Annotated in this window: 38 protein-coding genes and 3 pseudogenes (2 of these 41 only partly in view); 15 read left to right on the forward strand and 26 right to left on the reverse strand. The window is 74.1% G+C overall.

Annotated elements, in window-relative coordinates; all coding sequences use genetic code 11:
* From OG823_RS00540 to OG823_RS00565, 6 genes are all read left to right on the forward strand, one after another.
* Nucleotides 1-202: the 3' portion of an ArsR/SmtB family transcription factor gene (locus tag OG823_RS00540; RefSeq protein WP_371476478.1), read on the forward strand. 155 nt of this gene lie to the left of the window's left edge; 202 of the gene's 357 nt are visible here — the last part of the coding sequence; the start codon falls outside the window, past its left edge; its stop codon occupies nucleotides 200-202.
* A gap of 53 nt (nucleotides 203-255) precedes the next feature.
* Nucleotides 256-729, forward strand: a complete 474-nt coding sequence (locus tag OG823_RS00545; RefSeq protein ID WP_371484259.1) for an N-acetyltransferase family protein — start codon at nucleotides 256-258, stop codon at nucleotides 727-729.
* 98 nt (nucleotides 730-827) lie between these two features.
* Nucleotides 828-1,184, forward strand: a complete 357-nt coding sequence (locus tag OG823_RS00550) for a hypothetical protein (RefSeq protein WP_371476479.1) — start codon at nucleotides 828-830, stop codon at nucleotides 1,182-1,184.
* The gene (locus tag OG823_RS00555) at nucleotides 1,181-1,723 is read left to right on the forward strand and encodes a MerR family transcriptional regulator (RefSeq protein ID WP_371476480.1); all 543 of its coding nucleotides are present in this window, start codon (nucleotides 1,181-1,183) and stop codon (nucleotides 1,721-1,723) included. Before OG823_RS00550 ends, OG823_RS00555 begins: the two co-directional genes overlap by 4 nt.
* Entirely contained in the window at nucleotides 1,669-1,935 is a 267-nt protein-coding gene (locus tag OG823_RS00560; RefSeq protein WP_371476481.1) for a hypothetical protein, read from the forward strand. Before OG823_RS00555 ends, OG823_RS00560 begins: the two co-directional genes overlap by 55 nt.
* Nucleotides 1,936-1,946: 11 nt before the next feature.
* The gene (locus tag OG823_RS00565; RefSeq protein ID WP_371476482.1) at nucleotides 1,947-2,282 is read left to right on the forward strand and encodes a YnfA family protein; all 336 of its coding nucleotides are present in this window, start codon (nucleotides 1,947-1,949) and stop codon (nucleotides 2,280-2,282) included.
* A gap of 76 nt (nucleotides 2,283-2,358) precedes the next feature.
* Here the strand turns inward: OG823_RS00565 and OG823_RS00570 are convergent, their stop codons facing one another.
* Both OG823_RS00570 and OG823_RS00575 read right to left on the reverse strand, forming a co-directional pair.
* Nucleotides 2,359-3,120: an aquaporin gene (locus tag OG823_RS00570; protein ID WP_371476483.1), complete on the reverse strand. Its 762-nt coding sequence runs from the start codon at nucleotides 3,118-3,120 to the stop codon at nucleotides 2,359-2,361.
* Nucleotides 3,121-3,182: 62 nt separating this feature from the next.
* A complete protein-coding gene (locus tag OG823_RS00575; protein ID WP_371476485.1) occupies nucleotides 3,183-3,494 on the reverse strand; it encodes an ArsR/SmtB family transcription factor in 312 nt (103 codons plus the stop codon).
* 108 nt (nucleotides 3,495-3,602) lie between these two features.
* Here OG823_RS00575 and OG823_RS00580 point away from each other — a divergent pair, with 108 nt between their 5' ends.
* Nucleotides 3,603-4,025: an arsenate reductase ArsC gene (locus OG823_RS00580; RefSeq protein ID WP_371476486.1), complete on the forward strand. Its 423-nt coding sequence runs from the start codon at nucleotides 3,603-3,605 to the stop codon at nucleotides 4,023-4,025.
* Between the two features lie 7 nt (nucleotides 4,026-4,032).
* Nucleotides 4,033-4,437: pseudogene (locus tag OG823_RS00585) on the forward strand (NAD(P)/FAD-dependent oxidoreductase); the annotation flags it as partial.
* 628 nt (nucleotides 4,438-5,065) lie between these two features.
* Here OG823_RS00585 and OG823_RS00590 read toward each other — a convergent pair.
* On the reverse strand, nucleotides 5,066-5,188 hold the full coding sequence (locus OG823_RS00590; RefSeq protein ID WP_371484753.1) for a hypothetical protein: 123 nt from the start codon (nucleotides 5,186-5,188) through the stop codon (nucleotides 5,066-5,068).
* Between the two features lie 278 nt (nucleotides 5,189-5,466).
* Here OG823_RS00590 and OG823_RS00595 point away from each other — a divergent pair, with 278 nt between their 5' ends.
* Together OG823_RS00595 and OG823_RS00600 are read left to right on the forward strand one after the other, a co-directional pair.
* Nucleotides 5,467-7,053, forward strand: coding sequence for a hypothetical protein (locus tag OG823_RS00595; protein ID WP_371476488.1), 1,587 nt, complete (start codon nucleotides 5,467-5,469; stop codon nucleotides 7,051-7,053).
* Between the two features lie 94 nt (nucleotides 7,054-7,147).
* Complete coding sequence (locus tag OG823_RS00600) at nucleotides 7,148-8,233, forward strand: hypothetical protein (protein ID WP_371476489.1); 1,086 nt, start codon at nucleotides 7,148-7,150, stop codon at nucleotides 8,231-8,233.
* An 82-nt stretch (nucleotides 8,234-8,315) separates the two neighbouring features.
* On the opposite strand, the gene OG823_RS00605 is transcribed toward OG823_RS00600, so the two are convergent.
* Complete coding sequence (locus tag OG823_RS00605) at nucleotides 8,316-8,438, reverse strand: hypothetical protein (RefSeq protein ID WP_371476490.1); 123 nt, start codon at nucleotides 8,436-8,438, stop codon at nucleotides 8,316-8,318.
* Between OG823_RS00605 and OG823_RS00610 the strand changes: the two are divergent.
* Nucleotides 8,437-8,544 (forward strand): annotated as a pseudogene (locus OG823_RS00610) (tetratricopeptide repeat protein); the annotation flags it as partial. The gene OG823_RS00605 and the pseudogene OG823_RS00610 sit on opposite strands and share 2 nt — an antisense overlap.
* A gap of 313 nt (nucleotides 8,545-8,857) precedes the next feature.
* On the opposite strand, the pseudogene OG823_RS00615 reads toward OG823_RS00610, so the two are convergent.
* The 3 genes and pseudogenes from OG823_RS00615 to OG823_RS00625 form a co-directional block, all read right to left on the reverse strand.
* Nucleotides 8,858-9,196 (reverse strand): annotated as a pseudogene (locus tag OG823_RS00615) (transposase); the annotation flags it as partial.
* Between the two features lie 87 nt (nucleotides 9,197-9,283).
* Complete coding sequence (locus OG823_RS00620; RefSeq protein WP_371476491.1) at nucleotides 9,284-10,072, reverse strand: SDR family NAD(P)-dependent oxidoreductase; 789 nt, start codon at nucleotides 10,070-10,072, stop codon at nucleotides 9,284-9,286.
* The gene (locus OG823_RS00625) at nucleotides 10,069-10,974 is read right to left on the reverse strand and encodes an alpha/beta hydrolase (RefSeq protein ID WP_371476493.1); all 906 of its coding nucleotides are present in this window, start codon (nucleotides 10,972-10,974) and stop codon (nucleotides 10,069-10,071) included. Before OG823_RS00625 ends, OG823_RS00620 begins: the two co-directional genes overlap by 4 nt.
* A gap of 95 nt (nucleotides 10,975-11,069) precedes the next feature.
* Here OG823_RS00625 and OG823_RS00630 point away from each other — a divergent pair, with 95 nt between their 5' ends.
* Nucleotides 11,070-11,492, forward strand: coding sequence for a MarR family winged helix-turn-helix transcriptional regulator (locus tag OG823_RS00630; RefSeq protein WP_371476494.1), 423 nt, complete (start codon nucleotides 11,070-11,072; stop codon nucleotides 11,490-11,492).
* Nucleotides 11,493-12,210: 718 nt separating this feature from the next.
* A complete protein-coding gene (locus tag OG823_RS00635; protein ID WP_371476495.1) occupies nucleotides 12,211-12,627 on the forward strand; it encodes a hypothetical protein in 417 nt (138 codons plus the stop codon).
* 235 nt (nucleotides 12,628-12,862) lie between these two features.
* Here the strand turns inward: OG823_RS00635 and OG823_RS00640 are convergent, their stop codons facing one another.
* The 10 genes from OG823_RS00640 to OG823_RS00685 form a co-directional block, all read right to left on the reverse strand.
* Nucleotides 12,863-13,018 (reverse strand): hypothetical protein, encoded by a 156-nt coding sequence (locus OG823_RS00640; RefSeq protein WP_371476497.1) that lies wholly within the window; start codon nucleotides 13,016-13,018, stop codon nucleotides 12,863-12,865.
* 27 nt (nucleotides 13,019-13,045) lie between these two features.
* Complete coding sequence (locus OG823_RS00645; RefSeq protein ID WP_371476498.1) at nucleotides 13,046-13,240, reverse strand: hypothetical protein; 195 nt, start codon at nucleotides 13,238-13,240, stop codon at nucleotides 13,046-13,048.
* Nucleotides 13,241-13,352: 112 nt separating this feature from the next.
* Nucleotides 13,353-14,993 (reverse strand): PhpK family radical SAM P-methyltransferase, encoded by a 1,641-nt coding sequence (locus OG823_RS00650; protein WP_371476500.1) that lies wholly within the window; start codon nucleotides 14,991-14,993, stop codon nucleotides 13,353-13,355.
* 88 nt (nucleotides 14,994-15,081) lie between these two features.
* A complete protein-coding gene (locus OG823_RS00655; protein ID WP_371476502.1) occupies nucleotides 15,082-31,191 on the reverse strand; it encodes an SDR family NAD(P)-dependent oxidoreductase in 16,110 nt (5,369 codons plus the stop codon).
* A 103-nt stretch (nucleotides 31,192-31,294) separates the two neighbouring features.
* Nucleotides 31,295-32,554 carry a type III PLP-dependent enzyme gene (locus OG823_RS00660; RefSeq protein ID WP_371476504.1) on the reverse strand — a complete coding sequence of 420 codons (1,260 nt, stop codon included), beginning with the start codon at nucleotides 32,552-32,554 and terminating at the stop codon, nucleotides 31,295-31,297.
* A 122-nt stretch (nucleotides 32,555-32,676) separates the two neighbouring features.
* Nucleotides 32,677-38,271, reverse strand: a complete 5,595-nt coding sequence (locus tag OG823_RS00665) for a type I polyketide synthase (RefSeq protein WP_371476506.1) — start codon at nucleotides 38,269-38,271, stop codon at nucleotides 32,677-32,679.
* Nucleotides 38,268-39,596, reverse strand: coding sequence for a methylaspartate mutase (locus OG823_RS00670; protein WP_371476507.1), 1,329 nt, complete (start codon nucleotides 39,594-39,596; stop codon nucleotides 38,268-38,270). The genes OG823_RS00665 and OG823_RS00670 overlap by 4 nt, the downstream gene beginning before the upstream one ends.
* Nucleotides 39,593-40,276 (reverse strand): cobalamin-dependent protein, encoded by a 684-nt coding sequence (locus OG823_RS00675; RefSeq protein ID WP_371476508.1) that lies wholly within the window; start codon nucleotides 40,274-40,276, stop codon nucleotides 39,593-39,595. The genes OG823_RS00670 and OG823_RS00675 overlap by 4 nt, the downstream gene beginning before the upstream one ends.
* Complete coding sequence (locus OG823_RS00680) at nucleotides 40,273-41,775, reverse strand: class I adenylate-forming enzyme family protein (protein ID WP_371476510.1); 1,503 nt, start codon at nucleotides 41,773-41,775, stop codon at nucleotides 40,273-40,275. The genes OG823_RS00675 and OG823_RS00680 overlap by 4 nt, the downstream gene beginning before the upstream one ends.
* A 171-nt stretch (nucleotides 41,776-41,946) precedes the next feature.
* On the reverse strand, nucleotides 41,947-43,545 hold the full coding sequence (locus OG823_RS00685; protein ID WP_371476511.1) for an AMP-binding protein: 1,599 nt from the start codon (nucleotides 43,543-43,545) through the stop codon (nucleotides 41,947-41,949).
* A gap of 121 nt (nucleotides 43,546-43,666) precedes the next feature.
* On the opposite strand from OG823_RS00685, the gene OG823_RS00690 reads away from it, so the two are divergent.
* On the forward strand, nucleotides 43,667-43,915 hold the full coding sequence (locus OG823_RS00690; protein ID WP_371476513.1) for an acyl carrier protein: 249 nt from the start codon (nucleotides 43,667-43,669) through the stop codon (nucleotides 43,913-43,915).
* A gap of 41 nt (nucleotides 43,916-43,956) precedes the next feature.
* On the opposite strand, the gene OG823_RS00695 is transcribed toward OG823_RS00690, so the two are convergent.
* Genes OG823_RS00695 through OG823_RS00730 form a run of 8 tightly spaced genes read right to left on the reverse strand, consistent with a single transcriptional unit; the run spans nucleotide 43,957 to nucleotide 51,957 of the window.
* Complete coding sequence (locus tag OG823_RS00695; RefSeq protein ID WP_371476515.1) at nucleotides 43,957-44,892, reverse strand: ACP S-malonyltransferase; 936 nt, start codon at nucleotides 44,890-44,892, stop codon at nucleotides 43,957-43,959.
* 5 nt (nucleotides 44,893-44,897) lie between these two features.
* A complete protein-coding gene (locus OG823_RS00700; protein ID WP_371476516.1) occupies nucleotides 44,898-45,812 on the reverse strand; it encodes a proline iminopeptidase-family hydrolase in 915 nt (304 codons plus the stop codon).
* Nucleotides 45,809-46,624, reverse strand: a complete 816-nt coding sequence (locus OG823_RS00705) for a thioesterase II family protein (RefSeq protein WP_371476518.1) — start codon at nucleotides 46,622-46,624, stop codon at nucleotides 45,809-45,811. Before OG823_RS00705 ends, OG823_RS00700 begins: the two co-directional genes overlap by 4 nt.
* Nucleotides 46,612-47,409: a thioesterase II family protein gene (locus OG823_RS00710; RefSeq protein WP_371476519.1), complete on the reverse strand. Its 798-nt coding sequence runs from the start codon at nucleotides 47,407-47,409 to the stop codon at nucleotides 46,612-46,614. The genes OG823_RS00705 and OG823_RS00710 overlap by 13 nt, the downstream gene beginning before the upstream one ends.
* Nucleotides 47,406-48,458 carry a malic enzyme-like NAD(P)-binding protein gene (locus OG823_RS00715; RefSeq protein ID WP_371476520.1) on the reverse strand — a complete coding sequence of 351 codons (1,053 nt, stop codon included), beginning with the start codon at nucleotides 48,456-48,458 and terminating at the stop codon, nucleotides 47,406-47,408. The genes OG823_RS00710 and OG823_RS00715 overlap by 4 nt, the downstream gene beginning before the upstream one ends.
* A 2-nt stretch (nucleotides 48,459-48,460) precedes the next feature.
* Nucleotides 48,461-49,933, reverse strand: a complete 1,473-nt coding sequence (locus OG823_RS00720; protein ID WP_371476521.1) for an AMP-binding protein — start codon at nucleotides 49,931-49,933, stop codon at nucleotides 48,461-48,463.
* A gap of 3 nt (nucleotides 49,934-49,936) precedes the next feature.
* On the reverse strand, nucleotides 49,937-50,629 hold the full coding sequence (locus OG823_RS00725) for an FMN-binding negative transcriptional regulator (RefSeq protein ID WP_371476522.1): 693 nt from the start codon (nucleotides 50,627-50,629) through the stop codon (nucleotides 49,937-49,939).
* On the reverse strand, nucleotides 50,629-51,957 hold the full coding sequence (locus OG823_RS00730; RefSeq protein WP_371476523.1) for a lysine N(6)-hydroxylase/L-ornithine N(5)-oxygenase family protein: 1,329 nt from the start codon (nucleotides 51,955-51,957) through the stop codon (nucleotides 50,629-50,631). The genes OG823_RS00725 and OG823_RS00730 overlap by 1 nt, the downstream gene beginning before the upstream one ends.
* Before the next feature lie 143 nt (nucleotides 51,958-52,100).
* On the opposite strand from OG823_RS00730, the gene OG823_RS00735 reads away from it, so the two are divergent.
* A complete protein-coding gene (locus OG823_RS00735; RefSeq protein WP_371476524.1) occupies nucleotides 52,101-52,559 on the forward strand; it encodes a LiaF domain-containing protein in 459 nt (152 codons plus the stop codon).
* Nucleotides 52,560-52,666: 107 nt separating this feature from the next.
* On the opposite strand, the gene OG823_RS00740 is transcribed toward OG823_RS00735, so the two are convergent.
* On the reverse strand, nucleotides 52,667-57,671 hold the 3' portion of the coding sequence (locus OG823_RS00740) for an amino acid adenylation domain-containing protein (RefSeq protein WP_371476525.1). 4,835 nt of this gene lie beyond the right edge of the window; the window shows 5,005 of its 9,840 coding nt (coding positions 4,836-9,840); the start codon falls outside the window, past its right edge — the gene reads right to left on this strand; the stop codon is at nucleotides 52,667-52,669.

The following is a 57,671-nucleotide window of genomic DNA, read 5'->3' on the forward strand; positions in this document are numbered from 1 at the left end:
GATCGCCTCGCACGCGGGCGGCGAGGCGTGCGTGTGCGACATCCAGGACGTCGGGGTGTCCCAGCCGACCGTCTCCCACCACCTGAAGAAGCTTCGCGAGGCCGGGCTGCTGACCAGCGAGCGCCGCGGCACCTGGGTCTACTACAAGGTCGCACCGTCCGTGGTGGCCGGCATGGCCGCCCTTCTCGACCTGCCCCGCTGACCTGCCACCCGAAGGAGCGCCTGGTGCCGCACGCCGTCCCCGCCCTCACCCCGATGAGGCCCGAGCACGCGGAGCAGGTCCTGGCGGTCTACCGGGCGGGCATCGAGGAGGGCAATGCCACCTTCGAGACCACCGCCCCCAGCTGGGAGACCTTCGACGCCGCACGGCTGCGCGAGCACCGCCACGTCGCGCTGGGCCTGGGTGGCGAGGTGCTGGGCTGGGCCGCCGTCAGCCCAGTGTCCGCCCGGCCCGCGTACGCCGGGGTGGTCGAGCACTCCGTCTACGTCCACCCCGCGGCGCGCGGCCGGGGAGTGGCCGGCGCCCTGCTGGAGACGCTGATCGCCTCCACCGAATCCGCCGGGATCTGGACCATCCAGTCCGGGGTGTTCCCGGAGAACACCGCCAGCCTCGCCCTCCACGCCCGCGCCGGGTTCCGCGTGATCGGCACCCGCGAGCGCGTCGGGCGCCACCACGGGGTCTGGCGCGACGTCGTGCTGATCGAGCGCCGCAGCCCGGCCGTGCACTGAATCCTCCTGCCTGACTTGCATCCGGTACCCGGGTACAGGTTTACCGTCGAAGACGTCCCCGCCCGCACACCGCCGGGGACGGATCGAAGGAGACGGTCATGACCGGGCTGAGCTGGGTTCCGACGTCCTGCACGCTGCCCACCGAGCAGCAGCCGCTGCGGGTCGCGGAGTGGGATGCGCTGTTCGCGGAGCGCCTGACCGCGGTGGACCGCCCGGGCCCGCTGCGGCTCCACCTGGTGCTCGCCGGCGGTGAGAGCGTCGAGGAGCGGGTCCGTGACCTGGCGGCCCGGGAGAGCGGCTGCTGCTCGTTCTTCACCTTCACCACCGTCCCGGCCCCCGGCGGCAACGGCGGCGTGCTGCTGGCGGTCGAGGTCGACCCGGCCCACGGGAGCGCGCTGGAGGCCCTGGGTGTGCGGGCGGCGGCCGTCGCGGCCGGGGCCGGGCGGTCGCGGTGAGCGGCGGCGAGGGTCTGCGTTCCGGGCAGGTCGCCGAGGCGGCCGGGGTGAACATCCAGACCCTGCGGTACTACGAGCGCCGCGGTCTGCTCGCCGAACCCGACCGCTCACCAGGAGGCCACCGCCTCTACGACCAGGACGCGGTGACCGCGCTGCGGGTCATCAAGGCCGCCCAGCGCCTGGGCTTCTCACTGGAGGAGGTTGCCGAGCTGCTGGAGACCGGCCGCCATCGCCATGGCCGCCCCGTCGCGGGTCTGCAGGAGCGCGCGCAGGCCAAGCTCGCCGAGGTCGACGCGAAGATCGCTGACCTCACCACCATCCGCGAGGCCCTGCTCGCCGCCGTCGCGGCCGGCTGTGACGACCTGACCGTCTGCGCGGGCAGTGCCTGCTGCCCCATTCCGTTCACCGAGCCTCGCCGAGGAGATGCGCCATGCCGGACCCTGCTGCTGACCCGCACGAGAGCACCCACCGCGCGCCCAAGGCCTTGGGCGCGCTCGCCGGCCTGGCGTGTGCGGCGTGCTGCCTGCTGCCCGCCCTGATCGCCGCCGGTGTCGTCGGCACGGGCGCCGGCGCGGTGGTCGGCCGGCTGCCCGCCATCGCCGCGGCCTTGGCCGTCCTCGCCGGCGCCACCTGGTGGCTGGGGCGGCGCCGGACGGAGCGCGGCTGCGGCAGGACGGCCTGCGGCCAGGGCGGATGCGACTGCGGAAGCACCGAGGACCCGGTGCAGATCAGCACCGGCGCCCGCCGGTAGGGGCGCCGTTCATGACCGTCGCGCGCTCCATGGCCCTGTTCCTCGCCGCCGCCCTGTTCGAGATCGGTGGCGCCTGGCTGGTCTGGCAGGGCGTGCGCGAGCACAAGGGATGGGCCTGGATCGGTGCCGGCGTCATCGCACTCGGAATCTACGGCTTCGTCGCCACCCTGCAGGACGACGCCGACTTCGGGCGGATCCTCGCTGCCTACGGCGGCGTCTTCGTCGCCGGATCGCTGGCCTGGGGCATGGTCGTCGACGGCTACCGGCCCGACCGCTACGACGTAGTCGGCGCCTTGGTGTGCCTGGCCGGCGTCGCCGTCATCATGTACGCCCCCCGCGGGCACTGACCGCCCGACGCAACACCGGCGGCCTCTCACCCGGGAATCGGGTGAGAGGCCGCCGGTCTTCCGCCGGGCGGGCGGGTCAGCCGCGCGTGGAGCTGCGGCCTCGACGGGTGAAGATCAGCGCCACCAGAGCCAGGCCCACGACCCCGCCGACCAGCTGCATGCCGATGAATCCCGGCAGCGAGGACGGCGCGATGCCGGCGAAAGTGTCGGTGAACGCCCGCCCGATCGTCACCGCCGGATTCGCGAAGGAGGTGGAGGAGGTGAACCAGTAAGCGGCGCCGATGTAGGAGGCGACCGCGACCGGGGCGAACCGCAGGTGGTCGGTCTTCGCCAGGCCGAAGATCAGCAGCACCAGGCCGGCGGTGGCGACGACCTCGCCGAGCAGCAGGTGCCCGGCCGAGCGGTCGTGCGTGGACCACCTCACCGCGGCCTGGCCGAACATCGCGTCCGCCAGGATCGCCCCGCCGATCGCGCCGATGATCTGCGCCGGGATGTAGGCGGCGACCTCGCGCGGGCCCAGGCCCTTGGGGTCCTTGCGGCCGGTCCACCACTCGGCGAGCGTGACGACCGGGTTGAAGTGCGCGCCGGAGACCGGGCCGAGGAGCAGGATCAGCACGCCGAGGCCGAACACGGTGGCCAGGGAGTTGGCCAGCAGCTGCACACCGACGTCGCGGCTGAGCTCGGTGGCCTGGATACCGGAGCCGACCACGACCGCGACCAGGGCGGCGGTGCCGACCAGCTCGGCCGCCAGTCGGTTCAGCAGCGGGATCGCCGACGGCTCGGCGGCCAGCGGCTCTGCCTCGGTGATCTCGGGTCTGGCCTCGTCTATGGCGCTCATCAGGGCACTCCAGTGCAGCTGCAGGGGGTGGGGTGGGCCGCGGGGATTGGGGCTGGGGTGGTTCAGCAGGACCGCTTGCGGCTGGCTGCCGCGGCTTCGCGGGCGGTGGCGGCCAGGCCCGCGAACTCCGACGCCAGGGCCTCGATGGCCTCATGGCGGAGCGAGTAGTACGTGAAGCGCCCGCAGGGCTCGGTGTCGACCAGCCCGGCATCCCGTAGGGCCTTGAGGTGGTTGGACAGATTGGTCTGCTTGGCGCCGGTCTCCTCCACCAGGTGCGTCGTGCACAGTGCCTCGTTCGCGAGGAGCCGCACGATCTGCATCCGCAGCGGGTCGGCCAGAACCTTCAATACATCACTATCGCCTGACGTCACCATGGGCTGATACGTTACCGGGTGTCGGGCCCGCTTGGCGAGCCCCTTCTCCCGGCCACCCGCTGGGCCACCTGCGGAATTCGGCCGTACGAACCAAAGGAACCACACACGATGTCCGCTCCTGCCGCCTCCGTGCTGTTCGTCTGCATCCACAACGCCGGCCGCTCGCAGATGGCCGCCGGTTTCCTGCGCCACCTCGCCGGTGACCGCGTCGAGGTCCGCTCCGCCGGGTCCATCCCCGGGGACCAGGTCAACCCGGCCGCCGTCGCCGCGATGGCCGAGCTGGGCATCGACATCTCCGACCAGACCCCGAAGATCCTCACCACCGAGGCCGTCCAGGCGTCCGACTACGTGATCACGATGGGCTGCGGCGACGCCTGCCCGTACTTCCCCGGCAAGAAGTACCTCGACTGGAAGCTGGACGACCCGGCCGGCCAGGGCGTCGAGGCCGTCCGCCCGATCCGCGACGAGATCAAGGGCCTCATCGAGGGCCTGATCGCCGAGATCGATGCCAAGCAGCAGACGGAGAGCTGACATCTTCATGACCGACACCGCCCAGACCGGCGCCGAGGTGCGCGAGGTCATCATCATCGGCTCCGGCCCCGCCGGGTACACGGCCGCGCTCTACACCGCGCGAGCCTCGCTCAAGCCCCTCGTCTTCGAAGGCGCGGTCACCGCCGGTGGCGCCCTGATGAACACCACCGAGGTCGAGAACTTCCCCGGCTTCCGGGACGGCATCATGGGCCCCGAGCTGATGGACAACATGCGGGCCCAGGCCGAGCGCTTCGGCGCCGAGCTGGTTCCGGAGGACATCGTGGCGGTCGACCTCATCGGCGACGTCAAGACCGTCACCGACTCCGAGGGCACCGTCCACCGCGCCCACGCGGTGATCGTCACCACCGGCTCCCAGCACCGCAAGCTGGGCCTGCCCCGCGAGGACGAGCTCCAACCACTTCGTGGCGCACGGCAGGCGGACGGCGAGGTCAGCCACCGGCTGGGTGAGGCCCGCCGGCTCCCCCCGCAACGAACGAGGAGTGTGCTGCGGCCCGTCACCTGTGGACGTGGCACTGGAGCGGCGCGTGGCAGATCGAGCTGGAGCTGCGGGCCCGCGCCCACGGACAGCCGCGGGTGCCCCGGCCGGGACAGGGCGGGCAGGCGCGGGGCCGGCATCCGGACGCGCCACTGGAGAAGTACCTGCGCTCCGAGAATTGGCCGCGCTGAGCCGGCGGCCTCGCGGCGGACCCGGGGCCGGCCAGTGGCTCCGGTCAGCAGGCGCCCGATCTGCGGATCGAAGCAGACGAGCCCCCAGGACCGCCCGACAGCGGCGGCACGGGCGGCTCACGGTGGCGGGCGGGTGGCCCGCGCGCGGCCGTGCCGGGGAGCGCCGGGCGGTGGAGCCGGGCCCGGGGTGGGAGCTCGTCCGGTGCTCGTAGGCGTCGCTGTCGGAGCCGAGGACGTCCTCGGCTCCGACGGCCCGTGGCGCTCCCCCGTCGTACGTCGTACGGCGCCCGGCCCGCGCCGGCGCTGTGCCGTCCGGCCCTCGTGCCGATCCCGGCCCGGGCCCGGGTCGGCCGTCACAGGTCGGGGCTTTGGTCCGTCACGCTGTGACGGCCCTTCAGGCGCCCGGCCCGCGCCGCGCGGCGCAGCAGGATGCGTCCCACGACCTCCGCGAGTTGGGTCGCGACGGCGACGGACACCCCGCGCTCCCCCGCCCGTTGGCCGCCGTGTACGGCAGGCCGCACTCCACCCGCGGTCCCGTGCGGGGGTTCAGGGCCGTGGCGGGGCGGCAACTCGATCGCCATGCGGTACCTCCCCCGTAACAGCACGCGTCGCGTAGACCGTAGTCCATCGCTCCACTGCCCGGTTGGGGATCCTCCCGTAACGGGCGGGGGGCTCGGGCGTCCGGCTTTGTCGGTCAGTAACGAGAGCGTTTGTGATCAGGGCCGCTGGATTGCAGCCTGCCGATGGAGTCGCCGTGAGCGCCGACGACGTGGTCGCCACGTGGCCCGATCCGGGCGCGAGGAGGTGGCAGGATGACGTGGTGTCCGATCTTCTCCATGAACGGTGGCTGCGCGGCATCGCCTTCAATCCGGCGGCGCCCTCCGACGTACTGATACGTCTGATGGATCGAGCAGCCGGTGAGGCCGGCCTGCTGATGTGCGCGGGCCGTGACCTGCCCGACGCCGTTGTGGACGCGGCCCTCCGCCACCCGGGCGTGGGGATCCGCCGCGCGCTCGCCGGCAACCGGCACATCGATCCCGCGCGGCTCGCCCCCTTGGCAACGGATCCGATGGGGATCGTCCGCGCGCGGCTCGCCGGCGGCCCCCGCCCCCGCCCCCGACGAGTGCGCCCGCTGCCGGACGACATCCTCGTCACCCTCCTGACCGCCGAGGACGGGGGCTCGGACGGCGTGGTCACCGAGAACGAGATCATCCAGGAGCTCAGCTTCTCCCGGCAGATCCCCCCGTCCTTCTACCGCTCCATGGCCGGGCACGAGCACCCTGAGCTCCGCGTACACGCCGCCTGGAGGTGGCAGTCGCTTACCCCCGCACAGCGGGAAGCCCTGCTCGACGACCCCGACCCGGCAGTACGGGAAGCGGCACGGAAGAGCAGTTGGGAGCTGGACCCGGAGGCGGTGGAGGCCAAGCTGCCGTCCATCGGCTCGCTCAGCAAGGCTCACGTGCTCGGTACGTGTGCCCTGTCCCCGGCGCTCGTCGAGCGGTGCTTCGCGGACGACGCGGTGCACCCCCTGACCTGGAACCGCCACACCCCCGCCCACGCCGTCGCCCGACTCGCCCGCCACCCCGAGGCGAAGATCCGCGAGCTGGTCGCCGCGCGGCCGGATCTGGGACCGGAGCTGGTCGCCGAGCTGAAGGAGGACCCGGACGAGGACGTGCGAATGCGTGCACGCCTCCATCCCTTCCCGCGCACCTGGGCCGAGTACCGGGCGATCAACGAGGTCCTCGGACACGGTCCGGACTGCACCTGCCCGATCACCGAGGCGGCCGACGAGCCGTCACCCGAATGGTTCGCCGCCTGTGCGGCCTCCGAGGAGCCGTTGCTCCGCCGGGTCGCGGCAAGTTGGCCCGGCCTGCCCGCAGATCTCGTCGAGACACTCTCACAGGACACCGACGAGCAAGTCCGGATCCGGCTGGCCTGCCACCAGCCCCTGGCTCCGCCACAGCTCCTCTTGGACGTCTTCATTACCCGCCCGGCCCACCGTCCGCACCTGCTGACCCTGCCCGCGTTCCCTCGAACCGGCCGGACCCACCTCATCGGTCACCCGGACCCCGAGGTCCGCGCCCTGGCCGCAGCCGACCCCGCCCTGCCCGAACCCTCGCTGGAAGATCCCGACGCGTCGGTCTGCCGGGCAGCCGCCGCCAACCCGATCCTTACACCGCAAGCTCTGGAAGCCCTCCTCTCCGACCCCCGCACCGCAGAGGGTGCTGCGGCCAACCCGTCCCTTCCCGTCCCCCGCATGCACGCCCTCCTCGACCGCTGCCTGAACAGCGCCGCCAACCCACCGACGGCGGCTGGACGCCAAGAGGCGACACCCACGTAGCGATCACCGGCATGGCACTCCGACGACCATCGGCTGACACCGACACGCCAGACAGGTACTGACGAGTCGGACGCCTCGGATGTCGCGCCCGCGCATGATCCGCTCGACCTTCTTCCTGGACCCGCCTCCGCTGCCGCGAGAGGTACTGACACTGTGCGGTTGCCCGCGCGAGAGCCTGCTGGTCCAGGCCGTGGCGGCCGGCGCCGAAGCGGTGCGGCTGCTGGGGGACGGAATGCTCTCGATCGAGCCTGTGGATCCCTCGAACGACGGGCCGGCCCGCTTCTGGGACCTGGAGGACACGGCTGTCCTGGCCCGGTGGCCCACGCCGGGCGATCCCGGGCACGTGGACATCGTCGTGGGCACCGGCGTCAGGGAGGACGACTACTGGGGCGGCAAGCGGCTGCCTTCGAGTCCGCGGTTCGACCTGTGGTTCCCCTCGATCCGGGGGGACAGTCCATCGGGCGGTTGCCGTTCCATTGACGACCTGTTCACCCCGCGCCCGCGGCGACCCACCCAGCCCGTGAACCTGATCGGCTGCGAACCCGCCGCACCGCTTCTGGCCCTGCTGTGTCGTCCCCTTCCGCAGGAGGGCGACCCGATCACGCTCTGGCGCCTCGATCGCCACGGCCGGACGATGACCGGGTACCGCCTCGACCTGGACACCGTCGAGGCACGCCCATCCGTCCTCGGCGGAGCCCTGATCGACGTCACCATCACCGACCCCGGTGACGACCGCCCCACCCCGGCCGCCCGCGCAGTCTGGGAGATCTGGTCCGACAGTGTTCCCACGCGGCACAACCAGTGGGCACAGTTCGACGCCGAGGGCCGGTCCGAGTGGCTGGACCTCACCAGCGTCGGCCCGTACGTGCCGCAGGGCCTCTCCGGCGGGACGTACCACCTGGACGGACAGCACGTCACCGACAGGACCGGCTTGCTCCCGGCACTCGGCGAAGCCCTGCTCGGCCCCGGCGCCAACTACGGCAGACGTGTGGACTCGGTGACGGACTACCTGGGCGGCGGGCCCTCCGTCGTCCCCCCGTTCACCCTCGTCTGGCACCACGCCGACATCGCGCGCCACGCCCTCGCCGGAAACGTCCTGCACCACCTCGGTGGCCTGTCCTACTTCGAGGTGACCGTGAACCTCCTGCGCGAGTACGGCGTCACCGTCGTACTCCAGTGAGGGAAGGGTGAGCGATCCCGAACCCCTTGAAGAAGACAGCGACTGACCAGGAGAAGGAACGATGTGGGCGACGCCAGGCTCATCAGGGCCCGGTCGTCTCGCCGCCTGATACCCGGCTGGCGCTGCGGGATTCGAGGTACGCGGTCCAGTCGGTGGCGGCGCGGCGGCGCCACTTCACCAGGGTGTTGGTGTGGAGGCCGAGCATGATCCTCGCCCGCCTCGGCGACCAGGCCGCCGCCGAGGAACACCTCGACCGTGCGCTGGACGTCCACGGTCTCGACCGCCGCCGCTCCCGCGCCATCGTCCTTGCTCGGAGATCCGCACGGTGTCGGTGCGCCCGTATCGGTTGACCTGCGCGGTGGTGAACGCGGTGGCCCGGGCCAGATCGGCCGGCGTGCCCAGGCGGTCGCCTTTGAGCGCGGGCCGTCCGCGTCTGCCGGTGGGCGGCGGCGCGAGATCGTAGCGCACCGCGTTGGCCGGCAGCCTGGTGGTGACCGTGATCGTCTCCGAGTGGTGGCGCAGGGCTTTGCCGTGGTAGGCGGCATCGGCCACCAGGTGCAGCGGCCGGTTCAGGCACACGGCCGGCAGCCGGGCCATCGCCGCGGCCAGTTCGACCTTGGACGCGCCGCTCCCCGGCCGCCACAGCCTCGCCGCCACCGGCAGGCACACCGGGCGGGAACAGAACGGCAGCTCCACGATGATCCCGACCACCACGAAGCACGTCCCGCGCCCGACCGGCTTGGCGCCGACGGCCGCGCCGTCGTGCTGCCACGCCGCCCCGAACACCTGCTTGCCGCGTCGTTTGAACAGCGTGTCGTCCACCGCCACCGTCACCGCCGCGCCCTCGGGCAGCAGTGTTCTGACAATCAGGTGCGCCAGCACGATCCCCAGGATCGCGGCGTTCCACGCCGACCGGGAGAAGAACCCGTGCGCCCGGTCATGCGACCAGGTCCTGGCCAGGCCCGCGCGAGAGCGATGTTGGCGGCTGGGGGGCTGACCGTCGGCCCGGCAGGCTCGTGGCCATGGGCTGGGGGGATACGAGGTGCCGGATCAGGGTCCGGAGTTGCGGTATCGGTTGGCGAGTTGGGCGTGGTTGCCGGCTTGGAGCAGGGCCGGTTCGTGCTGCTCCCAGTGCCGGATGAGGGTGGGGTCGTCGATGCCGGGGACGCACAGTGCCTCGCCGCGGCGGTGCGCGGTCCACATGGCGTCGACGACGTCCTGGGCGGGCATGGCGCGTGGGTCGCCGCGGTTGGCGCCTTCAGACCATTCGGTGTCGACCAGGCCGGGGCAGACGACGGTGGCCGTGACTGCGGTGTCGCGCAGTTCGAGGGCGAGGCTGCGGGTGAAGGCGACGACCGCGGACTTGGCGGCGACGTACAGGGTGCGCGGGAAGCCCATGTCGATTCCGGCGCTGAAGGCCAGCAGTGACGCGACGGTGATGATGCCGCCGGAGCCCTTGTTCAGCATGCTGGGAAGCGCGGCGTGGGCCAGGGTGATGTGCGCGGTGGCGTTGAGCCGCCACAGGTTCTCGACCTCGGCGGCGTCGAACTCGGCCAGTGGCCGGTATGCGCTGGCGCCGGCGTTGGAGACGAGCAGATCGACCGGGCCGGTGGCGACCCTGTCGACGACGCGCTCCAGACCGCCGGTGGTGGCCAGGTCCGCGGGCAGGGCCTCGACGCCGACACCGGCGTCGCGCAGCTGTGTGGCGACGGTGGCCAGCCGGTCGGCGCGTCGGGCGACCAGGACGAGATCGTATCCGGCCGCGCCCAGCACGTGCGCGGCGGCGGCGCCGATACCGCTGCTGGCACCGGTGACCAGCGCGGTGGGACGGCCGGTCACGCGTCCGAGCCGATGGTCAGCCGGGTACGGAGGAAGGCTGCGGCCCGGTCGAGTGCGGCGGCGGCTTCGTCCAGCACGGCGGCGAAGGCTTGGAAGACGTGCGGTGCTCCGGCGACGACGTCCAAGCTCACGTCGACGTTGTCGGAGGCGGCCTTGGCAGCCAGTCGCAGGGCGTCGTCCAACAGCACCTCGTGGCTGCCGGCCTGGATGAGCAGCGGTGGTAGGCCGGACAGGTCGGCGAACAGCGGGCTGGCCAGGTCGGTGCGCGGGTCGGCGCCGTTCAGGTAGTCGACGGCACGCACGCTCAGGGCGCGGCCGGTCATCGAGGGGTCGACGTCGGCCTTGGCGGTGATGCTGTCGCCGGACTGCGTCAGGTCGATCCACGGGGACAGCAGCAGCGCGGCGGCGGGCTGGGGCAGCCCGGCGCGACGGGCGGCGATCAGGGTGGCCATGGCGAGCCCGGCACCGGCTGATTCCCCGGCGACAGCGATGTTCTCCGGCGCGATCCCGGCGTCCAGCAGCGCTCGGTAGGCGGCCAGGGCGTCGTCCACGGCGGCCGGGAAGCGGTGTTCGGGGGCGAGGCGGTAGTCGACGGACACGATCTCGGCGCCGGTCCGGCGGGCGATGTTCGCCACGAGGTTGACGCTGGTCTCGGGGCTCCCGACGGCGTAGCCGCCGCCGTGGAAGTGCAGGATCGTGGCAGTGCGCGGCGCTTGGTCGATATTTACCCGCAGCGCCGGGATTCCGCCCAGTTCGGTCGGCTGCGTGCGCACGTCCGGCGGTATCGGGGCGGCGGTGAGCATGGCCCGGTAGACGGGGCGCGTCTGGACCGGATCGGCGGCCAGGTCGAGCCCGGCGCTGCGGAGCAGCGCGGTGACCTTGTCCATCTGGGTGGTGCTCATGGATATCGTCCTCTCCAAGTGGCCTTGGCATCGAGTTGCCTAAGAGCTAAGATACTAAGCACTTAGCTAAATCGACCGCAACCCCAAGGAGAACCGTGACCGGCGAGGACCTGCTCCGGCTGCTCGTACGCACCCAGATCCACCTGTGGGAGGCGGCCGACTCGGCCCTGCGCGACACTCACGACCTGCCGCTGGCCCGCTACCTGCCCATGCGCGTCATCGAGCAGGTCCCCGACTGCCGTATCCAGGACATCGCCGAACAACTCGCGATCACCAACAGCGGCGCCAGCCAGGCCGTCGACAAGATCGAGCGATCCGGGCACGCCCAGCGCCGGCCCAACCCCACCGACCGCCGCTCCTCGGTGGTGGAACTGACCGCATCGGGACGCGAACTGCTGGACGCCGCAGCCAAGACGCTCGACCAGGAAATGCGGCGGAACCTCAAAGTGCTGCCGGAAACAGCCCGCCGACAGATGGCCGACAGCCTTGAGGCGCTGCTCGCACCGCTCCCTGACTGAACCCGACCAGACTGCACGCACTACTCAAGATCGCGTACATGCCCCCCGACCACGCCGCCTGACGGCCTCACCCCTGCCAGAACGGCGACTCGAGAGACGAACGCGCTCAGACCCCCGTTCGGACACGATCGTGACTCGTGCGAGGATCCCGCCATGGCCAACCTCGGTACTTCCTCTCCAGGGCGCCGCGCACGTACCCCGTGGCCGCGTGGAGCGGCGCCGGGCCGGCGGGGTTCCGCGGTCGCCGCGCTGGGCGCACTGCTGGACCGCTCGCTGGTGCAGATCGCTGACGCCTCCTCGGACGCCCGCTGCCCCGCCCCGGAGCGCCACCACGGTGCCGACGACCCGCACCACCACGGTGCCGACCTTGGCGGTCGCGTCGCCGGCGGGATCTACGGTCCCACGGCGCGGGGTGGTAGCCGGCGTCGGAGACCTTCCCCTGCGGGTCCTTCGAGCCGCCCACGGCAGAAATCGTCGGGCCGATCCCGGAGGACCGACCTCCATCTCACACCCAGCACCGCGTCCAGAAGCTCCTACTCGACGCCTCCTTCAGCGTTCGTGGCACACGACCAGCGGAAACGTCGACTCCCCGGCCTTGGGGGTCACCTCAGTATTCAAGTCGACCATCGGTTGGTCGCGTTGGGGACGGCGGCCGTGGCTGTCCATGCGGTAGCCTCGCTGCATTCGGCAGCCGACCAGAGACACGGGTGGAACAACGGTGACCCAGGAAGCCAACAAGAGCGGCTGGTTGAACCCTGAACCGCGGCCGGACCTGGTGTCGCGCGCGGCGGAGTTCCTGCCGCCGGGCAGCGAGATCCGGCAGGCGTTCATCGCGCAGAGCGCGCCGAACTTCCTGTTCTTCGTCGTGACGTACATGACCGGTCTGACGATGCTCGTCAACAAGTACCGGTGCGTGGCCGTCACGAAGGACGAGATCTACGTGCTCGACAGCACCAAGCTGTCCGGCGGCGCCAGCCCGCAGAAGCTGCTGGGCACGATGCCGCGCCGCACCAAGCTCGGTCCGGGCCAAGGCAACTGGTGGACGATCGAGCTCCTCGGCGAGAAGCACTGGGTGCACAAGCGCTTCTTCGAGCAGCTCGCGGCCGCCGACCGGGAGGCCGGCTTCACCGCGTAGGGCTCGCAGGTGGAGCGGCCGGTGGACGCGGTGGCCGTGGGACGAGGAGGTCTGGTCCCCGGCGACCGCGTCTGTCGTGTGCGGGGACGAAACGGCGGGCTGTCGCCGGCCAGGACGAGGCATACCGGCCGGCCGGCTCCGCCCACGGCAGCTTCGTCAGCCGCGGCCGCTCCCGCATCCACCGCTCGGTCTTCACCTCGTACACCGCCCGTGGGGCGACGGTGAGCGGGTTCGGTCACAGCACCAGGTCGAAGAGGTCCACGACCACCGCCAGGCACTTCTTGATCACCGCGTCCTCCGCCTCCCGCGAGGTGTCCTCGTCGTGGGAGAACAGGCCGTGGTCCCGGAATCCCGCCGCCAGGTCGGCCCGGTCGTCGGCCGCGTTCCACACCGTCCAGAACAGCGACCCGACGGTCGGTTAGCACGGCGGCGGGTCGAGAGCGGCCAGGCGCTCCAGCACGGCCCGCACGGCGGGATTGCGCGGGACGGTGGCCACGAAGGCCGCAGCCCGGTCGTCGATGGTGCCCGTGGCGGCCGGGGCCCGCAGGGAGTCGGCGGTCAGGTGGTCGAGGGCTCGGTGGTCGCGGGCGTCCGCGTAGTTCAGCAGCGGCACCCGCGCGACCCTGCCACCACCGCTGGGACGAGCCGGTGCGAGCCGCTGAACCGGTGCCGCCGGCGGGAGGTCGAAGTCCCGTCGGCGGCACCGGTTCAGCGGCTCGGGGTTCTCAAGTCGTCGCGAACTCGAACCGCGACGGGGCCATGTCCACCGCTGCGACCGCCTTGTAGAGCTGCCCGTTCAGGGACTGGAGCCGTATCTGGTCCGGAACGGGGAGGCTGCGCTCGCGCATGATCTCCTGCGAGACCCGCAGGATCGGCTTGAGCTCGGTGACGCCCAGGCCCTTGCCGTCCAGGTAGGGCAGCGCCCAGAAGTCGAAGTCGTACAGCGGCAGCCAGGTCGACTCGGTCACCTCGTCGAACATGACGTCGCACCAGCGGGCGGCCTCGACGGAGTTCATGGTGCGGTGCGACCAGTCGTAGGCCGAGCCCTCGATGCCGTGCATCTCCTTGCGCTGGTAGACCGGGGCCTTCGGGTTGCCCCACCATGCCTGGGCGCGCCAGAACGTCGGGCCGGTCTCGTTGAGGAAGTTGATGGTGTTGCGGATCGTCTTCTCGTTCTCGCCGGGGAATCCGACGATGATCGAGGCGAAGGTGGTGATGCCGCGCTGCTTCAACTGGGCGATGCCGTTGCGGTACTGGGCGTCCTGCGCGAGCTTGTTCATCGCCGCCAGGATGTCCTGGTCGCCGGACTCGATGCCCAGGAACACGCCCTTGCAGCCGCTCGCGGCCGCCAGGTCGAAGGTCTCCTCGTCGCGGGCGTTCGAGCAGCGGAAGTAGGAGTACCAGTTGAGGCCGAGGTCCTCCTCGATGAGCATCCGGCACAGTTCCTTGAACCGCTTCGGCGGCACGTTGAAGGTGTCGTCGACGAACACCAGGTTCTTGACGCCCAACTCGGCCATCGCGCGCAGCTCGTGGCGGATGGCCTCCACCGAGGCGGTGGTCAGCGCGCCGGCCCGCTGCGGGTAGTCGCAGAAGCTGCACTTGAAGGCGCAGCTGCGGGCGGTGCGGGTCTGGGCGGTGGCGCCGATCACGGACGGGTGGAAGCCGGACCAGTCGATCGTGGCGTGGTCGAGGTCGTTGGCCTCGGGCGTCTTGGGCCCGGGGACCCAGCTGCCGCCGACCTGGGTGATGACGTTGGCCAGGCCCTGCGGCGAGCGGCCGGCCTTGACGGCGCGGGTCAGCTCGACCAGCGCGGTCTCGCCCTGCGACTCGACGACGTAGCTGTCCGCGCCCATGCCGTGCAGCAGGGCCTGTGCCATGTCGGTGACACCATCGAGGCAGATGTTGTCGACCAGCGGGCCGCCGACGACGATGTGCGCGTTCGGGGCGTAGTAGCGGATGAAGTCGACGACCGGCAGCACGGGCATGATGTTGACGTAGAAGGTGGTCGTCACGGCGACGACGGCGGGCCCGAGCTCCAGCAGGTCGGCAAGGCGTTCCTGCTCGGCGCTGAACAGCGACACGGTCTGGGCGGTCAGGTCGGCCTTGCGCAGGAAGTTGGTGAGGTAGATGCCGGCGAGGTTGTGCACCTCGCCGACGTGGTACTTGTCGTTGCGGCCGGTCGCCTTGTTGCGCAGGGTGCTCAGGGCGTCCATCCAGGACAGTTGGCGCCCGTCGACCTCCATGAACTCCTTGCTGTAGATCTGTTGGGTGGGCGAGCCCGCTCCGGTGCTCTCGCACATGGCGCGGTAGTCCTGGAAGTCGCCCTCGTTGTAGCCGATGATCACGCAGTCCAGTGGTTCCGTCATGAGTTCCGTCTCCTGTGTGTCCCAGCGGATCGGGTGCGGATGTGCCCCCGGATGTTGCACGGCGCGTGGCCCCGTGGCGTGGCCCGGCCTAGTCCTCGTCGATGCCTCCGAGCGCGGCGCGCACGAGGTCGTCGATGTCGAGTTCCATCACCGAGCGCTCCACCTCGGCCGCCTCGGTCACGGCGGCGGTGTCGGCGCCGGTCGCCGGCTGCGGAGTGCGGGCGATCCCGAGCTCCTCGGCCAGCAGGCCGACCACCGCGCGCGGGTTCGGGCGGTCGAACATCAGGGTCGCCGGCAGCCGCAGCCCGGTCGCGGCCTGCAGCGCGTTGCGCAGCTCGAGCGCGGCCAGCGAGTCGAGGCCGAGGTCGGCGAACCCGCGGTCGGCGTCGATGTCGGCGATGTCGCCGTGGCGCACCGCGGCGGTCTGGGCGCGGACCAGCTCGACGAGGATCTGCATCGCGTCCTCGGCCGGCAGGTCCGCGAGCTGCTGGCGCAGCGTGCTGGACGCGGCGGCCGGGCGCACCGCTCCGCGCTGGGCCGGCAGGGCCCGGGGCGGCGTGCGCCGCGCGGCGGTGCCCGTCCGGACCGCGATGCCGCGCAGGACCGGTGCGAGCAGGTCGGCGTCGCGGTCGGCCAGCAGCGCGGCGTCGACCCGGACGGGTGCCAGCGTGGTCCGGTCGAGCGCGACGGCCTCGTCGAACAGGGCCAGTCCCTCGGCGACCGGGAACGGCGGCAGGCCGGCGGCGGCCATCCGCTGCTCGTCGCGTTCGGCGTCGGCCGGGTCGACCACGCCGGACGGCCCGGCGCCGAGGTTGGTGCGCGCGGTCCACAGGCCGAAGGACAGCGCGGTGGCCGGGCGGCCCTCGGCGCGGCGGAGGGCGGCGAGCGCGTCCAGGAACCGGTTGGCGGCGGCGTAGTTGGCCTGGCCCATGGCGACGGCGAGGCCGGCGACGGAGGAGAAGAGCACGAACGCGCTCAGGTCGGCGTCGCGGGTCAGCGTGTGCAGGTTCCAGGCCCCGGCGACCTTCGGTGCGAGGACGCGTTCCCACTGGTCTTCGGTCAGGTCGGCGAGCAGCGCGTTGTCCATCACTGCGGCTGCGTGCACCACGGCGCGCAGCGGGCGGTCGGCCGGGATCGCGGCCAGCGTCTCGGCGAGCGCGGCCCGGTCGGCGACGTCGCAGGCGGCGACCTCGACGTCGGCGCCGAGCGCGGTCAGTTCGGCGACCAGTTCGGCCGCGCCGCGGGACGCCGCGCCGCTGCGGCTGGCCAGCAGCAGGTGCCGGACGCCGTGCGCGGTGGCGAGGTGACGGGCCACCAGCGCGCCGAGGCCGGTCGTGCCGCCGGTGACCAGCACCGTGCCGTCCACGTCCCAGGGGGCGGGGTGTTCGGGTTCGGAGGCGGGCACCGGCGTCAGCCGGGGGACCCGCAGGTCGGCGCCGCGCACCGCGAGTTCGGCCTCGCCGACGGCCAGTGCCGCGGTCGGGAACGCCGCGGCATCGGCGGGCAGGTCGACCAGCAGCAGGCGGCCGGGGTGCTCGGCCTGTGCGGCGCGGATCAGGCCCCAGACCGCCGCGTGCGCGAGGTCGGCGACCTCGTCGGCGGCGTCGGCCTGCACGGCGGCGCGGGTGACGACCACCAGTCGTGAGGCGGCGAGCCGGGTGTCGGCCAGCCACTCGCGGACCGTGGCCAGCACCTGTCGCAGCGTGTCGCCGACCAGCCCGGGCACCTGCTCGTCGGAGGGCTCCGGCTCGACGGGGCAGGCTAGCAGCAGTACCTCGGGGGCGGGGGTGCCGCCGTCGAGGGCCGTGGTGAGGGCGGCGAGGTCGGTGTACACCGGCACGTCGGCGAGGTCGAAGTCGACGCCGCCGGCGGGACGGACGACCACCCGGGCGGCCGGGCCGGCGGTGACCTCGGCGGTGCCGACCGGCTGGGAGTCCCAGGCGAGCCGGAACATGCCCTCACGCATCCGGGTCCCGGCGGAGGCGGCCGCGGCGGCGGCCACCCGGTCGGGGGTGACGGCCCGGACCACCAGTGACTCGATGGTGGCCACGGGGCGGCCGCCGGTGTCGGAGAGCTCCAGCCGGACGGCGTCCGAGCCGGTCCCCTCGCCGTCGCCGGCCCAGTGGATCCGCACCCGCAGCCGGGAGGCGCCTGCGGTGTGCACGCTGACCCCGGTCCAGGCGAACGGCAGCTGGGTGGCGCCGACGTCCTGCGGCTTGCGGTCGCCGAGGAAGTCGGTGGCGCTGAGCGAGGCATCGAGCAGCGCCGGGTGGACGCGGTAGGCCGCGGCGTCGGCGACCGCCTCGGGCGGCAGCGCGACCTCGGCGAAGACCTCGCGGCCCCGGCGCCACAGCCGGTGCAGGCCGCGGAAGGTCGGCCCGTAGTGGTAGCCCTGGCCGGTCAGGTAGTCGTACACGTCGGAGATATCGACCTCTTCGGCGCCGGCCGGCGGCCAGTCGGCGGCGACCGTGTCGGGAACGGGCGCCTCGGCCCCGGCCAGCACGCCGGTCACGTGCCGGGACCACGGGACGTCCGGCGCGGCACCGACCATCCGCGAGTACACCGCGAAGGACCGGCGTCCGGTCTCGTCGGCACCGCCGACGACCGCCTGGAGGGCGACCGCGGCGTCCGCGGGCACCGGCATCACGGCCTCGATGGTCAGCTCCTCGACCACCGGGCAGCCGACCTCCTCGCCGGCCCGCACCGCGAGCTCGACGTAGCCGGTACCGGGGAACATCACCGTGCCGAGCACGTCGTGGTCGGCCAGCCAGGGCTGGGTGGCGTGCGACAGGCGGCCGGTGAGGGTCACCCCGCCGGTCTCGGGCGAGGCGACCACTGCGGTGAACAGCGGGTGCGCGGCGTCGTCCTGGCCGTGGGCGGCGGCCCCGGAGGCGGCGGCCGGCTCCGGGTCGAACCAGAACCGCTCGGCCGCGAAGGCGTACGACGGCAGGTCGACGCGGCGCGCGCCGGTGCCGGCAAGTACGGCGCGCCAGTCGATCGCGGCGCCGTCGCCGTGCAGCAGCGCCAGGCTCTCCGTCAGGGTCCTGACCTCGTCGGCGCCCCTGCGGACCGCGGGGACGGCGAGCGCCCGGCGGTCGTCGAGGGTGGCCGCGGCGAGCGGGGTGAGCACGGCGTCCGGGCCGATCTCCAGGAACCGCACCGCGCCCTGGTCGGCCAGCGCGAGGGCGGCGTCGGCGAACCGGACGGTGTCGCGGACCTGGCCGACCCAGTACTCGGGCGAGGTGAGCTCGCCGGGGGCGGCGAGCCGGCCGGTGACGGTCGACACCAGCGGCAGCTGCGGCTCGGCGAACGAGACGGTCTCGGCGACCGCCCGGAACTCGTCGAGCATCGGGCCCATCAGGGCGCAGTGGAAGGCGTGCGAGACCTTGAGGCGGGTCGCCTTGGCGAACTTCGCGGCGACGGCCGTCACCTCGGCCTCCTCGCCGGAGACGACCACGGCTTCGGGGCTGTTCACCGCGGCGATGGAGACGCCCGCGGTCAGGTGCGGACGGACCTCGGCCTCGGTGGCGCGGAGCGCGACCATGGCGCCGCCGGCGGGCAGCGCGCCCATCAGGCGGCCGCGGGCGGCGACCAGGCGGCAGGCGTCGGGCAGCGACATGACGCCGGCGACGTGCGCGGCGGCCAGCTCGCCGATCGAGTGGCCGGCGAGCAGCGCCGGCCGGGCGCCCCAGGACTCCAGCAGCCGGAACAGCGCCACCTCGAAGGCGAACAGCGCGGTCTGGGTGTAGGCGGTCCGGTCGAGCTCGGTGCTGTCCTCGGCGTCGATCACCTCGCGCAGGCCGCGGTCCGTCAGCGGGTCCACGAGGTCGCAGACCTCCTGGAATGCCTGCGCGAACACCGGGTGGGCGGCGGCGAGTTCGGCGCCCATCCGGGGCCGCTGGCAGCCCTGGCCGGAGAAGACGAACGCGGTGAGCCCGTCGGTGTCGGCGGTGGCGGTGGCGGTGCGGACGGTGACCGCGGGCTCGGCGAGCTCCGCGATCGCCGCCAGGGCGCTCAGCGCCTCGCCGCGGTCGGCGGCGAAGACGGCCGTGCGGTGCTTCAGGGCGGCGCGGGTGGTGGCCAAGGAGTAGGCCAGGTCGGCGACGGACAGCTCCGGGTCGGCGGCCAGGCGGGCGTGCAGCCTGGCGGCCTGGGCGGGCAGTCGGTCGGCGTCCTGGGCCGACAGCAGCAGCGGAACCGGAGCGATGCCGCTCCGGTCGGCGGCCTCCGGCTCGGCCGGCGGCGCCTCCTCGAGGATCACGTGCGCGTTGGTGCCGCTGAGGCCGAACGAGGACACGCCGGCCCGCCGCAGGCCGTGCGACTCCCACGGCCGGGCCTCGGTCAGCAGCCTGACCTCGCCCTCGGTCCAGTCGACCCGGCGGCTGGGCTCGTCGACGTGCAGCGTGCGGGGCAGCTCCTGGTGGCGCAGCGCCATCACCATCTTGATCAGGCCGCTGACGCCCGCGGCCGCCTGCGCGTGGCCGATGTTGGACTTGATCGAGCCCAGCCACAGCGGCCGGCCCGGTCCGCGGTCCTGCCCGTAGGTGGCGAGCAGCGCCTGCGCCTCGATCGGGTCGCCGAGCCGGGTGCCGGTGCCGTGGCCCTCGACCGCGTCGACGTCCCGCGGCCGCAGCCCGGCGGACGCCAGCGCGGCGCGGATCACCCGCTGCTGGGACGGGCCGCTCGGCGCGGTGAGCCCGTTGGACGCGCCGTCCTGGTTGATCGCGGTGCCGCGCACCAGGGCGAGCACCCGGTGGCCGTTGCGGCGTGCGTCGGACAGCCGCTCCAGCACCAGCAGGCCCACGCCCTCGGACCAGCCGGTGCCGTCGGCGCCGTCGGCGAAGGCCCGGCAGCGGCCGTCGGGTGACAGGCCGCGCTGGCGGCTGAAGTCGACGAAGATCTCCGGCGTCGGCATCACCGTGACGCCGCCGGCCACCGCGAGCGAGATCTCGCCGGAGCGCAGGCCCTGGACCGCCGAGTGCAACGCCACCAGGGACGACGAGCAGGCCGTGTCGACGGTGATCGCGGGGCCTTCGAGGCCGAAGCAGTACGAGACCCGGCCGGAGGCGATGCTGCCCGCGCTGCCGTTGCCGAGGTAGCCGGCCAGGTCGTCCGGCGCGGCGCCGCGGCTGCCGTACTCGCCGTACATGATGCCGACGTACACGCCGGTGGCGCTGCCGCGCAGCGCGTGCGGGTCGATGCCGGCGTCCTCGAACGCCTCCCACGAGGTCTCCAGCAGCAGCCGCTGCTGCGGGTCCATGGCCAGCGCCTCGCGCGGCATGATGCCGAAGAACTCGGGGTCGAACTCGGCGGCGTCGTGCAGGAAGGCGCCGTGGCGCACGTAGGTGCGGCCCGGCAGGCCGGGCTCCGGGTCGTAGATGCCGTCGACGTCCCAGCCGCGGTCCTCCGGGAAGCCGGTGACGGCGTCGCGGCCCTCGGCGACCAGGCGCCACAGGTCGTCGGCGTTGCGGACGCCGCCGGGGAAGCGGCAGCCGATGCCGACGATGACGATCGGGTCCTCGGCGGGGGCCGGAGCGGCGGGAACCGGCCCGGCCTTGACCGGGGCGGTCGCGGGGCGCTGTTCGAAGCGTTCGTCGATGACCGTGGCGATGGCGCGGACGGTCGGGTGGTCGAAGACCAGCGTCGCGGGCAGCCTGGTCCCGGTCGCGGCGGTGAGCGCGGAGGACAGCTCGACCGCGACCAGGGAGTCCACGCCGAGGTCGCGCAGCGGCCGGTCCGGGTCGACGGCGTCGGCGCCGGCGTGCCCGAGGATCCGGGCCAGGGTGGCGCGCACCTCCTCCAGCAGCGCGCGCCGCCGCTCCAGGGCACTCAGGCCGGCGAACCGATCGGTGGCGCCGGAGCGGCGAGTGGCGGTCGTCCGGCGCGGGGCCAGGGCCCGCAGCACGGCGGGGAGCCGGTCGCCGCGGGCGGCCAGCGCCCGGCGGTCGGTGCGCAGCACGGTCACGAACGGTTCGCCGGTCAGCACGGCCCGGTCGAACGCGCCGAGCGCGTCGGCGGGGTCGAGGGCCGGGAGCCCGAGGCGGGCCGTCCGGTCCAGGTCGGCGTCGGTGAGCGCGCCGCCGAGACCGGTGTCCAGGTGCCACATGCCGTAGCCGAGCGCGAGGGCCGGCAGCCCGAGGGCGTGACGGTGCCCGGCGAGGGCGTCCAGGAAGACGTTCGCGGCCGCGTAGCCGCCCTGCCCGGCGGCGAGCGCGGTTCCGCCCGCGGAGGACAGCAGTACGAACGCTTCGATCGGCAGGCCGGCGGTCAGCTCGTGCAGGTTCCAGGCCCCGTCGACCTTGGGCCGCAGGACGGCCGTCAGGCGCTCGGGGGTCAGGTCGGGGGTCAGCCCGCTGTCGGCGACGCCCGCGGCGTGCACCACCGCGGACAGCGGCCGGTCGGCCGGCACGGCGGCCAGCACGGCGGCGAGCGCCGCCCGGTCGGCCACGTCGCAGGCCACGATCTCGGCCTCGGCCCCGAGCGCGGCCAGCTCGGCCGTGAGCTCGGCCGCCCCGGGGGCCTGCGGCCCCCGGCGGCCGGTCAGCAGCAGACGGCTCGCGCCGTGCCGGCGGACCAGGTGGCGGGCCAGCAGCGCACCGATGCCGGTGGCGCCGCCGGTGATCAGGACGGTGCCGTGCCAGGCCCCGGCGGGGATCGCGGCGGACGCGGCAGCGGCGGTGGGCACGGTGCCGGCGGCAGCAGTGGTCGCCGCGGCCGCGGCGGCCGCCAGCGGTGTCAGTCGCGGCGCCGTCAACTCGCCGTCGCGCAGCGCGAGTTCCGGCTCGCCGAGGGGCAGGGCGGCCGGGTCGAGCTCGGTGTCCTGGTCGAGGTCGACCAGAACGATCCGGCCGGGGTTCTCCGCCTGCGCGGCGCGCACCAGGCCCCAGACGGGGGCCTGGGCGAGGTCGACGGTGTCGCCGGGCCGCACCGCGACCGCGCGGGTGGTGCGGACGACGAGTCGCGCGTCGTTCTCGGCATCGAGCCATGCCTGGAGCCGCGCCAGCACCTCGGTGGCGACGGCCTTCGCCGCCTCGGGGATGTCGCCCGGCGCGCTGTCCACGGTCAGCAGCTCGAACGCGGCGCCGGCAGCGGCAGTCCCGGCGCGGCCGTCGACCGGGGTCCAGTCCAGCCGCAGCAGGCCGGCGCCCGCGCCGGGCACCAGCTGTTCGGCGCTCACCTCGCGGCTGACCAGCGACCGGACGTCCAGCACCGGACGGCCGTCGAGGTCGGCGACCGCGATCTCGGTCTCCTGCTCGCCGCGGATCCGGCGGAGCCGGACCCGGACCGCGTCGACACCGGCGCGGTGCAGCTCGACCCCGTTCCAGGAGAACGGCAGCAGCGTCGCGCCGGCGCCGCCGTCGGCGACCAGGTCGGCGTGCATGGCGGCGTCCAGCAGGGCGGGGTGCAGCAGGTACGCGGCGGCGCTGTCGGCCTCGGACAGTTCGACCTCGGCGAACACGTCGTCGCCGGCGCGCCAGGCGCGGCGCAGGCCCTGGAACGCGGGCCCGTAGTCGTAACCGCGCCCGGCGAGCCGGTCGTACGCGTCGGCGACGGACAGTTCTTCGGCCCCGGCCGGCGGCCACACCGCCAGGTCTGCGGCCTGCTCGACGACATCCGCCGGGGGTGCGAGCACGCCGGCGGCGTGGCGGATCCACTCGCCGCCGTCGGTGCGGGTGTGGATGTGGATCGCGCGGGTGCCGTCCTCGGTCGCCGGGGCGACGGCGACCCGCAGTGTGGCGGCGTCCCGCAGCAGCAGTGGGCGCTCCAGCGTCAGTTCCTCGATCCGGCCGCAGCCGAGGTGGGCGCCGGCCCGCAGCGCGATCTCGACGAAGCCGGTGCCGGGCAGCAGCACCGTGCCGAGCACGCCGTGGTCGGCGATCCAGGCCGGTCGACCGGCCGCCAGGCGGCCGGTGAAGACCACGGGCTCCGACTCCGGGCCTGCGACGGCTGCGGCCAGCAGCGGGTGCCCCAGCGTCTCCTGGCCTGCGGCGAGCCCGGCCGGACCGCCACCGGGAGCGCCGACGCCGTCGAGTCCGTCGAGCCAGTGGCGGCGGCGCTGGAAGGCGTACGTGGGCAGGTCGACGAACCGGCCGGTGGAGCCCGCGAAGAACGCGTCCCAGTCGACCGAGCCGCCGCGGGCGTAGACCCGACCGAGTCCGGCGAGGACGGTCTCCTGCTCGTCGCGGTCCCGGCGCATGGTGGCGGCGAACGCCAGGTCCGCCTCGTCGGCGCTGTCCCGGCCGGCGGCGGTCAGCACCGCGTCCGGGCCGAGCTCCAGCGCGGTGACGACGCCGCGCGCCGCCAGGGTCTGGACGCCGTCCGCGAACCGGACCGGTTGGCGAACCTGCCGCACCCAGTAGCCGGGGTCGCACCACAGTTCCGCGTCGACCGGTTCGCCGGTCACCGAGGAGACCGCGCCGAGCGTGGGCGCCGAGTAGGTCAGTCCGGCGGCGACGGCCGCGAACTCCTCCAGCATCGGGTCCATCAGCGGCGAGTGGAAGGCGTGGCTGACCCGCAGCTCGGTGGTGGTGACGCCTTCGGCGGCGAACTCCGCACAGATCCGGCGCACGTCCTCGGCCGGTCCGGAGACGACCGTGGCGGCCGGGCCGTTGACCGCCGCGATGGCGGTGTCGGGTCCGAGCTTCGGCACCACCACGGCCTCGGGAGCCCGCACGGCGGCCATCGAACCGCCTGCGGGCAGCGCCTGCATCAGTCGGCCGCGCGCGGCGACCAGCCGGGCGGCGTCCGGCAGCGACCAGACGCCGGCGACGTGCGCGGCGGCCAGTTCGCCGATCGAGTGGCCGAGCAGCAGGTCGGGGCGCAGGCCCCAGGACCGCACCAGGTGGAACAGCGCGGTTTCGACGGCGAACAGCGCGGGCTGGGCGTACTCGGTGCGCTCCAGCAGCGCCGCGTCCTCCCCCCACATCACCTCGCGCAGCGGGCGCGGCAGGTGCTCGTCCAGCGCGGCCAGCGCCTCGTCGAGGGCGGCGGCGAAGACCGGGAAGGCGTCGTGGGCCTTGCGGCCCATGCCGAGACGCTGCGCGCCCTGGCCGGTGAACAGGAAGGCGGTCCTGCCGTCCCGGACCGTGTCGGTGAGCTGCGGGGACCGCAGGGCGGCGGCCAGCGCCGGGCCGTCGGTGCCGAACACGACGGCGCGGTGCTCCAGCGCGGCGCGGCCGGTGGCGAGCGCCACGGCGACGTCCGCGACGTCGTCGCCTCCCGCGGCGGCGAATGTGCTCAGCCGGTCGGCCTGGGCGCGCAGCCCGTCGGCCGTCCGGGCCGAGACGACCCACGGCACGACTCCCCCGGCGGGCACGGCGTCCGGGTGCTCCGCCGGGACCTCGGGCGCCTGTTCGAGGATGACGTGCGCGTTGGTGCCGCTGATGCCGAACGAGGACACCGCCGCCCGGCGGCGCCGGCCGCGCTCGGGCCAGGGCTGCGCCTCGGTGACGACCTCGACCACGCCCTGCGACCAGTCCACCTGGGCGGAGCGCCGGGCGGAGTGCAGGGAGGCGGGGACCACACCGTGGCGCATCGCCAGCACGGTCTTGATGATTCCGGCGACGCCGGCCGCGGCCTGGGCGTGGCCGAGGTTCGACTTGATCGAGCCCAGCAGCAGCGGGTCCGCGGCGGTGCGGTCGCCGCCGTAGACGGCGATCAGCGCCTGCGCCTCGATCGGGTCGCCGAGCTTGGTGCCGGTGCCGTGGCCCTCCACCGCGTCGACCTCGCGCGGCTGCAGTCCGGCGGCGGCCAGCGCGGCGCGGATCACCCGCTGCTGCGCCGGGCCGTTCGGCGCGGTCAGGCCGTTCGACGCGCCGTCCTGGTTCACCGCGGTGCCGCGCACCACCGCGAGGACGCGGTGGCCGTTGCGCTGCGCGTCGGACAGCCGCTCCAGCAGCAGCAGTCCGGCGCCCTCGGACCAGCCGGTGCCGTCGGCGCCGGCGCCGAAGGACTTGCAGCGGCCGTCCGGGGCCTGGCCGCCCTGGCGGGACATGTCGACGAAGGTGTCCGGGGTGGACATCACGGTCACGCCGCCGACCAGCGCGAGCGAGGTCTCGCCGGAGCGCAGCGCCTGCGCGGCCAGGTGCAGGGCCACCAGCGAGGAGGAGCAGGCGGTGTCGACGGTGATGGCGGGGCCCTGCAGGCCGAGGGCATAGGCGACACGGCCGGAGACGACGCTGGCCAGGCTGCCGCTGCCGATGTGGCCGGCGACCTCCTCGGGCAGCGGGCCCAGTCGCAGACCCCAGTCGTGGTACATCACGCCGGCGTAGACGCCGGTGTCGCTGCCGCGCAGCGCGTGCGGGTCGATCCCGGCGCGCTCCAGCGTCTCCCAGGCGACCTCCAGCAGCAGTCTCTGCTGCGGGTCCATGGCGCGGGCCTCGCGCGGGCTGATCCCGAAGAACTCCGCGTCGAACTCGGCGGCGTCGTAGAGGAAGCCACCCTCGCGGGTGACACTGGTGCCGGTGCGCGCGCCCTCGGGGTCGTACAGGTCCTCGGGCCAGCCGCGGTCGGCGGGGAACGCTCCGACGGCGTCGCGGCCGGCGGCGACCAGCTCCCACAGCTCTTCCGGAGAGGTGACGTCGCCCGGGTAGCGGCAGGCCATGCCGACGATGACGATCGGGTCCTCGGACGTGTCGGCCTTCACCGCGGTCGGCCGCGTCACGGCGGGCTGCCGGGCGGCCGAGCTCTCCAGGGACTCCGCGAGGAACCTGACCAGGGCGTCCGGGGTGGGGAAGTCGAAGGTGAGCGTGGCGGGCAGGGTGAGCCCGGTCGCGGTGGCCAGCCGGTTGCGCAGGTCGACGGCCGACAGCGAGTCGAAGCCGATCTCGCCGAAGGTGCGCGAGCGCGACACCGCCTCGGGTCCGTCATGTCCCAGGACGGTCGCGGCCTGCGTGCGCACCAGGTCGAGCAGGCGTTCGGCGCGCTCGTCGGCGGGGAGTGCCCCCAGCGTGGCGACGGCCGAGCCGGCCCGGGCACCCGTCGCCCGCTCCTCGCCGGCGAACGCGAACGTGCGGGTCGGCTCCGGGCCGGCGACCAGCGGGCGCAGCAGGGCGGGGATGCCGTCGGTGCGGCTGCGCAGCGCGCGGGTGTCGACGCGGATCGGGACCGCGGCGGCGGGTGCCCCGGTCAGGGCGAGGTCGAGCAGGGCGAGGTTCTCCCGGGCCGTCAGCGGCGCGAAGCCGGACCGGGCGATCCGGGCGATCGCGGCGGTGTCCAGGCCGGCGCCCATGCCGGTGCCGGTCCACAGGCCCCAGGCCAGCGCGAGGGCGGGCCGGTCGGCGGCCCGGCGGTGGGCGGCGAGCGCGTCGAGGTAGCTGTTCGCGGCGGCGTAGGCGGCCTGGCCCGGGGCGTCGCAGAGCGCCGCGGTCGAGGAGAACAGGACGAACGCGGCCAGGTCGCGGTCGGCGGTGAGCTCGTGCAGGTGCCAGGCGGCGTCGGCCTTGGGGCGCAGCACCGCGGACAGGCGTTCCTCGGTGAGGTCGGCGATCAGGCCGTCGTCCAGCACGCCGGCGGCGTGGAAGACGGCGGTCAGCGGGTGGGCGGCGGGGATCGCGGCGAGCACGGCGGCCAGGGCCTCGCGGTCGGCTGCGTCGCAGGTCTCGACAGTCACCGAGGCGCCGGCGTCGGCGAGTTCGACGGCCAGCTCGCGGGCGCCCGGGGCGTCCGGGCCGCGGCGGCCGAGCAGCAGCAGGTGGCGCACGCCGTGGGCGGCCACCAGGTGGCGGGCGAGTTCGGCGCCGATGCCGCCGGTGCCGCCGGTGACCAGGACCGTGCCATCGGGGTCGAACGCGGGCACGGCGGCGGTCGGGACGGCTGTGGCCGGGAGCAGGCCGGGGACCAGGACGCGGCCCTCGCGGATGGCGAGCTCGGGGCGGCCGGTGGCGACGGCGGCGGCCAGCAGGCGGTCGGCGGTGGGATCGGTGTCGACGTCGGCCAGGACGAGGCGGCCGGGGTGCTCGGCCTGCGCGGCACGGATCAGGCCCCACAGGGTCGCGGCGGCCGGGTTCGGCGACTCGGCCGCGTCGGTGGCGACGGCGCCCCGGGTCGCCACGACCAGGGTGGCGGTCGCGGCAGCGGGGTCGGCGAGCCATGCCTGGACGGTCGACAGGACCTTGCCGGCGACGGCGCGCGCCGCGGCCGGGGAGGGGTCCTCGGCGAGCGGGGCGCGGTAGACGACCGTGGCGGCGTCGACGTGCCCGGAGTCCCGCTCCGGCAGCACCGCCTGCCCGGCGTCGACGGCGACCGGCTGCCAGCGCACCTCGTACAGCGGCCCGTGGCCCGCGGCGCGGAGCCGGTCGGCCGGGACCGGCCGCACCAGGTAGGAGGAGACCGTGGCGAGCGGCGCGCCGCTCGGGTCGAACAGCGACAGGGTGGCCTGGTCCGCGCTGTCGGAGGTGAGGTGCACCCGGGCGGCGGCCGCGCCGGACGCGGCCAGGCCGACCCCGGCCCAGGCGAACGGCAGCCGGATCCGGTCGTCCGTGGCCGGGCCCCACACGAAGTCGGTGGCGTGCAGCGCCGCGTCGAGCAGCGCCGGGTGGATCCCGTATCCGCGCGCGTCCACGCCGTCCGGCAGCGCGATCTCGGCGAACACGTCCGTGCCGCGCCGCCACACCGCGTGCAGCCCCTGGAAGGCGGGGCCGTACTCGTAGCCCTGCCGGGCCAGTTCCTGGTAGAAGCCGGTGACGTCGACCGGCGTCGCGCCGGCCGGCGGCCACTCGGTGCCGTCGAAGGCATCGGCTTCTACGGCGGCGGTCAGCGTCCCTTCGGCGTGCCGGGTCCACGGGGCCCGGTCGGGGGCGTCGTCGCGGCGCGCGTACACCCCGACGGTGCGGGCCCCGCGGTCGTCCGCCGGCCCGACCCGGACCTGGAGGGTGACGGCCCCGGTCTCGGGCAGCACCAGCGGGGCGGCCATGGTCAGGTCCGCCACGGTCGGGCAGCCGGCGTGCGCGCCGGCCAGCAGCGCGAGTTCGACGAACGCGGTGCCGGGCAGCAGGGCGACGCCGTCCATCACGTGGTCGGCCGGCCAGCGCTGCGCGGCGCGGGAGACCCGGCCGGTCAGCAGCAGGCCGTCGTCGCCGGCGGTGCGGATCACGGCGCCGATCAGCGGATGCGCGACCGCGCTCTGCCCGAGCGCCTCGGCGGAGGCCGCGGGGCGGGCAGCGGACAGCCAGAACCGGCGGCGCTGGAACGGGTAGCGCGGGAGCTCGACGGGACGCACCGGCTGCCCGGCGACGAAGGCCCGCTGGTCGGCGGCGGCGCCGCGCGCGATCACGGTCGCCACGGAGTCCGCCAGGACGCGGTGCTCGTCGCGCTCCCGGCGCAGCGTCGGCAGGAAGACCCCGGGGGCGAGGTCCGGGCCCAGCGCCGTCAGCGGCGCGTCCGGGCCGAGCTCCAGGTACGTGGCAACGCCGCGGCCGGCCAGCGCGCGCACCGCGTCGCTGAACAGCACCGGGCTGCTGACGTGCCGCACCCAGTAGTCGGGATCCGACAGCTCCAGCGCCGTGGTGGGCCGCCCGGTCACGGTCGAGACGATCGGGATCCGCGCCGGACGGTAGTCGACGGCCTTGGCGGCGCGCCGGAACTCGTCGAGCATCGGCTCCATCAGCGGCGAGTGGAAGGCGTGCGAGACCCGCAGTGCCCTCACCCGGCGACCGAGCGCGGCGAAGTGCGCGGCGATCCGCTCGACGGGCTCCCGGGCGCCGGACACCACGACGGACCGGTCCCCGTTCACGGCGGCCAGGCCGACCCGGTCGGCGACCTCGGCCAGCAGCGGCGCCAGCTCCTCGGGCGTGGCCTGCAGCGCGGTCATCGCGCCGCCCTCGGGCAGTTCGGCCATCAGGCGGCCGCGGGCACCGACCAGCAGTGCGGCGTCGGCCAGCGACAGGACGCCGGCGGCGTGCGCGGCAGCGAACTCGCCGACCGAGTGCCCGGTCAGCACGTCGGGTCGCAGGCCCCAGGACTCCAGCAGGCGGTAGAGGGCGACCTCGACGGCGAACAGCGCGGGCTGGGCGTAGTCGGTGCGGTCGATCAGGCGGGCGTCGGCGGAGTCGGGCTCGGCGAACAGGACGGCCTGCAGCGGCGTGTCCAGCTGCAGGCCGAGCTGGTCGGCGGCCTCGTCGAGGGCCTTGGCGAAGACCGGGTGGCGTCGGCTCAGTTCGCGTCCGGCGCCTATCCGCTGGCTGCCCTGGCCGCTGAACAGGAAGGCCAGGGCGCCGCGTTCCTCGCCGCCGGTGAAGAGGTTCGCCGCCGGTTCGCCGGCGGCGGCGGCCCGCAGGCCGCGCACCAGCTCGTCGCGGTCCGCGGCGACCACGACGGCGCGGTCGGCCAACGTGGCGCGCGTGGTGGCCAGGGCGTGGACCAGGTCCGCCGGCTCGGCGCCGGCCTCGACCACCGGGACCAGCGCCTGCGCGGCGGCGCGCAGCGCGGCCGCGCCGCGGGCGCTGACCACCACCGGTACGGGGCCGGCGGTGGACGAGGGGGTCGGGTCGGCCGGCGCGGCAACCGCGTCGTCGGCGTCCTCCAGGATCACGTGCGCGTTGGTGCCGCTGATGCCGAACGAGGACACTGCGGCCCGGCGCGGACGTTCCGCACGTGACCAGGCCACCGGCTCGGTCAGCAGCCGCACCTCGCCGGCCGACCAGTCGACGTGCGGCGACGGCGCGTCGATGTGCAGCGAGCGCGGCAGTAGTCCGTGCCGCAGCGCCTGCACCATCTTGATCACGCTGGTGACGCCGGCCGCGGCCTGGGTGTGGCCGAGGTTGGACTTCACCGAGCCCAGCCACAGCGGCCCGGCCTCGCCGCGGCCTTGTCCGTAGGTGGCGAGCAGCGCCTGCGCCTCGATCGGGTCGCCGAGCTTGGTGCCGGTGCCGTGCGCGTCCACCGCGTCGACGTCCGCCGCCGCCAGGCCCGCGTCGGCCAGAGCCTGGCTGATCAGCCGCCGCTGCGCCTGGCCGCTGGGCGCGGTCAGGCCGTTCGAGGCGCCGTCCTGGTTGACGGCGCTGCCGCGCACCAGGGCCAGCACCCGGTGCCCGTTGGTGCGGGCGTCGGACAGGCGTTCCAGCACCAGCAGGCCGACGCCCTCGGCGAAGCCGGTGCCGTCGGCGGAGGCCGCGAAGGGCTTGACCCGGCCGTCGGCGGCCAGCCCGCGCTGCCGGCTGAACGCGGTGAACGTCGCCGGGGTGCCCATCACGGCGACGCCGCCGGCCAGCGCCAGCGTGCACTCGCCGTGGCGCAGCGCGTTGGCCGCCAGGTGCAGTGCGACCAGCGAGGACGAGCACGCGGTGTCGATGGTCAGGGCGGGGCCCTGCAGGCCGAGGGTGTAGGCGACGCGCCCGGACAGGACGCTGGCCGCGTTGCCGGTCATCAGGTGCCCGGCGACGCCCTCGGGCGCGTCGTGCAGGTGCGGTCCGTACTCCTGGTTCTCGGCGCCGACGTAGACGCCGGTGCCGGTGCCGGCCAGCGAGAGCGGGTCGATGCCGGCGTCCTCCAGGGCGTGCCACGCGGTCTCCAGGAGGAGCCGCTGCTGCGGGTCCATGGCGACGGCCTCGCGGGGGCTGATGCCGAAGAACTCGGGGTCGAACTGCGCGCCGGTGTCGAGGAACCCGCCGCGGTCGACGTAGCTGGTGCCGTCGCGGTCCGGGTCGGCGTCGAAGTAGTCGGTGAGGTCCCAGTCCCGGTCGGACGGGAACGGGCCGAGGACCTCGCCGCCGGTCTCGACCAGTCGCCACAGGTCCTCGGGTCCGGCGATCCCACCGGGGTAGCGGCAGCCGATGCCGACGATCGCGATCGGGTCGTCGGCGGGCGCGGCGGCGGGGCCGTTCGCGCCCGCCGGGCGGGGACGGCGCGCCGGGGCGGGGGCCAGGCCGAGTTCGGCGCGCAGGTACTCGGCGAGCCGTGCGGGCGTGGGGTGGTCGAAGGCCACGGTCGGGGTGATCGCCAGGCCGGTGGCGATGGCGAGCCGTTCCTGCAGGTCGACCAGCGACAGCGAGTCCAGGCCCAGGTCGCCGAACGACAGGTCGTCGCCGGCCGGGTCGGCGGTGGCGGGGCCGCCGTCGGGGTGCTGCCCCTCCCCCGGCCGGATCCGCTCACGTGCCGCCTCGGCCTGCTCGCGCACCAGGGCGGACAGCACGCGTCGCTGCTCCGGCGCGGTCAGTTCGCCGAGACCCGACAGGACACCACTGGGCTGCGGCCCACTCATCGACTCGCTCCGCTCCGGAATAGGCACAGCACAACAAGCTCGGCAACAGGCAAAGCAGCAGGCCCGGCAGCGGGCCCGGCGACAGGCACGGGGATCGACTCGGTCATCGCGGCGAACGGCTGTGCACGAGCTGCGACGCGGAGACCACTGCGCCGCCGTGCACGGCGACCTCGGTCGGCGCCGGCCGCCCGAGGAACATCAGCAGGCTGGCGGTCGGCCCGTACGCGCCGGTGTTGGGGATGGCCACCAGGTCGCCGGGTTCCAGCGCGGGCAGCTCGATCTCCCGGCCGAGGACGTCGCCGGGCGTGCACAGCGGGCCGACCAGCGAGGCACGGGCGGTCGGGCCGCCGGTCCGGCCGGGGGCGACGGGCCGGGCGGCGACCGGCAGCAGCCGGCCCAGTCCGGACATGCCGCCGAAGGTGTTGATCCCGGCGTCGGTGATCACGAAGGTGCGGCCGCGGCTCACCTTGACGTTGGTCACGCCGGCCAGCAGCGTGCCGCAGCCGCCGGCCAGGTAGCGGCCGCTCTCGAACGCGATCCTCGGCGTGCCGTCCCGCCAGCCCGGGACCGCCAGGTCCAGCGCGGCCGTCAGCTCGGCGCGCAGCTTGGGGTAGTCGGTCCGGGGGCCGGGGACGCCGTAGGGAACGCTGAAACCGCCGCCGATGTCCAGCACCCGCAGCGGCAGGTCCAGGCTGCGGCTCAGCTCGGCCGCGAAGCGCAGGGTGTTGCCGAACTCGGCGATCAGGTTCTCCTCGTCCGCGCAGTTGCTCAGCGGGAAGAAGTGCAGGCCGGCGAGGTCGACGGCGCTCAGGCCGCCGGAACGCAGTTCCGCCAGCGCCTGCGGCAGCGCCTCGCTGTCGAAGCCGAACTGGGTCGGCGTGCCGGTCATCCGGATGCTGGTGGTGGCGCTCGCCGACGAGGCGTTGACCCGCAGCAGCGCCTCGACCCGGGCCCCGCAGCGGGCGGCCACGGCGTCCAAACGGCGCACGTCGGTGACGGAGTCGGTGGAGAACAGGCGGACACCGGAGCGGATCGCCTCGTCGAGTTCGCGTTCGGTCTTGCCGGGGCCGGTGTACAGGCAGTCGGCGCCGGACAGGCCGGCCTCCAGCGCGGCGGCGAGCTCGCCGGTGGAGCTGATCTCCGCGCCGCAGCCGGGCGCGCCGGGCTGCGACGTGGCCAGGGCGCGGACCAGGTCGGGGTGCGGGTTGGCCTTGAGCGCGTAGTAGACGTCGACGCCCTCGGGCAGCCAGGAGAACAGGGCGGACTTGGCCTCGGCGATGTCGTCGAGGTCGTAGACGTACAGCGGGGTCCCGTACTGCTCGGCCAGCTGAGCGTGCAGTTCTTCATCACCGAGGCGTGGCATGGCCGCGAATCTAGGCGGGAGCCCGAAACGGCCGGTACCCCTAGCACCGGCTGCGGAGGCTCGGCCGGACGGGCACTAGGGGTACCGGTAGGGGACGGGTGTCGGGGTATGGCACCCAGGGGTCAGCCTTCGTCCTCCTCGTCGAACATCAGCAGGTCGATGAGCTCGCCGACGCCCATCGCGTCGATGTCCGCCTCGTCGGCCACCCGGTTCTCGCCGACCTGCTCGGCCTTCACACCCGCCAGCTCCAGCAGGGTGTCCAGCACCCCGGTCAGCTTCAACTGCTGCAGCGGGATCGCCGCGAACGCGGAGCGCAGCTTGGCCAGGTCCTCCTCCTCGGAGCCGCCGGCCGGGCGCGCGGCGCCCGTCGCACCGCCCGGGTCGGCGGGAGCCTGCGGCAGCAGCGAGGCCAGCAGGTGGTCGGTCAGGTCGGCCACCGTCGGGTAGTCGAACGCCAGCGTCGCCGGGAGCCGCAGCCCGGTCGCGGCGGCCAGCCGGTTGCGCAGCTCGACGGTGGTCAGCGAGTCGAAGCCGAGGTCCTTGAACGCCGTCTCCAGCTCGATCGCGGCCGCCGACAGGTGCCCGAGCACGGACGCCGCGTGGACCTGCACCAGCTCGGCGACCAGCCGCTGCGCCTGCTGGAGGGCCAGCCCGGCGAGCCGCTCGGCCAGGGACGGGCCGGTGGCGCCCGGCTCACCGGCGGGCTCGGACCCGTCGCCGGCGCCGGGCCGGCGCGCGCCGACCAGCGTGGCGAACAGCGGCGGCATGGCCGCGCCCTGGCGGCGTAGCGTCGTCGCGTCGTACTTCACCGGGACCAGCACCGGGCCGCCCGCGGCGCGCGCCGCGTCGAACAGGGCCAGGCCCTCCACCTCGGACAGGCCGAGCACGCCGGAGGCGGCCATCCGGGTGACGTCGGTGTCCGTCAGGTGCTCGGCCATGCCGCGCCCGAGCCACCTGCCCCAGGCCAGCGACTGGGCGGGCAGCCCGAGGCCGCGGCGGTACGCGGCAAGGCCGTCGAGCAGGGCGTTCGCGGTGGCGTAGTTGGCCTGACCGGCCGAGCCGAGGGTGCCGGCCACGGAGGAGAACAGCATGAACACGGCGAGGTCGAGGTCGCGGGTCTGCTGGTGCAGGTTCCACGCCGCGTCGGCCTTGGGCCGCAGCACCGCGTCGAACCGCTCGGGGGTCAGCGACCCCAGGACCCCGTCGTCGGTGACGCCCGCGCAGTGCACGACCCCGGCGAGCCGCTGCCCGGCCGGGATCGAGGCCAGCAGCGCGGCGAGGTCCGCGGCGGAGGCGACGTCGCAGGCCGCGAGGCGGACCTCGGCGCCGAGCGCGGTCAGCTCCTCGGCGAGGTCGGTGGCGCCCGCGGCGCCGGCGCCGCGGCGGCCGGCCAGGATCAGGTGGCGCGCGCCGTACCCGGTGACCAGGTGCCGGGCGAACAGGCTGCCCAGGGCGCCGGTTCCGCCGGTGATCAGGACGGTGTCCTCGGGCCCGAACGGCGCGGGCTGCACCTGGTCGACGGCGGCGGTGCGGACCAGGCGGGGACGCAGGGAGCGGCCGGCCCGCACCGCGAGCTCGGGTTCGCCGGTGGCCAGCGCCTCGGCGAGCGCCGGGGCCGGGCCGCCGTCGGTCTCGCCGGGCAGGGCGTCGACGTCCAGGAGCAGCGAGCAGCCGGGGTTCTCCAGCTCCGCGGAGCGCAGCAGGCCCCACAGCGCGGCGCCGACCGGGTCGGTCACGGCCTCGTCCGCGGCGGCGGACACCGCGGACCGGGTCACCGCCACGACGCGGGTCGCGCTCAGCCGGTCGTCCTCGGCCCTGGCCCGCAGCACGGCGAGCAGCGTGTGCGCGGCCGCCCGGAGCGCCGCGGGCACGTCCGCACCGGGATCGGTGAGGCAGGGCACGATGACGGCGTCCGGGCCCGGGGCGCCGGCGGGCAGCGCCGCCAGCAGCGCGTCGAGATCGGGGTGGGCGGGTGTCCACCCGGCGGTGCCGAGCGCGGCGGCGTCGCCGAGCAACGCCCAGCGCGGCGCTTCGCAGGCGCCGGCCGGGCCGGCCGGCAGCGGTTCCCAGGCCACCTCCAGCAGGCTCCCGCCCGGGCCGGCCCCGGACCCGGCGGCCGCCGCGGGCCGGGCCACCAGGGCCTGGACCGAGAACACCGGCGCGCCCAGCGGGTCGGTGCAGGTGATTGCCGAGGTCTGCGGGCCGGTGGGGCGCACCCGGACCCGCAGCGAGGTGGCGGCGGCGGAGTACAGCGCGGGGGCGCCCCAGGAGAACGGGATCGCGGGTTGCCCCGGGACGGCGTCCTCGGCGGCGGCGTCCACCAGGGTGGAGGCGTGCAGGGCCGCGTCGAGCAGCGCCGGGTGCAGGCCGTAGCCGGTGACGTCCACCCCGGCGGGCAGGGCGACCTCGGCGAACACCTCGCCCTCGCGCCGCCATGCGGCCCGCAGACCCTGGAAGGCCGGGCCGTAGTCGAGGCCCTGCCCGGCCAGTTCTCGGTAGGCGTGCGTGACGTCGAGGGGCTGCGCGTCGGACGGCGGCCAGTTCTCGGAGGCGTGTGCGGCGGGCTCGGCGAACTCGGCGGCCGGGCCGGCGGTCAGGGTTCCCTCGGCGTGCCGGGTCCACGGGCCGTCCGTGCCGGCGCGCGAGAACACCGCGAGGCTGCGGCGGCCGGTACCGGTGTGCGGGTCGGTGTCCGGCGGCCCGACGTGGACCTGCACGGTGGTCGGCCGGTCCTCGGTGATCGGGAACGCCGCGTGCAGGGTCAGGTCCTCCAGTTGCGGCGTGTCGGTGTGCCCGGCGGCGTACAGGGCGAGCTCCAGCAGCCCGGTGCCGGGCAGCAGCCGCTCGCCGTTGACGGCGTGCTGGGTGAGCCACGGCACGGCGTGCGGGGCCAGGGTGCCGGTGAACAGCAGCGCGCCGTCAACGGCCAGGCCGGTGACCGCGGGCAGCAGCGGGTGGCCGGTGGCCTCCAGGCCGGCGGCCTGGGTGGAGGCGGTCGGCGTCAGCCAGTAGCGGCTGCGCTGGAAGGCGTACGTCGGCAGGTCGACGGGAGCGCCCCCGTCGCCGGGCAGCGTCCTCGGCCAGTCGACGGTGACGCCGCCCGCGTACAGGCGGGCCGCTGCGGCGAGCAGGGTCTCGGCCTCGTCGCGCTCGGGGTCCAGCGTCGGGACGGCCTCGACCCGGCTGTCCGGGTCGGCGCCCAGCGTGTGCCGGGCCAGCGTGGTGAGGGTGCGGTCCGGACCGATCTCCAGCAGCGCGGTGCAGCGCAGTTCGCCGGTCAGCCTGGTCACCGCGGCGACGTAGTCCACCGCCTCACGGGCGTGGCGGGTCCAGTAGCCGGGGTCGGCCAGTTCTTCGAGGGTCAGCGGCCGGCCGGTCAGGGCGGACACGATCGGGACGGCGGGCCGCCGCCAGGTGACGGCCGCGGCCGCCTCGGCCAGAGCGGGAAGCGCGGGGTCCATCAGGTGCGAGTGGAAGGCGTGCGACACCGGCAGCACCGAGGCCCGTACGCCGTCGGCCTCGAAGAACTCGACGGCCGCGGCGACCGCGTCGGCGTCCCCGGAGATCGTGGTGTGGCCCGGGGAGTTCACGGCGGCGATCTCGACCCCGGCGAAGCCCGAACCGGCGGCTCCGGAGCCGGCCAGCGCCGCCGCCACGGTCTCGGACCCGGCGGACACCGAGGCCATCACGCCGCCGGTCGGCAGCGCCTGCATGGCGGTGGCGCGCGCCGCGACCAGCCGGGCGGCGTCCGCCAGGTCGATCGCCCCGGCGAGGTGGACGGCCGCGAACTCGCCGATGGAGTGCCCGGCGACCGCGGCCGGCGTCACGCCGAAGGACTCCAGCAGCCTGCCCAGCGCGGTCTGCACCACGAACAGCGCGGGCTGGGTGCAGACGGTCTCGTTCAGTCCCTCACCGGTGGCGATCACCTCGGCCAGCGGCGAGGGCAGCAGCCCGTCGAAGGCGGCGCACGCCTGGTCGCGGGCCTGCGCGAACACCGGGTACGCGGCGGCCAGGCGCTCGCCCATGCCGGCGTGCTGCGAGCCCTGCCCGGAGAACACCAGGGCGAGCCGGGACGACGCCGCGGCCCGGCCGGTGACCACGCCCGGCGAGGCGGCCCCCTCGGCGAGGGCGTCCAGCCCGGCCAGCAGTTCCTCGGCCGAGGGCCCGGTCACCACCGCGCGATGCTCGAACACCGAACGTGAGGAGGCCAGTTCGCGGGCCGCGGCGGCCACCGGGAGCTCCGGGCGCGCGCGCAGGTACGCCGCCAGGGCGCGCGCCTGCCCGGGCAGGGCGGCGGCGGAGCGGGCGGACACCGTCCAGGAGACCGGGACCCGCGGAGCCTCTTCGGTTGCGGTCGCTTCCGCCGCGGGCGGCTCCTCCACCAGCACGTGCGCGTTCGTGCCGCTGATCCCGAAGGACGACACGCCGAATCGGCGCACCCGCTCGCCGCGCGGCCACGGCACCGCCTCGGTCAGCAGCCGGACGCCGCCGACGGACCAGTCCACCTCGGCGGAGGGCCGGTCGGAGTACAGCGACCTCGGCAGCCTCCCGCGCCGCAGCGCCTCCACCATCTTGATCACGCCGGCCACGCCCGCCGCGGCCTGGGTGTGCCCGATGTTCGACTTCACCGAGCCCAGCCACAACGGCCCGGCCCCGCCGCGGCCTTGTCCGTAGGTGGCGAGCAGCGCCTGCGCCTCGATCGGGTCGCCGAGCTTGGTGCCGGTGCCGTGGCCCTCCACCGCGTCGACGTCCCCGGGCGTCAGGCCCGCATCGGCCAGCGCCGCGGCGATCACCCGCTGCTGCGCCGGGCCGTTGGGCACGGTGATCCCGGCGGACGCGCCGTCCTGGTTCACCGCCGAACCGCGGATCACCGCGAGCACCCGGCGGCCGTTGCGCACCGCGTCCGACAACCGCTCCAGCACCAGCACCCCGGCGCCCTCGGAGCAACCGACACCGTCGGCCTCGGAGCTGAACGCCTTGCACCGGCCGTCGGAGGACAACCCGCGCTGCCCGCTGAAATACACGAACATGTCCGGCTCGGTCATCACGGTCACACCGCCGACCAGCGCCAGCGAGCAGTCACCGCGGCGCAGCGCCTGCGAAGCCAGGTGCATCGCCACCAGCGAGGACGAGCAGGCGGTGTCGATCGAGACGGCCGGGCCCTCCAGGCCCAGCGTGTAGGACACCCGGCCGGAGAGCAGGCTGCCGTCGCTGCTGCCCGGACCGTAGTCGTGGTACATCACGCCCGCGTACACGCCGGTGTTGCTGCCGCGCAGCGACGCCGGCACGATCCGGGCCCGCTCCAGCGCCTCCCAGGAGGTCTCCAGCAACAGGCGCTGCTGCGGGTCCATGCCGAGCGCCTCGCGGGGCGCGATCCCGAAGAAACCGGCGTCGAAGTCCGCCGCGTCGTACAGGAAGCCGCCCTCGCAGGAGTACGTCTTCCCGGGCGTGCCGCGAACCGGCGAGTACAGCGCGTCCCGGTCCCAGCCGCGGTCGACGGGGAACTCGCCGATGGCGTCGACGCCGCCGTCGGCCAGGTCCGCCAGGCTCTCCGGCGAAGTCACCCCGCCGGGGTAGCGGCAGGCCATGCCGACGATCGCCACCGGCCCGGAGGCCGCGGCGGTCAGGCGCTCGTTCTCCCTGCGCAGCAGCTCGTTGTCCAGTACCGACCGGCGCAGGGCCCGGACGAGCTTGTCGGTGGCGGCGTTCTCGGTCATCGGATACCTCCGTGAATACCGCCGGCTCCGGCCGGGGGTACGGATCGGGCCCGCGAGCGGGTGGGCGCTTTCCTGTCGAAGTGCCGTTGCACGTGGGAGAGGGCCTCCATCAGGCCCCCGGCGGTCAGCGCGCCGCCGTCCGGCCGCTGCTCGACGACCCCGGCCAGCGGCAGCGAGCCGAGGGCGGACCAGATCAGCCGGCCCTCGCCGTCCAGGCCCGCGCGGGCGCGGCCGGCGTTGTCGGGGTGCAGGCAGAACGGGATGTCCAGCAGGCCGCGGCGGAACGCCGACAGGAGGGCGTCACCGAGGTCGGACGCGCCGTCGAGGACCGCGTCGATCAGGGTGAGCGCCTCGAGGTAGGTCTGGCCGCCGTCGCCGGGCTCGGCGCTCGGGGCCGCGGAGGCGTCGGCGGAGGAGGCGGCGGAGGCGGCGGTGCGGGCGGCCAGTTCGAGGGCCTCGATGTTCTCGGCGACCGTCGGCAGGCGCAGCGACTCGGCCACCGTCTTGACGATCAGCCTCTCGCTGCCGGTCCGTACCGCCAGCAGCGCGGCGTCCGCGAGCAGGCCGCGGGCGCCGTCCGGGGTCCCGGGGTAGACGCCCATGTAGGCGTAGAGGACCACGTGCCAGTCGACGTCCGGCAGCAGCTCCGCGCACAACCGGCGCAGGGCCCGGACCGCCTCGGCGTCCTGGTCGGCGTTGGTCTGCTGGGCGTAGCTCACCGAGATCGACCGCAGCCCGCGCGAACGGAAGAACAGCGCCTCCAGGACGCTGACGGCGACCAGCATGCTCGGCGGGCACAACTGGCCCATCAGGCAGCCGCCGAAGGTCTCCAGGTGGGGTTCGAAGCCCGCGTCGGCGGTGGCCGCCAGCTCCTCGCAGGCCACCGACCACTCCCGGACCGACTCGGCCAGCGGGGTCCGGCCGTACGGCAGGCAGTACGAGACCGGGCCGCCCTCGGTCGCGTGGAAACCGCCGCGGATCATTCCGCGGAAGATCGCCAGCGGGCGCGGGGAACCGTGCCGCACCTGGATCGGGAAGTCCGCGCCGACCAGGCCGTCGACCACCTCGCGGGTCGTCTCGAGGCTGTGGCTCAGCAGTGGGTAGCCGTTCAGCGGGTTGCCCTCGCGCAGGGCGCGGCCTGCGGACTCCAGGTCGCCGAGGCGGGTGTAGCTGTCCAGCGTCAGGGTCCCGACGGTGGTGGCCGCCGCGCCCTTCACCGCGATCAGGCCCGCGCGCATCGCCGCGGCCCCGCCGAAGCCCATCCGCGGCTGCACCACCAGCTCCCCGGCTGCCCGCCGGGCCCGAACGAAAGCGCCGAGGCTCACGCCGGAACCACCGAGATCCCCGGCCCCGCCGGCACGGCCGGTACCGCCGACACGGCCGGTACCGCCGACACGGCCGGTACCGCCGACACGGCGTGACGCGCCGGGCCAGCGTGACGCGCCGGGCCAGCGTGACGCGCCGGGCCGGCGGCGTCGGTCAGGACGGCACCGCTCGCCGACGCGGCGGACCCCGCCGGGATGGCGGTCTCGGCGGAGCCGTCCGAGAGGGAGGCGATCAGGGTCAGGAAGTCCTCGGTGCCGCCGGTGTCGTCGTACACGGCGTCGAAGCCCGCGGCCAGCAGCTCCTGGGCGCGCTCGGCGCGGCCGACTGCGGAGACTCCGAGCTTGCCCCCGATCACCACCGGCACCCGGGCGTTCTCGGGGCGGGCCCGCAGCGCGGCGATGGCTCGCAGCCCGTCCTGGTGGCCGTGCCCGTTGACGCTGCTGATCACCACCAGCGCGGGGCGCAGCTCGGCGCACCGGTCCGCCAGCAGTTCGACCGGGACGGCGGGTCCGAGGTTCAGCGCCCGGAACCCGTGCTCCTCGATCAGCAGTTGCAGGAACACCAGGTTCCAGGTGTGCGCGTCGGACGGCAGGGTGCTGACGATGGCCAGCGGCGCCTCGGGGCCGGGCGGGCCGACCAGGCTGCCGGCGGTGACGACCGCCGGCGTCGCACCGGTCATGAGCGACGGGGCGCGGCGAAGGCCGCGTCGAGCATGTCCGCGAGGGCCTTCGTCGCGTTCTTGCCGTGCGCGGTGAGCGGGAACTCCTGCACGACGTGGCACTTCGCGGGGACCTTGAGCGGTTCCAGCCGCTGCGCCAGCTCGCGGAGCACCACGTGGGGGGCCAGGTCGGACTCCACGCAGATGGCGAGGTCGCGCTCGGCGGTCGGCGGCACGACGCCGGCAGCGCGCACCCCCGGGATGTCCATCGCGGCGGCCTCGATCTCCAGGGTGCTCATCCGGATTCCCTTGCGCTTGAACATGTCGTCGCGCCGGCCCTGGAAGTACAGGTAGCCGTCCTCGTCGAGGCGGCCGTAGTCGCCGGTGTGCAGGCGCAGCCCGCCGGTGGCCGGGTCGGGGCGGAAGGTCAGCGCGCTGATCTCCGGCTGGCGCCAGTAACCGGGCATGACGTGCGGGCCGACCGCGACGATCTCGCCGATCCCGCCGGTCGGGACCGGTCGGCCGTCGGGGTCGAGGATCAGCACGCCGGTGCCGCGGATCGGCCGGCCGCAGGAGTCCGGGCGCTGGTGCTCCTCCTCCGGCGGCATGACCGAGACGCGTTTGCACTCGGTCTGCCCGTACTGGCGGACCACGGCCGCGCCGGGAAACGCCTCGCGCAGCTTGTCGGCGGTCGAAGGCGGCAGCGCCGCGCCGGTGTTGGTGAACAGCCGGACCCGGTTGGCCGGCGCGGCGGCGTCGCGGGACCCGCGCGCGGCCAGCGTGACGATCATGGTGGCGAAGGAGGGCACGATCGGCACGATCGTCGCCCCGACCTCGCGGATGCGGCGCAGCAGTGTCAGGTCCGACTCGTCGCCGGCCAGCACGATCTCGCAGCCGGCCGCGGCGCACATCAGGACCTTGTACAGGCCGTAGTCCCAGGAGACGGGGAACCGGCAGAGGACCACGTCGTCGGCCCGGTAGCCGAGTTCGGCGACCAGTGCGCGGGCGGCGAAGACCACCTGCGCGTGCGGTTCGATCACGCCCTTCGGCACCGAGGTGCTGCCGGAGGTGTAGACCAGGAAGGCGAGGTCCTGCGGGGTGGCGCCGGCGTGCTCGAAGGACGCGTCCTCGATGTGCAGTTTCTCGATCTCGGCCCAGGTGTCCGCACGGTCGGCTTCGGTCAGCACCACCTTGGGCTCGGCGCTCTCCACCACTGCGTGCAGCTGGTACGCCTTGGTGTCGGGGTTGATCGGCACCAGCACGGCGCCGGCCCGGCTGACGCCGTACAGCATCGCGGCCAGGCGCCGGTCGGTCGGCCACTGCACCAGGACCCGGTCTCCGGGCTCGACGCCCCGGCCGCGCAGCCAGGCGGCCACGGCGCGGCTGTAGTCGGCGGTCTCCCGGAACGTCCACCCGCCGTCGGCGTCGCGCACCGCAGGGGCGTCGGGGTGCCCGGCCGCGGCGTCGTCCAGCAGCGTGTGGACGAGACCGCCACGCGGGGAGGGTTCGTCACTGTCCATGGTCGCCTCTCGCGCCGCATGCTCCTCGGGGTCGGTGAGGAAGCTAGCGGCGAGCCGAGACCGGCGGCACCCCTAGACCCCTACCACCCGGCCCGGCCCTGCCGGGGCTCAGCCCGCAGCGCCCCCACCCGTACAGGAGAACGCCCCGCTCAGGACCTGCCGGAACAAGCTTCAGGCGCGGCTCGCGCGAGCGGTGGGTTCGGCGGCGCGAGCCGCGAGCGCCTTGCGGTCGATCTTGCGGTTGCTGTTCAGCGGAAGCTCGTCCAGGCGCTGGAAGCGCCTGGGCACCGCGCCGTCCGGGAGGATCCGGCGGAGTCGGCCGACCAGATCGGCGGTGGAGACGCCGGTGGTGGTGTGGAAGGCGACGAGGACGGTGCCGCCCGGCCCTTCGACGGCGACCGCCACCGCGTCCGGCAGGCCGGCCTCGCGCAGGGCGTGTTCGACCTCGGCGAGTTCGATCCGCCAGCCCGCCAGCTGGACCTGGGAGTCGAGCCGTCCCAGGTAGGCGAGCGCTCCTCCGGGCAGGGCCCGCACCCGGTCGCCGGTGCGGTAGTAGCGGGTGCCGTCCCGGTCGAGGAACCGGCCGGGCTCGTCGGCGGGGTCGAGGTAGCCGCGGGCCGACTGGGGCCCTGCGATGCACAGTTCGCCCTCGTCCACAGCACCGGCGTCCAGACCCTCGGCGAGCAGGAAGTGCTGGTGCCCGGCGTGCACCTCGCCGATGGGCACGATGCCGTTGACCGCCAGCGCCTCGGTCGCCGCCCCCTGCCACCGGTACGCGGCGATGGTGACGGTCAGTTCGGTGGGCCCGTACAGGTTCTCGACGGTGGTGGCCGGCGCCGCCGTCTGCCAGTCGTGCGCGTCGCGGCAGCGGAACGCCTCGCCGGCGAAGAAGCTCCAGCGCAGGCCGGGCAACGCGCCCGGAGCCAGCCCGCCCAGCCGCCGGACCAGGTCGATCGCGCTGGGTGTGGAGAACCAGACGGTGACGCCGCCGTCCCGCAGGAAGCCCGGCAGGTCCCGGTAGGCGGCCGGCGGGATCGCGACGGCGGTCGCGCCGGCGCCCCAGGCGCAGAACAGATCGAACAGCGCGCAGTCGAAGTTGAGGTCGAATGCCTGCGAGAAGACGTCCTGCGGGGTGAAGTCGTAGCGGGCGTCGAGCAGGCCGAAGTAGTGCTCGGTGTTGCCGTGGGTGACCACCACGCCCTTGGGGCGCCCGGTGGAGCCGGAGGTGAACAGGACGAACGCGGTGTCCTGGAGCCGGACGTCGCGCGGCGCGTCCAGGGGGGTGCCGGGCGGCAGCGCGGGGAACGGCGTCGAGTCGTCGAGCCCGCCGTCGGGGGCGAGCACCGGGAGGGCCGCGATCCGGGGGCCGCCGGCTTCGGCGAGCGCGGCGAGCGTCTTGGCCCCTTCCCGGTCGACGAGGAGCGCGCTCACCCCGGCGGCGGCGATCATCTGGGCGGTGCGAGCCGCGGGGAAGTCCGGGCGCAGCGGGACGACGGCCGCGCCGGCGGCGAGCGCCGCCAGGGTCCCGCAGTACCCGGTGGCGCTCTTGCCCACCAGCAGGCCGACCGCGCCCTGCCGCGCACCGACCCGCGCACCGGCCGGCGTCGTCGCCAGCGCGCCGCCCCATCGCAGGGCGAGTTCGTGCGCCTGCGCGTAGCTGACCGTCCGGTCCGCGGCGCGGACCGCCTCGCCGTCGCCGCGGGCCGCGAGTCCGCGCAGGAACCGGGCGTACAGTCCGTGCGGCACCGGCCGGCTCGTCGGGTCGGTCATGGGGGTCCTCCGGTCAGGTCGGCCGGCTGCCGCCGGGCGGGTAGGGGGCTGCGGCCACGGGCCGGGGCGGCTAACGTCCGGACGAACGTCACACGCCCCTTTTCACGAACCCGGAGCAGCCATGTGGGATGACTTCGAGACGACGGTCCGGCCGTTTCTGCCCTATCTGCCCGACGACGAGCCGCTGGAGGCCGACGCCGAGCTGCGCGACCTCGGGCTGGACTCGCTGGCCACGGTGGAGCTGCTCGCGGTGTTGGAGGACCGGTTCCAGGTCCGGTTCCGCGACGACGCCCTGAGCCTGGAGAACTTCCGCACGCCGGCCGTGCTCCGGGAGACGCTGTCCTCGGTGCTGGAGCGGTCCGCGTCCTGAACCGGCGGCCGAGCCCCGCCCCCGAGGCCGGGGGGCGGGGCTCAGCCCTTGCGGCGGGGCAGCAGGGCCAGTCGCGGGTCGACGGGCAGCACCTCGAAGGCGTTCCTGGTGGCCGGGACCCGGCCGAACAGGCTGTCCGGTCCGAACACGCCGACCTTTCCGATGCCCAGCTCGCGCAACGCGTCCACGGTCTGCGGCCAGCGCACCGCCCGCACGATGCCGTCCAGCAGCATGGTTCGGATGCCGGCGCCGCTGCGCAGCACCGTCCCGTCGTGGTCGTCCACGACGGGGAACGCGGGGTCGGCGAACTCCAGCCGGCCGAGGACCCGTTCCTCGGCGAGGTCGCGCAGGCCGACGAAGGCCGTGGAGTGCATGGGCGGCCGCATGCTGTACAGCGACAGGCCGCCGAAGCCGCGGATCTTCTTCTCCAGCCATTCGAGGTTGCGCTCGCGCAGCGAGAGCATGTGGAGATCCCGGTCGACGTGGCAGGAGACCTCGCTCCACTCTCCGAGCACATCCAACTCATCCTGGATTTCGGCGAGTTGCTCACCATCGACGCGGACGAAGGAATGCGTGACCACGTCGTGGCACTCGGTGGCGAAGAACTCGTCCATGCAGTGCGAGAGTTCCGCGGTCATCCAGACCGCGTCCTCGAAGGGCAGCGAGCCGCAGAACACGGCCAGCGGCTTTCCGCCGAAGCTGGGTCCCACGCCGGCGGTCACCTCGAGGCCGAGTTCGGCGACGGCCCATTCGGCGAGCGCCACACAGGTGAGCATGAACGCCACCTGGGCGTCCTCGCTGTAGTCGTCCTCGGCGCTCTCCAGGCCGTCCAGCACGGAGTGGCCGAGCCGGCGATCCGCCTCGGACAGTCGGCGGCGCGCCACCGGGTTGACGATCAGGAACCTGGCGAGGTCGGCGTACTTGACCGGGTTCATGCCGGGGAACAGCGCGGCGGTGCCGGTGTACTGGGTGTCCATGCGGGTCATCCCTTCTCGACCGCGAGCAGGAACTCGGCGAGCACGCGGAAGAACCTCGCCGGTTCCTCCAGGTGGGGCAGGTGGCTCGACTCCTCGAGGATCACCTGGCGGGCGCCCGGGATGAGCTCGTGGAACGGCCGCACCACCTCCTCGGTCGCCTCGTCGTGCCGGCCGGACAGCACCAGCGTCGGCACGTCGATCTGCGGCAGCAGGTGCTCGACCGTCACGTCCCGCAGCGAGCCGACGACGTGGAACTCGCTGGGGCCGTTCATCGCGTGGTAAACGGTCGGGTCGTTGACGATCTCCATGAACGAGGCGTCGTAGTCCCGCGGCCACGGGTCGAGCCGGCACACGTGCTTGCGGTAGAACACCCGCATGGCGTCGGTGTACTCGGACGTGCCGGTGGTCCCGGCCGCCTCGTGGGCCCGCAGCACGGCGTCGACCTCGGCGGGCAGCGCGGCCCGCAGCACCTCCATCTCGGAGCGCCAGGTGACGTACGAGGCGGGGGCGTTGGCGAGGATCAGTCCGCGCAGGCCGGCGGGCTGCCGGGAGGCGTGCCAGGCGGCGAGCAGGCCGCCCCAGGACTGCCCGTACAGCAGGTAGTTCCCGGCGATGCCGAGGCCGGTCAGCAGGTTGTCGAGCTCGTCGAGGAACAGCTCCGGCGTCCAGAACTCGGCGGGCGCGTCCGGCAGGTGGGTGGAGCCGCCGTTGCCGAGCTGGTCGTAGTGCACGACCGGCCAGCCGCCGACCGCCATCGAGCCGAGGTTGCCCAGGTAGTCGTGGGTGCTGCCGGGACCGCCGTGCACCACCACGAGCGCCGGGCGGCCGGCACCGGGCGTGCCGGAGATCCGGTACCAGGTCTCGTGCTCACCGAACGGCAGCCGCCCCTTGACCACGGGGATCTGCTGGAGAGTGGTCATTTCGCCCGCTCCGCAACGGAGTTCGGCAGCGACTTGAGCCGGGCGCCGATGTCCGGCACCAGGTCCGCCTCGTGGCGTTCCAGGTAGAAGTGGCCGCCGGGGAAGAGGCGGTGCTCGAAGGCCGCGCTGGTCGCCGCCGACCAGGACAGCAGTTCCTCGATCGGCACCTCCGGGTCGGAGGTCCCGCCGTAGGCCGTCACCGGGACGGGCAGCACCCGCACCGGGTCGGGCCGGTAGTCGGCGACGAGCTTGAAGTCGGCCCGCAGCGCGGGCAGCAAAAGGTCGCGCAGGTCGGGGTCGGCGAAGACCTCCGGCCGGCTCTGGCCGAGCTTCACGACCTCCGCGATCAGCTCCTCGTCGGTCGTGGGGTTGATCGGGGACGCTTCGACGAGCGCCCGCGGCGACTGCCGGGCCGAGATGAACACCTGGCAGACGTCGGCTCCGGGTACCTCGTTCAGCCGCAGCGCGACCTCGTGCGCCACCGACGCGCCCATGCTGTGCCCGAACAGCGCCAGCGGCCGGTCGGTCAGCGGCAGCAGCGCCGCGACCAGCGGGGCAACCAGCTGGTCCATCCGCTCCACGACGCGCTCCCGCAGCCGGCTCTCGCGGCCCGGGTAGCAGGCGGCCAGTACGTCGATGTCGGCCGGCAGCCGCAGCGGCCAGGTGCGGAAGGCGCTGGCCGCTCCCCCGGCGTGCGGGAAGCAGACCAGCCGCAGCCGCGGGTTGCGTACCTGCCGGTAGGGGCGCAGCCAGGTCTCGTCGACCCTTCCGGTGGCCCGCGGGCCGGTCATGACGCCGTTCACGCCACCCACCCCGCGACGGTGGCGGCCCGCAGTTCATCGGTGACGATCCCGACCACCGCCGGCGCCTGCGCCTCCAGGTAGAAGTGGCCGCCGTCGAAGAAGTGGGCAGCGCCGCCGGCCGTGGTGTGCCCGTGCCAGGCGCGGGCCTCCTCCATCGTCACCCGCAGGTCGTCGGTGGCGGCGAGCACGGCGATCGGCGCGGTGATCTGCGCGTTCGCCGTCTGGCGGTAGGTCTCGATGGCCTTGTAGTCGTTGCGCATCGCGGGGAGCAGCATCGCCAGCAGTTCCGGTTCGGACAGCACCCGGGAGTCGGTGCCGCCCATGCTGCGCAGTTCCTCGACGACGCCCTCGTCGCCGCGCAGGTGGACGCCGTCGTCGCGGACCCGGCTCGGGGCGCGGCAGCCGGAGGCGAACAGCACCGCGGGGCCGGGGCGGCGGCTGTCCTGGAGCCGCAGGGCGACCTCGAACGCTACGATCGCGCCCATGCTGTGGCCGAAGAACGCCGTCGGCCCGTCGGGCTCGCCGGTGCGTTCCTCCCGCGCGCCGCGTTCGGCGTCGAACTCGGCGGCGATCCGGTCGGCCAGCTCCGTGATGCTCGCGACCAGCGGCTCGGCAAGTCTGTCCTGGCGCCCCGGGTACTGCACGGCCACCAGGTCGAACTCCGGCGCCATCATCGCCGACATCGGGTGGAAGTACGTGGCCGCGCCGCCCGCGTGGGGGAAGCAGTACAGGGTGGTGCGGGCGGCGGGTGCCGGGTGGTAGCGCCGGAACCACAGGTCCTGCGATGACGTCATGTGCGTGCCTTTCCGGATGGTGCGCGAAATGCCACGACGGCGTCCGCGATCGCGCGCGCCAGCTCGCCCGGGTCGGTCTGCGGGACCGGCGGGGCGTCCGGCCGGTCCGGTACGAGCGACACCAGGCAGCCGACGGCGGCGGCGAGGTCGGACGTCGACAGCCGCCACAGCCCGGACTCGCACGCGGCGAGCAGCAGGCCGGGCGTGGCGAGGTTGTTGCTGAGGTTGTGCTCCAGGGCGTGCAGGTAGGTGGCGCCCAGGGCGTCCGCGTCCTCGAACCGGACCTCGACGTCCGGGTAGGACAGCGGGACGATGATCGGCTTCGGATTCATGCCGGCCAGCTCGTCGGCGGCGACCGGTACCCCGGACAGGCCGAGCAGCAGGTCGGCGCCCCGCAGCGCGGCGGCCAGCGGACCCTGCCGCCGTTCGGGGTTGGTGAGGTCCGCCAGCTCGGCCTTCTCCGCGGTCATCCCGGGCCGGCCCCGGTACAGCAGACCTCGGGAGTCCACGACCCGCAGCTCGCCGACGCCGAGGTGGTGCAGCAGCCGTGCCGTGGCCGTACCGGCGGCGCCGGCGCCGGCGACCACGGTGCACAGCCCGTCGGGCGTGCGGCCGGTGCGGGCCGCGACGGTGTTCACCACGGCCGCGACCATGACCGCCGTACCGTGCTGGTCGTCGTGCAGCACCGGGCAGTCGAGCGTCTCGGCCGCGAACCGCTGGATGTCGAAGCAGTGCGGCGCGGCGATGTCGACCAGCAGGACCGCGTCGTAACTGGGCCGCAGCAGCTCCAGCAGGCGGACGACCTCGGCCGGGCCGGTCGGGACGGCGGTCAGCGGGACGGCGCGCATCCCGGTGGCCCGTTCCAGCACCGCGCACTTGCGTTCCAGGACCGGGCGCACGGCCTCGGCCCCGAGCGCGCCCCGGCTCAGCACGGACGAGCCGTCGCTGAACACCAGCACGGTGCGGGGCCGGGCCCGGCCGCGGCGGCCGGCGGCCAGGCCCAGCACCTCGCGCGTGACGTCGGCGAGCGATCCCCCCTCTGCTGCCACCACTACTCCGCGAACAGCGGGCGCAGGTCGCTGCGCCGCATCTTTCCGGGGCCGGCCGGGAACTCGGCCACCACCCGCAGTTTGGACGGGGTCAGGTTCGGCGGTAGCTGGATCCTGAGCTCCCGCAGCAGCCGGGCCTCGTCGCCGGTGCCCCGGGGGCTGATCACGGCGACGCAGATCTGCTCGCCCAGGCTCTCGTCCGGCATGCCGCAGACCCGGGCCCGCTCGACGTCCGGGTGTTCCTCGACCAGCGACTCGACCACCGCGGGGACGATGGTCTCGCCGCCGCGCTTGATCGCCTCGGAGTCGCGGCCGAGCACGGCCACGGCGCCGTCGGCGCGCACCACGCCCAGGTCGCTGGTCTGGTACCACTCGCCGGGGCCGACCGGGTCGTGGCCGAGGTAGCCGAGCATCACGTTCGGGCCGCGCACCCGGATCCGGCCGGGCTCGCCTGCCGGGGTCGGGCGGCCGTCCTCGCCGAGGGTCTCGACCTCGACGCCGAGCTGCGGCGGCATCCAGCCGGGCTCGGTGTCGGTGCCGTGCACCTGGGTGCAGACGTGTCCGGGGACCTCGGTGAGCGCGTACGCCTCGATCACCGGCGCGCCGTACGCCTCCTGCACGGCGGCCTTCTCGGCCGCCGGCAGCGCCTCGGAGGTGGAGCGGATCACCCGCGGCCGGAAGCCCTCGAACCACTGGGGCCAGGACCGCTTGGCGCCCAGCAGCGAGCGGTGCAGCGAGGGCGCGGCCGAGTACCAGGTGGCGTCGGAGCGCAGGCCCTCTTCGAGGAAGTCGAGTTCCTTGGAATCGAGGATGACGAAGCCGCCGCCGCTGAACAGCGGCGCGAGCACGCCGGCGGTGATGCCGTGCCCGTGGTGCAGCGGCATCATCGACAGGCCGCGGTCAGCGGGCGTCAGGCCGAGCGAGCCGGCGATGTACCGGCCCGCGGAGACCAGGTTGCGGTGCGCCAGGCGCACCCACTTCGGGTCGCCGGTGGTGCCGGAGGTGCACAGCATCAGGGCCGGGTCCTCGGGCGAGCGCACCGGCAGCGACGAGGCGTCGACGAGCTTGAGCTCCGCCAGGTCGGTCACGTCGACGAGCACCGGCGCCTCGTCGTCGCACGGCACCGCCGTCACCAGGGCGGCGATCTCGAACGGGCCCTCGGGCAGCCGGGGGGCGTCGGCGGCCGCGAGCACCGCCACGCCGTAGCAGGCGGCGGCGAGCAGCGCGACGACCGACTGGGCGTCCTGGCCGACCCGGACGGCGATCGTCGCGCCGGGCTCCACGCCGGCCGCGTTCAGCGCGGCGCAGACGGCGGCGACGCACTCGTGCAGCCGGCGGGCGTCCAGCGGTTCGACGCACAGGTCGTCGACCAGCTCGACGGCGGTGCCGGTGGTGCCGGCGCCGAGCGAGCGGACGTAGCCGTCCAGGGTGTCGAAGTCCACCGCGAGGACGGCGGGCGGGGTCGTCTCCGTCACGGCTCAGACCTCCGGCGCCGTACCGCCGCCCGCGGCGAACTCCACGGCCCACATCGCCTCGGCGACCTCGCGGGCGTACCCGGCGCCGTCGGCGGCGAGGTGCTCACGGATCTCGCGGCGGGTGTGCTCGGCATGCTCCTGGCTGAGCTTGAACATCGCCTCGACCGAGGTGACGTGCACCCGGAACGCCCGGACGCCGGGCTGGATCTTCCGGAAGTAGTCGAGCGAGTCGGTCATGTCCCAGCCGGTGCCGGCCACCTTCTCCAGCTCGCTGACGGTGGCGGTGACCACGTCGAGGACCGGCTGCCCCTCGGGCAGCGCCTCGATCCGGCCGCGCACGTGGACCGTGATGAAGTTCCAGGTCGGGGCGGCGGGCCGCTTCTCGTACGCGGTCGGGGAGATGTATGCCTGCGGGCCCTGGAAGACCACCAGGACCTCGCCGTCCGGGTTGGCCTCGATGGCCTCCCAGTGGTCGTTGAACCGGTTGATGTGGCCCAGCAGCGAGCCGCCGGCCAGGGTCGGGCCGGCCTCGTCGGAACCCTCGGTGCTCTCGCCGAGCCGCTCGATGATCACCGGCGCGTGGGTGGCGAACGGCGTCGCCGCCCCGTTGCTGCACACCAGGGCCAGCGGGTGGCAGCGCACCGTCTCCAGGACGTCGCCGGTGCGCTGCGGCGCGTAGATCGGAGGAACCAGCATCAGAGCGCCGCCTTCCCGTCGGTGTCGGACGCCGGGCCGGCCAGGCCCTGCACGATGGAGTTCGCGATCTCGCCGTTGCGCGCCGCCATGTTGGACAGCAGCGCCGCGGACAGGCCGTGGGTGTGCTCGGTGCCGCCCTGGAGGTAGATCCGGGCCTTGAGTTCCGGGTCGGTGACCAGGCGGTAGTCGCGCTCGACCCGCACCCGGCCCCGCTCGTCGCGCAGGCACAGGCCGGCGGCCTCGCCGAGCAGCGTCGTCGGGTCCACCGGCAGGTAGCCGGTGGCGCAGACCAGCAGGTCCACGTCCAGCTGGTCGGTCTCGCCGGTGCGCAGCGACTGCACGGCCACCCGGGTGCGCGGCCCGTGGTTCTCGACCGTCAGCGCGCGGCTGAGGTTGAGGAAGCGCAGCCGGTTGCGGCGGACGACCTCGTCGGCGTAGCGGCGCTCGTACAGGTCGCGGATCAACTCGTCGTCGACGACGGAGTAGTTGGTGTTCTTGTGGTAGCGCCAGACCGCGTCCTTCGCCTCCTCGGAGGAGAAGTAGTAGTCGTCCACGGCGTCGGGGTCGAAGACCTGGTTCGCCAGCGGGGTCGCGTCGGCGATGCTGTAGCCGACCGGCGACAGGATCGCGTACACGTCGGCATCCGGCAGGTTGTCGTACAGATGGCGGACCACCTCGGCGGCGCTCTGGCCGGCGCCGAGGACGGCGACGCTGCGCAGCCGCTCCGGGTCCGCGACCTGGAACCTGGTCAGGAACTCCGAGCTGTGCCAGACGCCCTCGCCGCGCTCGAAGCCCTCGGGCATCTTGGGCACCAGGCCGGTGGAGACCACCACGTTGCGGGCGTGCACGGTCCGGGTGGCGCCGGTGGCGCCCTCGCGGACCTCGAGCTGCAGCTTGTCCAGGAAGCCGTTCTCGGAGCGCACCGGCTGCACGGAGACGACCTCGGAGCTGTAGGTCACGTACTTGGTGAACTGCGCCTCGACCCACTCGAGGTAGTCGTGGAACTCGCGGCGGCTCGGGAAGAACTCGGTGCGGTTCGCGAAGGCGGCCAGGCGTCCCACCGTGTGCAGGTAGGACACGAAGCTGTAGGGCGAGGCCGGGTTCCGGAAGGTCACCAGGTCCTTCAGGAACGAGATCTGCATGTTGGCGCCGGGCAGCAGCATGCCCCGGTGCCAGCCGAGCGCGGCCTGCTTCTCGAAGAAGGCCGCGTCCACCGCGGGACGGTCGGATGCCGTGTCGAGCTCGTCGAGAGCGATCGCGAGCGACAGATTGGAGGGTCCGAAACCTATTCCCGCCACATCATGCGTCTTGATTCCATCAACTCGCATAGATCAGACTCCCGTCGTTAATTTCGAGCACAGTATTGAGCGACCTGCGAAACGGTCAAGGATTGCGCGGGTGCGTGCGCGACCGGGTGCCGGCCGCGGGATTCCCGGGTCGTCGGCAACCCCTGCGGCGTACTGTTCGACGCATGGACACACCCGACCCGCCCCAGGCCCCGGCGCCCGGCGCCGCCGAATCGTCAACTCCAGCCACCGTCAAGGACGCCGGCATCTTCCACGGCTTCGTCCGCAGCGGCCGCTGGCGGGTGAACGAGCAGTACCGGAGCACCGTCGTGGTGGGCTCCGGCGTGATCGACCTCAGAACCGCGGAATTCACCGGCAAGCAAACGACCATTCGCGTCAGGAATTGGGTCGGCAGCGTATTCATCCTGGTCCCGGACGACGCCGATGTGCGGCTCGACGGAACCGGCGTGATCGGCGGTTTCCACGACTACCGCAAGAACCGCCGCCAGAATCCGCAGGGCCCGAGGATCACGGTCGCCGGAGCCGCCGTCTCCGGCTCCGTGTTCGTCGTGGACGAGCTCCCCGCGTCGATGCGGCGCCGGGTGGAGCGGCGCAACCGCCGCAAGCTCGGCAAGGGCGACTAGCTGTGACCGCAGAGGTTCACCGGGTTCAGGTCGAACCGCGTTGGTCGTCCGCGTGCTCCTGGGGCGGGAGGCGGGCCGGTCACCGGCTCGCCTCCCGCCCTTCGTGCTCAGCCCCGGTCGGCCAGCAGGTCGTTCATGACCGCTCCCATCACCTTCGAGTGCTCCGGCATGTGCATGTCGTTGTGGGTGCAGGTGACCTCGTGCTCGGTGATGGCGCCGGTGATGTTCGCCTGCCACTTCTCCCGGCCCGAGGTGTCGCCCGCGTCCCGGCCGAGCATCGCGGTGAACACCAGCGCGTCGCCGTCGTACACCGGGGAGACGAAGGTCTGCAGCTTCTCGTGGTGGTCGGTGATGATCGCGGTGGCGACATCGACCATCTGCAGGAAGTCGTCGCCGCCGCGCATGGCGCTGAAGTACCGCTCCATCTCCAGCCGCATCAGCCGCTCGAAGTCCTCGCGCTGGAAGGCGTCCGGCACGCCGTGCCGGGGCGCGGCGTCGAGCAGCGCCAGCATGCCGACCGTCCGGCCGCGCTCGCGCAGCTTCGCGGCGACGGCCTGCGCGACGATGCCGCCGAAGGAGTAGCCGAGCAGGTGGTACGGGCCCTCCGGCTCGACCTGGAGGATCTCCTCCAGGTAGTCCTCGGCCATCGCGTCGATGGACTCCGGCAGGTTCCCCGCGCCGTCGAAGCCGCGGGCCTGGATGCCGTAGACCGGCCGGTCCGGGAAGCTCGCCGACAGTCCCAGGTAGGCCCAGCCGAGGCCGCCGCCGGGGTGCAGGCAGAAGACCGGCTTGCGGGTGCCCTCGGACTTGATGCGCAGCACCACCGCGAACGGGTCCGACGGCTCCGTCGCGGTGTCGGGTCGAAGGTGCGCGGCGAGCTTGGCGACGGTCGGGGCGTCGAACACGGCCCGCAGCGGCACCTCGACGCCGAGCGCCCCGCGGACCCGGCTGATCAGCCGGGTGGCGCGCAGCGAGTGGCCGCCGAGGGCGAAGAAGTCGTCGTCGATGCCGACCCGTTCCACGCCGAGGACCTCGGCGAACACCGCGGCCAGCACCTCCTCCTCGAGGGTGCGCGGGCTGCGGTAGGCGCTGCCGGTCATCACCGGCGACGGCAGGGCCGCCCTGTCCAGCTTGCCGTTGGGCAGCAGCGGCATCCGGTCCATGGTGACGAACGCCGACGGCACCATGTAGTCGGGCAGTTTCTCGGCCATGAAGTCGCGCAGGCCCGACAGGCGGCTCCCGGAGTCCGGGTCGCTGACGAACACCGACAACAGGTCGATCTCCTCGCCCGGCACGAAGACGTCCGCGAGCGGAAGTTCCGCACCCGGCCGCAGCAGCACGGCATCGTACCGGCCCGGCTGCGCGGACCAGCTGAGCACCGCGCGGTAGCCGAGCCTCTCGGCGAGCCGCCGGCAGTCGGCCGGGCCGAACGCGTCCGGGTCGGTCGTGGCGGCCGCGGCGCGCCGGATGTCGGCGACCGGCCGGTGCCCGGCGGCCGCGTCGAGCCGGCGCACGATGTCGACCACCGGGTTGACCTCGGGCAGCGGGATGCCGGTCAGGCGCAGGCTGTCGGGGCTCTGCTCGGACAGGATCCGGCGCAGCACCTCGGGCGAGCCGACGCCGTCGAAGGCCAGCGGCGTCACCTCGGCGAGCGAGCGCACCTCGGCCGGGGCCTTGCGCAGCACCACCTCGTAGCGGTAGCGGCTGAGCTCGTTGGCGGCCCCCATGTCCTTGAGTCGGATGTCCACCGCGCCGATCTCGGGCAGCAGGCGGGGCAGCGCGACGAAGAACTCCGGTGCGAGCAGCAGTTCGCGCTCGGCCAGGATCTCCAGACGGACCCGGTCGCGCAGCTGCTCGACGGTGATCTCGGAGTCGGCGCGGGCCAGTTGGATCTCGGCGGCGAACTCGCGCAGCAGGTTGTTGTTGCGGATGTCGCCGAGGTAGATCGCGCCGCCGGGGGCCAGCGTCCTCATCGCCTTGCCGATGACGTCGATCAGGTAGCCGGCGTTGGGGAAGTACTGGACGACCGAGTTGATCACGACGGTGTCGAAGTGGCCCTGCGGCAGGTCGTCGATGTCGTCGGCGCGCCGGGTCTTGAGGGTGACCCGGTCGGCCCACGGCGCGTCGAGGCGGCGGATCTGCTCGGTCAGCGACTCGATGGTGGCGCGGGAGAAGTCCAGCGCCCAGTACTCGTCGACCTGCGGGACCACCGGCGCCATCAGCAGGCCGGAGCCGACGCCGATCTCCAGCACCCGGGAGGGCGCCAGCGACATGATGTGGTCCACGGCCGCCTGCCGCCACTCCCGCATCTCGTCCAGCGCGATCGGCGCGCCGGTGTAACTGCTGTGCCAGCCCTGGAAGTTCTCGCCGAACTCGACGAACTCCTCCAAGGTCGCCTCGGGCACTTCGCGGTCCTCCGCGGTGTACGCCTCCTTGTGGGCGTACAGATCGTCGTAGACCGCCTCCCACTGGTCGACCGAGGTGGCCTCGGAGCTCTCGTGGCGGACCAGCGAGATCTCCTTGTCGAGCACCAGGTAGCCGACCAGGTCCTTGGTGCCGGGGGTGGCGTCGGCCTCGCGGGCGACGACCACGGCCTGGGAGATCGCCGGGTGGGCGGCCATCGCCGCCTCGACCTCGCCGGGCTCGATCCGGAAGCCGCGGATCTTCACCTGGTCGTCGCTGCGGCCGGCGAACACCAGCTCGCCGTCGACGGTCCAGCGCACCAGGTCGCCGGTGCGGTACATCCGGCCGCCGGCCGGGTCGAACGGGTCGGCGACGAACCGCGCCGCGGTCAGGTCCGGGCGGTTGCGGTAGCCGCGGCCGACGCCGGCGCCGGCGACGTACAGCTCGCCGACCACGCCGGGCGGCACCGGGACCAGGCCCGGGGCCAGCACGTAGGCGCGGCTGTTGGGCAGCGGGCCGCCGATCGGGACGGCGCCGCCGACCGGCCGGTCCGCCGAGGCCGCGTCCTGCACGACGTGGTACGAGGAGTCGACGGTGATCTCGGTCGGGCCGTAGGCGTTGACCACCGCGACGCCGGGGTGGTTGCGCTGGAACTCCTCGATGACCCGGGGCGACACCGCGTCGCCGCCGGTCACGATCCGCTGCAGCGCCGCCATCCGGTGCCTGTAGGTGCGGTTGGCGAGTTCCTCGAGCAGCGCCGGCACGGCGAACACCGCGGTGACCTGCTCGGTGTCGATGACGCGGACCAGGGCGTCGACGTCGCCGGTGTCGGACGGGCCGACGACCAGGGCACCGCCGCCGATCAGGGCCGGCCAGGTCTCGAACGCGGAGGCGTCGAAGGAGATCGAGGACTGCAGCAGGGTTCGGCCGCCGGGCTCCGGCCACCCGTGCAGCGCCATGTCGAGGACGTTGCGGTGGCTGATGGCCACGCCCTTGGGCGTGCCGGTCGACCCGGAGGTGTAGATGACGTACGCCAGGTTCTCGGGGCGCACCGTGCGCGCGGCCCGCAGGCTCCGGCTCTGCTCGGCGTCCGCCGGGGTGCGCTCCTCGTCCAGGAAGACCAGCGGGGCGTCGACCGCGGGCAGCACCGCCGCGGTCTCCCGGTCGGTCAGCACCACGGCGGGGCTCGCGTCGGAGAGGATGAACGCCACGCGCGGGCCCGGGTACTGCGGGTCGATCGGCAGGTACGCGGCGCCGGCCTTGAGCACCGCGAGCAGCCCGACCAGGTAGTCCGCGGAGCGGCGGGTGGCGACGGCGACCACGCGCTCCGGGCCGGCGCCGTGGGTGCGCAGTTCGGCGGCCAGGCCGTCGGCCAGCGCGTCGACCTCGGCGAAGCTGAGCGTCCGGTCGCCGTCGACCACCGCGTCGGCGTCCGGCGTGGCGGCGGCCACCGCCTCGAAGGCGGCGATCAGCGTGGTGTCCTCGACGTCCCGGGCGGTGTCGTTCCACTGCCCGAGCACCAGGCACCGCTCCGCGCGGGTGACCACCTCGACCGCGCCGACCGCCACGTGCGGGTCGCCGGTGATCTGCTCCAGCACCCGCAGGTAGCGCTCCCCGATCTGCTCGATCGCGGCCTCGTCGAACACGGCCAGCTGGTACTGCAGGGACAGCCGCAGCGGGTCGGGCGCGGCCATCAGGGTCAGCGGGTAGTGGGTGCCGTCGACCGGGGTGGAGCGGCTGATGGTCAACCCGGAGTCGCCGATCGGCTGGGTCAGGGCGTCGTGGTCGATCGGGTAGGACTCGAACCCGACGATGGTGTCGAACAGCGTCGGCAGGCCGACGCCCTTCTGGATCTCGACCAGCCCGTGGTGGTGGTGGTCCAGCAGCACGGCCTGCCGGTCCTGCAGGTCGGTGAGGACCTGCGCGAGGGTCAGCCGCGGGTCCAGGCGCACCCGCACCGGCAGGGTGTTGATGAACAGGCCGATCATGGTGCCCACGCCCGGGACGACCGGGGGACGGCCGGAGACCGTCATGCCGAACAGCACGTCCTCGCGCGCCGTCAGCTGGCCCAGCATGACCGCCCAGGCTCCCTGCACCACGGTGTTGACGGTGACGCCCAGGTCGGCGGCGCGCCGGATCAGGGCGCGGGCGGCGTCGGCGGACAGGCCGACCTGGAAACGGCCCATGCCTTCGTCGGTGTCGGCCTGCCGGGCGCGCGGCGCCAGCAGCGTCGGCTCGGTGACGCCGGCCAGTTCCTCGTTCCAGGTCTGCGCCGACAACTCGCGGTCCTGCTTCGACTGCCACAGCAGGAAGTCCCGGTAGCTGGGTGCCTTGGGCAGCTGGGCGGCGTCTCCGTGGACCACGTACAGGCCCATCAGGTCGTGCATCAGCAGCGGCGTCGACCAGCCGTCGAACAGCAGGTGGTGCGCCATCAGGACGAGTTCCCAGCGGCGGTCGGCGGTGCGGATCAGCTTCATCCGCACCAGTGGCGCCGCCGTCACGTCGAAGTGGTCGCGCCGGTCCTCGGCCAGCAGTTCCTCCAGCCGGGCGGGCCGCTCGGCCTCGGGCACGGCCCGCAGGTCGACCTCCTGCCAGGGCAGATCGACCCGGCTCGGGACGATCTGGATCGGCGTGCCGTCGGTGGCGAAGGCGTACGACACCCGCAGGTTCGCGTGCCGGTCGAGCAGCGCCTGCCCGGCGCGGCGCATC

The sequence above is a fragment of the Kitasatospora sp. NBC_00315 genome (genome assembly GCF_041435095.1).
In the GTDB taxonomy this organism is placed as follows: domain Bacteria; phylum Actinomycetota; class Actinomycetes; order Streptomycetales; family Streptomycetaceae; genus Kitasatospora.

Coding starts and splice junctions, on each gene's coding strand:
- OG823_RS00690 (WP_371476513.1), top strand. CDS start 43,667: ATGTGGGATGACTTCGAGACGACGGTCCGGCCGTTTCTGCCCTATCTG.
- OG823_RS00710 (WP_371476519.1), bottom strand. CDS start 47,409: ATGACGTCATCGCAGGACCTGTGGTTCCGGCGCTACCACCCGGCACCC.
- OG823_RS00570 (WP_371476483.1), bottom strand. CDS start 3,120: ATGAGCGCCATAGACGAGGCCAGACCCGAGATCACCGAGGCAGAGCCG.
- OG823_RS00700 (WP_371476516.1), bottom strand. CDS start 45,812: ATGACCACTCTCCAGCAGATCCCCGTGGTCAAGGGGCGGCTGCCGTTC.
- OG823_RS00605 (WP_371476490.1), bottom strand. CDS start 8,438: ATGCTCGGCCTCCACACCAACACCCTGGTGAAGTGGCGCCGCCGCGCC.
- OG823_RS00650 (WP_371476500.1), bottom strand. CDS start 14,993: ATGACGGAACCACTGGACTGCGTGATCATCGGCTACAACGAGGGCGAC.
- OG823_RS00575 (WP_371476485.1), bottom strand. CDS start 3,494: ATGGTGACGTCAGGCGATAGTGATGTATTGAAGGTTCTGGCCGACCCG.
- OG823_RS00685 (WP_371476511.1), bottom strand. CDS start 43,545: ATGACCGACCCGACGAGCCGGCCGGTGCCGCACGGACTGTACGCCCGG.
- OG823_RS00550 (WP_371476479.1), top strand. CDS start 828: ATGACCGGGCTGAGCTGGGTTCCGACGTCCTGCACGCTGCCCACCGAG.
- OG823_RS00675 (WP_371476508.1), bottom strand. CDS start 40,276: ATGACCGGTGCGACGCCGGCGGTCGTCACCGCCGGCAGCCTGGTCGGC.
- OG823_RS00665 (WP_371476506.1), bottom strand. CDS start 38,271: ATGACCGAGAACGCCGCCACCGACAAGCTCGTCCGGGCCCTGCGCCGG.
- OG823_RS00655 (WP_371476502.1), bottom strand. CDS start 31,191: ATGAGTGGGCCGCAGCCCAGTGGTGTCCTGTCGGGTCTCGGCGAACTG.
- OG823_RS00625 (WP_371476493.1), bottom strand. CDS start 10,974: ATGAGCACCACCCAGATGGACAAGGTCACCGCGCTGCTCCGCAGCGCC.
- OG823_RS00695 (WP_371476515.1), bottom strand. CDS start 44,892: ATGGACACCCAGTACACCGGCACCGCCGCGCTGTTCCCCGGCATGAAC.
- OG823_RS00545 (WP_371484259.1), top strand. CDS start 256: ATGAGGCCCGAGCACGCGGAGCAGGTCCTGGCGGTCTACCGGGCGGGC.
- OG823_RS00580 (WP_371476486.1), top strand. CDS start 3,603: ATGTCCGCTCCTGCCGCCTCCGTGCTGTTCGTCTGCATCCACAACGCC.
- OG823_RS00735 (WP_371476524.1), top strand. CDS start 52,101: ATGGACACACCCGACCCGCCCCAGGCCCCGGCGCCCGGCGCCGCCGAA.
- OG823_RS00660 (WP_371476504.1), bottom strand. CDS start 32,554: ATGCCACGCCTCGGTGATGAAGAACTGCACGCTCAGCTGGCCGAGCAG.
- OG823_RS00725 (WP_371476522.1), bottom strand. CDS start 50,629: ATGCTGGTTCCTCCGATCTACGCGCCGCAGCGCACCGGCGACGTCCTG.
- OG823_RS00680 (WP_371476510.1), bottom strand. CDS start 41,775: ATGGACAGTGACGAACCCTCCCCGCGTGGCGGTCTCGTCCACACGCTG.
- OG823_RS00600 (WP_371476489.1), top strand. CDS start 7,148: ATGATCCGCTCGACCTTCTTCCTGGACCCGCCTCCGCTGCCGCGAGAG.
- OG823_RS00730 (WP_371476523.1), bottom strand. CDS start 51,957: ATGCGAGTTGATGGAATCAAGACGCATGATGTGGCGGGAATAGGTTTC.
- OG823_RS00565 (WP_371476482.1), top strand. CDS start 1,947: ATGACCGTCGCGCGCTCCATGGCCCTGTTCCTCGCCGCCGCCCTGTTC.